A 56,515-nucleotide genomic window follows, 5' to 3' on the forward strand; every position below is an offset into this window, starting at 1 on the left:
GGGAGCAGCTGCTCTGGCCCCCGAGGTTAAACGAAGCTTCGAAGAGCTTACCGGAGCCCGGCTGATGGAGGGATACGGTCTCACTGAAGGGGTCAATGCCCTCTGCTGCAATCCCTTGCGGGGGGAAAACAGAACCGGCAGCATCGGTTTTCCTTTCCCGGATGTGGACTTTAAAATCAGGGACATTGACACCGGTGAAGAGGAGCTGCCTCCCGGTGAATCGGGAGAACTGGTGATTCAGTGTCCGGACTTAATGCTGGGCTACTATAACCGGCCGGAAGAGACGGCCTACGCTTTAAGGGATGGCTGGCTATACACCGGAGATATCGTGACCATGGATGAAGACGGGTATTTTTATCTTGTGGACCGTAAAAAGGATATGATTATCACCGGTGGCTTCAATGTCTATCCCCGGGAAGTAGAGGATGTGCTGTATGAACACCCGGCAGTCAGGGAGGCCTGTGTGATCGGGGTTAAGGACGGTTACAGCGGGGAAAAGGTAGTGGCTTTTGTCAGCCTTAAAGATGGAGCTGCCGCTACAGAGCAGGATGTCATCGCCTTTTGCCGCAAACACCTGGTCCCTTATAAAGTTCCTAAAACCGTAGAATTCCGTACCGATTTACCTAAGACGGCTATTGGCAAGATCCTGCGCCGGGCCTTGCGGGATACTCCTCCTGCAGAAGGGGAAGCAAAACAGAGTGCCAAGGAAGCGGCAGCGACGAAGTAGCTGTAAGTCAGGAGGATGCCCCATGATGGAATGGAGTGTGCCTGAAGAGCAAAGAGATTCCCTAAGCTTACTGTTGGAGGAATCCGCGCTTAAAGGCTTAAAACGCAAAACCCGCTATCCCAATCACCGTTTTTTGGGAATACTATGTTCCTATTTTCCGGAGGAACTGATTATGGCCTTTGGTCTTGAGCCCCTGCGCCTTTTGCCGGATTCCGCCCAGCGGACCCCTGGGGAGCTGCCTCCTTTTTCCTGTTCTTTGGCCCGGGGGATCTTGGATATGGAGTTGCAGGGCCGCTGGGAAGACCTGCTGGGGGTCGGCTTTGTCCATACCTGTGATACCATGCAGTGTTTAAGCGGTATTTGGGAGTTTGCCGGCCAACAAAACATCGTCAACATGGTTCCTCCCGTCATGCTTAAGGCAGTCGGGGCCAATCAGTATTATCGGGAGGAGGTCAAAAGGGCCTGGGAGCAATTGCAAAAACTGACCGGTCATGAGCCTACAGAGGAAAGTCTAAGGGAAGCCATCCGCCTATGCCGGCGCATCAGGGAAAAAGTCAATGAGGTGGAAGAGCTGCGGGAGAAGTTGCCTTCCCCTCTGACGGCGGCCCTGCTGCGGGCCGGGCAGCTTATGCCCAGGGCAATCTATGCAGAGGCTCTGGATGAAGTGCTCCCTGTACTCTATGCCAGGGCGGAGGAATCCGGTTCAAGGGCACGCCTGATGGTCTCGGGGGCTGTTCTGGAGAATGATCAAGTGTATGCCATGATCGAGGAACTGGAGGGGCGGGTCGTGGTGGATGACACTTGTACGGGTTACCGCCACTACTCCGGGTCCCTGATGGAGGAGTCGGCTGACCCCTGGTATGATCTGGTGAAACGCTATGAGGATATGCCTCCCTGTCCCTGTAAGAATCAAAGCCTCAATGCCCGCCTGAAGTATTTGGGGAATTTAGCCTTCCGGCGGCAGGTGGAAGGTGCGGTGCTGGTCATCCGCAAGTATTGTGAACCCCATGCCTGGGATGCGGTTCCCTTGGCGGAAACCCTCCAGAACCGGGGAATTCGTACCTTGGTTCTGGAACTGGAGGGAGCGGAGGCAGGGGGACAGGAGAGAACCCGGCTGCAGGCATTTTTGGAGAGCATTCTGGAGAATCGGTCTTCAGATTCGGGGGGGAGGGCACAAACATGACCCAGGAGACGCAGCAACGGAATTATCGTCCCCTGCGCAGTACGGATACCCTGAAGAAAACCATGAAGCGTTACTATATCTTAACCGGGTATCACCGCTATTGGGGTAAGCCGCTGGGCCGCAAGATTGCCTGGGTAACCAGCGGCGCCCCTGTGGAAATTTTGCGGGCTTTTAAGATTCATCCGGCTTACCCGGAGCAATACGCTGCTATTTACAGCACCAATAAGGCTACGGCCCGATTATGCCAGGTGGCGGAAGCGGCAGGCTATTCCCAGGATCTATGCTCCTATGCCCGCTCCAATATCGGTGGAGTTTTACGGCCGGATCTGGCCCCTTTAGGAGGAATGCCCAAGCCTGATCTGCTGGTGGCCTGCAATAATATCTGCGGTACAGTATTAAAATGGTATGAAGTGCTGGCCCGGCACTTTAAAGTTCCTTTGCTGGTGCTGGATACTCCTTACCTGACGGGAGAGATGAGGTCGCAGGCCAGGAATTATGTCCTGGAGCAGCTTAAGGCCATGGTTGTGGAGCTGGAGAAAATCACCGGCAGGACATTAGATGAAAAAGAGCTGGAGAAGCAGATGGAATTCAGCCGGGAAACAACCGGTCTCTGGAAAGAGGCCCGTCAAGCCTGTCAAGCCCGCCCCTCCCCCCTGAATGCGCCCGATCTCTTTATCCATATGGCCCCCATTGTGGTGATGAGAGGGACCAAAGGGGGGCGGGATTATTACCGGTTGTTTCGTGACGAGGTCAGGGAGCGGAAGGCCCTGGCCCAGGGTGCGGTGGAAAATGAGCGGATTCGTTTGGTCTGGGATAATATTGCGATTTGGCCTAAAGTATTCAGTTTCAATAAGATGTTCACGGAACGGGGAGCATGCTTTGTCACCGATACCTATAGCGGCGGCTGGGCCATGGAGCAGGCACCGGGTACCCCTTTGGAAAGTCTGGCCGCCACCTATACGGAAGTTTTCCTGAACCGTTCCCCGGAATTCCGCACCAAACAACTGGTGCAGCTCATTGGGGACTATCAGGCCGATGGATTCGTAATGCACTCCAATCGCTCCTGTAAGCCCTATTCTCTGGTCCAGGAGGTTATCCGCAGAAGGGTCATGATGGAGACAGGTGTTCCGGGATTGATGATCGAAGCCGATATGGCTGATCCCCGGGCTTATGCAGAAGAACCCATCCGCAATCGTGTTCAGGCCTTTTTGGAGACCTTCGATTGAGGTGGGCAAAGGAAAGAGGGAAGGTATGGCCAAAATATATATTGGGGTGGATATCGGCTCCCTGACGGTGAAAGTCGTTCTTATCGATCAGGAAACTGAGATGATCGCTTATGACACAGCCCGGGCCGGGTATAGCGGACGGGAGGTGGCGGTTCAGATGGTGGCTAAGCTGCTGGCGGAGTCAGGACTTAGCCGGGAGGATGTGGGCGGGACGGTTGCTACCGGATACGGGAGGATTACTTTTCCCGCCGACCGGGAAGTATCGGAAATCACCTGTCAAGCCAGGGGAATTCACCACCTTTTTCCCACTGCCCGCACCATTATAGATATCGGAGGACAGGACAGCAAAGTGATCCAAATGTTGCCTAACGGCAAAGTTGTGGATTTTGCCATGAATGACAAATGTGCGGCGGGAACAGGCCGCTTCCTCGAAGTCATGGCCTCGGCACTGGAGATTAGTCTGAATGACATAGGAAACCTCGCCGAAACGTCTCGGAATCCTACGGCCATATCTTCCTTTTGTACGGTCTTTGCGGAATCGGAAGTGATCACTCATGTATCGGCAGGAAAGCCGAAAGAGGATATACTGGCCGGGGTCTGCGCATCCGTGGCCAGCCGTGTAGCATCTTTAGCACAGCGGATCGGCTTAGTGCCGGATATTGTGTTTACCGGCGGGGTAGCCCGCAATCAAGGGGTATTGGCTGCACTCCGCCGACAATTGAGCCATCCTCTGCTGGTGTATAGTGAACCCTCGATCACTGCCGCTTGGGGAGCGGCCTTAATGGCATCAAGACAATCCCCCTCTGCATAAATTTTAGGGATTGGGGGTCGAAGTTATGCAGAGAGGTAAAAGCTGGCCGGAGTTTCTTTTCACTATCGCCCGGATCGTTATTTTAATGATGCTGCTGGCCGTCATGCTGCCCAAGCTGGTCACGGTCTGCAGCCTCTTGCTTACATCCCAAGGGGACAAAGATGAGAAACCCAGCGGCAACCCGATGCGGGTTGAGGAGGAAGGCACTGTGTGGAGCGAATTTGTCATACAGCTCTTTCCTGATATAAAAAGATAGGGATTCGCCGGTTTAAACCCGCAGGAAAACCTTTCCCTCTTGTAGAACTTTCTAAGCGAGGGAGGGATTGCTGTGGAGGTTAAAACAGAAGCTTGGCTTAAGAAATATTTGAGCTACCTTAATGTGGAACGAGGGCTTTCCCCCAATACCCGAAACAGCTATGAACGCGATTTGCGGAAATTCACAGCCTTTCTTCAACAACGTGGGAAAAACATTATAGCTTGTGAGGGCAACGACCTTTTCTTATTTCTTCTCCAGGAGAAGAATCAGGGGAGGTCTGCCCGCACATTGGCGCGGTACCTCGCAACCCTGCGGGGTTTCTTTGCTTTTCTCTTAGGGGAGGAGATGCGGGAAGATGATCCCACCGAGTACCTGAGCACTCCGAAGCTTGAACAGCATCTGCCCCATGTTCTGTCTGAGGGGTCAATCAGCAAGCTTATGGGTGAGGGAGGGGACCGGGACAAAGAAGGGCCCAAACCTGGCAAGAGCAGTAAAAAAGCTGGGGATTCTGACTCAGAAGGGAAGGATAAGGGACTATTGATGCGTAATATTGCCATGATCGAGGTACTCTATGGTTGTGGCTTGCGTGTCTCCGAACTGGTGGGCTTAAAGGTTTCGGATATCATCTTTGAGACGAGGACCCTGCGCTGCCGGGGCAAGGGGAACAAAGAAAGGATTGTCCCCATCGGCGAATATGCCCTGGAGGTTTTGCAGAATTATCTGGAGCATGATCGGGAACGCCTGAGGGGAAAGCATAAAACGGAAGTCCTCTTCCTTAATTCCCGAGGTACGGCTCTGACCCGACAAGGGGTTTGGGATATCCTCAAAAAATGGGCACAAACCCATGGTGTTCAGGAAAATATTTATCCCCATAAATTCAGACACAGTTTTGCTACTCATCTCTTGGATCATGGAGCGGATTTACGCTCCGTTCAGGAAATGCTGGGGCATGCCGATATTGCCACGACCCAGATTTATACCCATCTTTCCCGTCAAAGGCTGTTGGAAGTATTCCGCAAAGCCCATCCCCGGGCTGATTAAGATGTGATAAAATTTAATTTAATAAGATTGATAAGATGAATGGATTGATAAGCTTAACGAGTTGATATGTTTAATGAAATTAAAGGAGGAAGCGCTTTTTGAAACGAGCCATCTTGATTGTTTTAGATAGTGTGGGAATTGGTGAAATGCCCGATGCCCATGAATACGGAGATGTGGGCAGCAATACCTTAGGCAATATTGCCAAGGCCCGTGGAGGTCTTCATTTGCCTCATCTGCAGAGATTAGGTCTGGGCAATATTGCACCTATTCAGGGAGTGGACCCTGGGGCAAGCCCGCAAGGCTGCTATGGCAAAATGGCGGAGCGTTCCCCCGGCAAGGATACCACTACGGGACACTGGGAAATAGCCGGTGTGGTTCTGGAAAGGGCCTTTCCTACCTTTCCCCAAGGTTTTCCGGAGGATTTTCTTCAAGCTTTTGCCGAGCGCATCGGCCGCCAGGTCATAGGCAATGAAGTGGCTTCCGGCACAGAAATCATTCAGCGCCTGGGACAGGAGCATGTGCGGACGGGAAAACCGATCGTCTACACTTCAGCAGATTCAGTGTTTCAGATCGCGGCTCATGAAGAGGTGATCCCTTTAGAGGAATTATATCGAATCTGCGGGATAGCCCGGGAAATGCTGGAGGGGGATTTAAGAGTAGGCCGAGTCATCGCCCGCCCCTTTTTAGGCGAGGAAGGAAACTTCTACCGGACCACCAATCGTCATGATTATGCCATTGAACCGCCTCACAAAATCCTCCTGGATATGGTGAAGGAAAAAGGACTTCAGGTCATGGCTGTGGGAAAAATCAAAGACATCTACGCAGGCCATGGGGTTACGGATCATCTGGCCAGCAAAGGGAACAGGGATGGGGTGGAGAAGACCCTGGCTTTTATCAGGGAGAAGAAACCGGGCTTGATCATGACCAATCTGGTGGATTTTGATATGCTTTACGGTCATCGCAATGATGTGGAAAACTATGCTCAAGCCCTTGAGGAGTTTGACGGGAGATTGCCGGAAATCCTCGCTTCCCTTGAGGAGGAGGATATCCTCTTCATCACCGCCGACCATGGGTGTGATCCCACCACGGAAAGCACGGACCATTCCCGGGAGTATGTTCCTTTACTGGTCTATGGGAAGAAGGTTGTGCCCGGAAGGAATCTGGGAATCCGCTCTTCTTTTGCGGATTTGGGAGCGACGATTACTGAGTATTTGGGGACGGAAGAGTTGGTTAATGGGCGGAGCTTTCTGGGGGAGTTGATTTGAGGGAAGGCTTCGCAAGCTGGATCTCCAGGATTTTGCTTTACACCGGTCGGCTCCATAAGCTGCGCGGACAAAACTAACGCTCAAGCACTCCGCTCCGAAAAGTCCACCTGCGCCGTTAAGTAGGCTCTGTGGCAGGCGGCTTGGGCGAAACCCTCACCCGGGTTTCGTGGCTAAATCGGCTCCTGCCTCATAGCCGGTTGGAAACGTCCTGTTTCCAACCCGACTCCGCGTGCGCCACGCATGATGATTAACTTGGCGGTGAAAGTCCGCTATGGGGGTATGTAGCGACCAACCATTAGCTTAAGGCAAGGGTGTCCATCGCGAGATGGAATCTGAAGGAAGCCAGCGGCAAAGTTCCGGCCTGAGGAACACAAACAGCATCAGGCGCGAAACGTGGGGTGAGACTGCGCGACAAGTCGAAGCCCAAAAGCTACACGGACACGTCAGCGTAAATGGTGCGGGTAGATGGAATGAAAGTGAATCATCTTACCGTGGGAGGCCTCACGGACGGGCAGAAGCAGAGAAAGAAGCCCGGTTGAAACAAGATTTATCGTGAGGAGTCAGCAGAAGCCATAGTACAGAGGTGAAAAGACACCGAAGGAAGGGCTGAACCAAAGGAGGTGTGGGTCAATGAAAGTTACTGAAGGTGGCGAATTAAACCACAGACAACTTCGAAACGGAGGCGAGCTGCAAAGGACATCTGCGGAACAGAGAGAGTATGCAGAGGCGTGGGTGCCACTGAAGATGACGGAAACCGACAACACCAACACCAACGAGCAGAACGAAGAACTACTGGAGCAAATCCTGAGCTTCGAAAATCTAAACCAAGCCTACCGGCAGGTGAAGAAGAACAAAGGAGCCGGTGGAATCGACGGCATGCAGGTGAAGGAACTTCTACCCTACCTGAGAGACCACAAGGAGGAACTCCTAGAGAGTCTACGAGAAGGAACGTATCGTCCAAGCCCCGTAAGAAGGGTGGAAATACCCAAAGAAAACGGAACGACCAGAAAACTAGGAATCCCCACTGTAGTCGACCGGCTTATCCAACAGGCTATAGCCCAAGTTCTGAGCCCTATCTTCGAAAAACAATTCTCAGAGAGTAGTTTCGGCTTCCGGCCCAACCGGAGTGCTCATGATGCGCTGAAGAAGTGTCAAAGCCATATCACAGCAGGGTACAAATACGTAGTGGATATGGACTTGGAGAAATACTTCGACACCGTCAACCAAAGCAAGCTCATCCAAATCCTATCGGAGAGTATCAAAGATGGGCGGGTCATATCGCTCATCCACAAATTCCTCAGAGCGGGAATTATGGTCGATGGAATGTTCGAAGAAAGTCCAGAGGGAGTGCCCCAAGGGGGCCCCTTAAGCCCACTGCTGGGAAACATCATGTTGAATGAGTGCGACCATGAACTGGAAAAACGAGGCCACCGCTTCGTAAGGTATGCAGATGACCTCATGATCTTCTGCAGAAGCAGAAAAGCGACCCAACGAACGATGGAGCATATCGTGCCTTACATCGAGAAGAAATTATTTCTAAAGGTCAACCGAGAGAAAAGCAAGGTCTCGCATGTCAACTATGTGAAATACCTTGGATATAGCTTTTACATTTATCGAGGAGAAGGCCGACTGAGAATCCATCCCCAAAGCATCAGAAAACTCAAGGACAAAATCCGGGAAGTGACAGGACGAAGTAACGGGATGGGAAACGAAGAAAGGAAAACCAAACTGAACCAAGTGGTAAGAGGATGGACGAATTACTTTAAGCTGGCAGACGCAAAGAGTCAGCTGAAAGAGATAGACGAATGGATGAGAAGCCGGGTACGAATGGTAGCCTGGAAACAGTGGAAGCGAATTCGAAGCCGCTATGACTACTTGAAGAAAGCAGGCATAAGCAAAGAAAAAGCATGGATGTGGGCAAACACAAGAAAAGGATATTGGCGAACAGCTCATAGTCCAATACTGAGGACTGCCTTACCCAACAAACGATTCGAACAAGCTGGATGCCTCAGTTTCACGGGATGTTACTCTGCGAAGTAAGGTGTAAACTTTGGAAGCGCCGTATACCGAACGGTACGTACGGTGCTGTGGGAGGTCGGCTGACCAAATAATGGTTAGCCTCCTACCCGATTGCGTGCTTTTCGCGAAGTTTTGTTTCCGCTCGCTTAAAGTCGCTTCCCTTTTGTAAAGCAAAATCCTTGGGCTGCTTTCCGGGTCTGGGTAGCGGGGCCTTATGGAGTGGGTGGGGTAAATTGCCCTACTCAAGCCTCTTTTTCCGTCTTTACCGACGCTGCTTAAGTGGCAGGGTCGGCGATTTGGAAAAAGATACAAAGAAAGGCTTTGAAGAGAAGAATAGCTCCGAAGGAGACCCCATAAACGGCGTACAAGAGGCTGCGCTTATAAAAAGTTCAGGCCTCAGGCCCAAGGAAAAACTGAAAGAGACCCGCAAGACGTAGCTTTACGTACAAAAGAGAACGGATTTAGCGGAGGGGCGGTCGGGTGAACAAAGCTTTCTTAACGTAGCGGAGCCATGGTTAACATCAGGTATTGCCCAGAGGTTTGGTGACGAAAGTGTCCTTTGGACAGTTTCGCTCAAGGCGGCACTCTCCAAAGGATACTTATCCGCCGCAGATGCTGTTAAGAAAGCGAGTGAGCCAGCCCTGGAGCTATGGAGTACGCGTTGTGCGTAAAGCTACGCGACCCGGACGATAAGGCTACACGACCTGAACGACGTTTTTCGCTCTGTCGTTGCTGCGGCCGGCATGAGCGGCTGTTGTAATCTACCTATTAAAAATAATAGATAAGGAGACGATCACTATGATGCGCGAGCAAGAATTTATGGACAAACTCAGCGAAACCCGGCGGTTTATTATTGAAAAAGTAAATATAGAGCCCCAAATGGGTGTTATCCTTGGCTCGGGACTGGGTGGCTTTGTGGACTTGATTGAAGATAAGGTGGTTATTCCTTATCAGGAGATTCCCAATTTCCCTGTTTCCACCGTTGAGGGACATAAAGGTCAATTGGTGTTCGGGAAAGTTCTGGGTAAGACCGTGGTGGCTATGCAAGGACGCTTTCATTTTTATGAAGGGTATTCCATGCAAAGTGTCACGTTTCCTGTTCGGGTCATGCAGGTTTTGGGAGTATCCGGGCTGATTGTGACCAATGCTGCCGGTGGAATTAACCCTGCTTACCGTCCGGGGGATCTGATTTTGATCAAGGATCATATTAATATGATGGGAGATAATCCCTTGCGCGGAGCCAATCTCAGCAACTTAGGCCCACGTTTTCCTGATTTAAGTGAAGGGTATGATCTGGAGTGGCGGCAAAAGGCCCTCACCATAGCCCGGGAAGTGGGGATCCATCCTCAGGAAGGGGTCTATGCAGCGATGAGCGGTCCCAGCTATGAAAGCCCGGCGGAGATACGCTTCCTGCGCACGATAGGAGCCGATCTGGTGGGTATGAGTACCGTCCCTGAAGTCATCATAGCTAATCATGGCGGGATGCGGGTTCTTGGCATCTCCTGCGTTACCAATATGGCGGCCGGAATTCTTTCCCAGCGTCTCAGTCATGCCGAGGTTATGGAGACGGCCGAGCGCATTGAGAAGCAGTTTGTGCGGTTTGTGCAGGCTTTGGTTAAAGGGCTGGCCTAAGGTCTCGGGATGATATTGATATGGGGAGCTTTGGGCAGCTTTGGGCTGCTCTTTAGGAACATACGGGGGTGGGTGCAATGCGGGTCATTGATATCATCAACAAAAAGAAAAAAGGCGAAGCATTAACAAAAGAGGAAATAGAGTTTTTCGTACAAGGTTATGTAAAGGGGGAGATTCCCGACTATCAAATAGCTGCTCTTTACATGGCCATTTACTTCCAAGGGATGAATGATGAGGAAATCGCCGACTTAACCATGGCCTATGTGAACTCAGGAGAGACCATCGATTTATCCGGCATCCCAGGAGTAAAGGTCGATAAGCATTCAACAGGGGGAGTGGGGGATAAGATTAGCCTGATCGTTATTCCCTTGGTTGCCTCATTGGGAATCCCTGTGGCGAAAATGAGCGGCAGAGGATTAGGTCATACCGGCGGGACCATTGATAAGCTTGAAGCGATTCAAGGATTCAGGACCGCTTTAAGTACCGGGGAATTTATCGCCAATGTGAATAACCACGGCATGGCGGTAGTAGGGCAAACAGCTAATTTAACCCCTGCCGACAAGCTGACCTATGCCTTAAGAGATGTGACAGGAACCGTGGATAGTATTCCTCTCATAGCAGGTTCTATCATGAGCAAGAAGATTGCCTCCGGGGCAGACGCCATCGTCCTCGATGTTAAAGTAGGCTCAGGGGCTTTCATGAAATCTCTCCCAGAAGCCAAAAAGCTGGCTGAGTGTATGGTGCGAATAGGTAAGTCATTAAAGAGAAGGACTATCGCCATCATCACCGATATGAATCAGCCTCTTGGCCATGAAGTGGGGAACGCTAATGAAATAAAAGAGGTTATCGATGTTTTAAAGGGCAGGGGAGCGGCAGACGAAACCAGAATTGCTTTGACGATAGCCTCCTATATGGCCATTGCCAGTGGGAACTATCATGATTTCCAGTCAACTTATGCAGAACTTCAGCAAGTTATTGCCTCAGGTAAGGCCATAGAAAAATTAAAAGAACTGATCTCAATTCAAGGAGGAAATCCTCAAATAGTCCATGAGCCCGCCCAATTACCCCAAGCGAAGCATCATATCGAAGTCCTCGCCAACCATGCAGGGTATATAAGCTCTATTGACGCCGAACAGATTGGGCTGGTGGCTATGCTGTTGGGGGCAGGAAGAAAGAAGAAGGACGATCCCATCGACTATGCGGCCGGGGTAACGCTTTTGAAGAAGGTAGGGGATTATGTTGACCTTGATGAACCTCTCTGTATTCTGCACACCAACCTTGAATATGTAGAAGCAGATGTTTTAAAGGCCTATGGATTTCAGGAGAGCAAGCCCGATCCGATAGAATATATTCATGAAGTGGTAAAGTAATCTGAGAGTCATAGGATAAGCTGTTTTCACGTAATCTTTAATACCTGAAGTTAGGGGTGACTATAGATGCGTGAAAAGAAAGTGTTTTCTCTGGCTGGGGAAACTACAACAGCTCATCGTTATGCTGTGGTAGGGAATGCCGATCGCTTTCTGAAGCATAAGCATGCCTATAAAGTCTGGAGGACCTTAAAGCAATTTGGCTGTGTGGTTTATCCTGTGGCTGAGGATTTACAGCGTTTGGAAGGTTTTAAAGTCTATGCAGGGCTGGCGGCTTTGCAGGATAAGGTGGATGTGGTGGTCCCCTGCTTAAAATCGGAATCGATTCCGAATATTATCAGTCAGGCTCAGGAATGTGGGGCTCAATTCGTTTGGTTTCAAGAACACAACTGGACAGAAGAATTTCAGGAGCAAGCAGATGCAGCGGGGATTCAGGTAATTCAAGGGTGCCTCCTGAAGCATAAAATTTATCCCAAGCCTTTTGCTTACCTTCATCCCTGCTATTGGCATGGACTGAAATCACCAAAGGCTCCCAAGAGGCGTTAGCGCGAACTGAGAGAGCAACTGAAAAAAAGAAGATAGCCATGACTTGGTAACAGCACCAGGTTGTGGCTATTTTCTTTATAATTTTATAATTATGTTAAATCAGCAATGTTCAAACTCCATTAACGAGAGTTGATATGTTTAAGTTGCCTTTCGATATAATTTATTTTTCTGGGGATAATAGAATAAATATGTTTCGTAAGGGGGTTAAAACGAATGCGTAAAACATTATCGTGGGTTTTTGCTTTGGCGTTATTCATTGGCAATCTGGCCGTTCCCCATCAGGCCTATGGTGCCGTACTGGAGACCGAGGCAGCGAGTGCGATTCTGATGGATGCTAAGTCCGGTCAAATACTTTTTGAAAAAGAAATCCATAAAGAACTGCCGCCGGCCAGCGTGACCAAGTTGATGACTTTGTTAGTGGCCGCGGAGGCGGTTGAATCGGGACGGGTCAGCCTCACCGATAAAGTAACCGCCAGTGAAGGGGCCAGCAGTTTAGGCGGTTCGCAAATCTATCTGGAGCCGGGGGAGACCTTTTCTCTGGAAGAGATGTTGATTTCGATCGCGGTGGGCTCGGCCAATGATGCCTGTTATGCCGTAGGAGAACATATCAGCGGCACTCACGAGGCCTTTGTGGAAGAGATGAATAAGAAGGCCAAGGAGATTGGCGCTAATCATACCCATTTTGTCAATGCCTATGGTTTACCGGCACAAGGACACTATACCAGTGCCTATGATCTGGCCCTGATGGGTCGTGAAGCTTTAAAGTATCCTCTGGTCCGCAAATTGACAAATATGAAAGAGTATGATTTGCGCGGGGGTAAATTCAAGCTCTGGAATACCAATAAGCTGCTGTGGTGGTATGAGGGAGCCGATGGCTTTAAAACCGGTTGGACCAGTGAAGCGAATTATTGCCTTGCCTCCACCGTCGAGCGGGATGGGCTGCGCCTGATTGCAGTGGTCATGGGAGTTCCTCAGGTCAGGGGACATTTTACGGAATCCATGAAGCTGTACAATTATGGCTTCGCCAACTATGCCTATAAAGAATATGCCCCCGTTGGTCAGAAACAAGGAGTGATTAAGGTCCGCAAGGGAATGGAGGAAGATCTGGTAGCTGTTACGGAAAAAGCCCTGGGAGTCACCGTGCCGAAAGGCAGCGACAAAAACATCTGGGCCGAGACGAAGCTCAACCCAGATGTGGAAGCGCCTGTGAAAGCGGGTCAAAAGGTGGGGGAAATCCTTCTCTATCGCGATAATGAATTAATGGCCTCCGTGAATCTGGTGGCCGAAAAGGATATCGAGAAAGCAGGAATTGGCAAGCAAATTCTTCGTACTTTCGAAGGAGTATTTGGATTTTAATCATGCTCGGGTTCATGGAGATACTGGCGAATACGGTGCAGAGCAGCCCGCTCGATCCTTGAGATTTGGACTTGGGAAAGGTTAAGGAGGGCTGCGATCTCACTTTGGGTCTTATCTTCATAAAAACGCATCATCAAAACTCGTTTTTCCCGTTCAGGGAGTTTGTCCAGAACCTCTTTCAGGGCAATCTTTTCAAACCAACCGGCCTCCAAATCCTTCTCCATAGGAAGTTGATCCAAAATATAGATGGGATCGGAGTCATCTTGATAGAGGGTATCATGAATGGAAGTAGGACTTTGGACCGCTTCTAAGGCAGATACAATGTCTTCTCGATCGACTCCGATATTTTCTGCGATTTCGCCGATGGTAGGGTCCCGGCCCAAGGTTGCCGACAGGCTTTCCCGGGCCTTATTGACTTTATAAACCAGCTCTTTGTAGGAGCGGGGGACCTTAACGGGATGATCGTCCCGCAGGAAACGGCGGATCTCCCCGATAATCATGGGGACTGCATAGGTGGAGAACTTGACGCCATAAGTAAAGTCAAATTTGTCGATAGCCTTGATCAGGCCGATGGTGCCGATTTGAAAGAGATCCTCCAGCTCATACCCGCGGTGGGAAAAGCGTTGGACAAGATTGAAGATCAGTTTAAGATTGCAGTTGATCAGCCGCTCTCTGGCTTCAGCATCACCGTTTTGGGCGCGATGGAGCAGATCCATCATCTCTTCATCGGATAGAAGAGGGAAGCGGGGAAGGTTCATTTCCGTTAGTCTTTGAATCATCATTCTATCCCCCCTAATGCGTGGAGGGCTGGATATTGTCAAGTTGTTTAATCATTGTGACAGTGGTCCCTTGATTGACTGCTGACTCCACCTGGAGATCATCCATGAAGGATTGCATGAAGACAAATCCCAGCCCCATGCGCTCAGGATCCGTGCTGAAGGCCGGCTGCATGGCCTGCTCCACGTCGGGTATTCCACACCCTTCATCCTTGACAATGATTTTTAAGGCTTCGGGATTTTGTTCAATGATTAATTGAACCAGCTTGTCCGGATGATTGGCATAACCATGAATAATTGCGTTGGAAACCGCTTCGCTGACGACGACCTTAAGTTCCTCAATATCGTTGAGTGAAAGGTCCAGTTGGGCCCCGACGGAGGCAATCAGCATCCGGGCGATCCCCACATTCTCGCCCAGACTAGAGAACTTAAGATCTAAAAGGTTTCTTTTCATACAGTTTTTCCCTTCCTTCCATCTTCCTGGTTCAGAATATCTTCGAATTGAATGATACGTGGGAGACCGGATAATTCCATGATCTTATAGATATGGGGAGGTACCCGGGTGATGATCACTTTCCCCCCCATGGGGAGAAGCTTCTTGTAACGCCCAAGAATAACCCCCAGCCCCGAACTGTCGATAAAACTGATGTCTTCCAGATTAAGTATGACTGTTCGCACTCCACGACGTTCAATCTCACTATCTATGGTCTGGCGTAGACTTTCAGAGGTATTCATGTCAAGTTCTCCCTTTAAGGTCAAGAGCAAGGTCTGACGCTCCAGTTTTTTGTCAATAAGCAATGGTGTTCCCCCCTACCTAAGTCTTCTCAAAGTTCAATTCGACGACATCCATAATTTTCCTGCTTAAGTGTAAAAAATATTTATATTAAGGAAAATATGGCAGAGAATTTGGAGTGCCGCATAAAAAGGGAATTCCAGATTCATACTATGTGTTAGCACTATTGACAAGGATTAACAGGCATAAACGAAAGGAGTGATTTCCTTGGCTGACCAAAAACTGCGACCACCAACTCTTAATGTGACTCCTGAGGAGTACAAAGAGCTCACACAATCTATGACTCCAAAGCCTACGTTCATGAAAAATATCATCAGGGCTTTCCTGGTAGGTGGAATCATTTGCGCTTTCGGACAAATTGTCATTAATTTTTTAGTTCAGATGGGGCTGCCCAAAGATGACGCCTCAACGGCGGCAACAGCCTTCCTGATTCTCTTGGGGGCACTCCTCACCGGGTTGGGTATCTATGATGAAATCGGAAGATTTGCCGGGGCCGGCTCCATCGTCCCGGTCACAGGATTTGCCAACTCTATAGTATCCCCGGCCTTGGAGTTTAAACGGGAAGGTTATGTGATGGGTGTCGGCGCCAAATTATTTACCGTAGCGGGGCCGGTATTGGTTTACGGGATTGCGGCTTCCATTGCTATAGGGCTCATCACCTATTTCCTGCGCTGATCAACCGTCCTTAGTATGTAAAGTAAATGAAACGGGGGATGAAAAAGAAATGAACCTAAAACGCATAGGCAATCAAACGGTGGTTTTCTCGAATCCGTCCGTAATTCTCTCCTCTTATTCCGTAGTTGGCCCTATGGAGGGTCAGGGCCCTTTGGGCAAGACCTTCAACAAGGTATGGCAAGATAATATCAATGGCAATACATCCTGGGAAGTCGCGGAAACCAAAATGTTGGAGGAAGCCATGGAAGGGGCTGTCAAGCAATCCCAAATCAAGAAGGATGAGATCGATTACCTGTTGGCCGGGGATTTGCTGAATCAGATCATTTCTGCGAATTTTGCTGCCCGCACCATGGGCATCCCTTTCATCGGGCTCTATGGGGCCTGTTCCACCATGGCCTTGAGCATGTCGGTGGGAACCATGCTCATTGACGGGGGCTTTGCCCGCAAGGTGCTGGTGGGAGTATCCAGTCATCATGATACAGCCGAACGCCAGTATCGCCTGCCTACAGAGCAGGGGGGGCAACGGGCTATGAGTGCCCAATGGACGGTGACCGGGGCAGGCAGTCTCGTTCTTGGTCAGAGCGGGGAGGGGCCGCGGATTACTGCTGCCACCATCGGCAGGATTGTGGATTTTGGGGAAACAGATGCCAATAATATGGGAGCCGCCATGGCTCCGGCTGTAGCCGATACGGTTATCAATCATTTTCAGGATATGAACCGGACACCAGAGGACTATGATCTGATTATTTCCGGTGATTTAGGCAGTGTAGGATTAAATCTTACTCAAGAAGTACTGAAAAAGTCGGGGCTCCATTTCCAGAATTTCTCGGACTGTGGCGTATTGATTTATGACAAAAGTCAGGACGCTCATGCCGGTGCCAGTGGCTGCGGCTGCTCGGCAGTGGTCTTTGCCGGACATATTATGGAAAAGATCAAATCCGGTCAGTATAAAAGAGTCCTTCTCGTGGGGAGCGGGGCCTTACATAGTCCTACTTCCAGCCTGCAGGGAGAGTCCATTCCAGGAATAGGGCATGCTGTAGTCATCGAGGCTTGATAAAGGAGGAAGAGCAATGTTTGAGCAGATTATTCCAGCGTTTGTGGTAGGCGGCCTGATTTGCGTAGTTGGTCAGCTGCTGATGGATTTAACGAAACCCACCTTCACTCCGGCTCATGTGTTGGTAACCTTCGTCACCGGCGGAGCCGTTTTGGGCGCTCTCGGCGTCTATGAACCCTTAGTGAAATTTGCCGGAGCCGGAGCGTCGGTCCCACTGTCAGGATTCGGCTATTCCCTGGCTAAAGGAGCCATAGAGGCTGTAGGAGAAAAAGGCCTGATCGGAGCTTTTTCAGGCGGGGTCGAGGCGACAGCCGTGGGGATTGCAGCGGCGGTCTTTTTTGGCTATTTGGTTTCTGTAACCTTTAATCCCAAGGGCTAAGCTGGTGATGAAACTTGAACCCGATTAAAGGATGAACGGGAAGTGGGTCTGGAGGCGGTAATTTGGATAATTCAAGTGAAAGCAATGTTAAAGTCAGTAAACATTACCAAAAGAATCTGGACTATCTTAATCGGGAACTGGGGGTTCCCGATAATTTTGATATTGTCCTGCGGGAAATGACCATTGGCGGCAAGAAAATAGCCATTTACTCTGTGAATGGTATGGTGGATACCCAGGTTGTCAGCATTATCCTCGAAGCCCTTGTGGAGCTTGAGCGGGCGGACCTCGTGGTGAATACCCTGCAGACCCTGGTGAAAGGCCGTATTGTGGGCCTCCAGGTATCTGAAGTGGATACCATGGATAAAATCCTCTACTTCATTTTGTCCGGTCCCATGGCTCTGTTCGTCGAAGGTCAGGAAAAAGCGATCATCATTGATGCCCGCAGTTTTCCGGCCCGCTCTCCCAGTGAGCCGGATATTGAACGGGTTACCCGGGGGGCCAGGGATGGCTTTACGGAGACCTTAGCTTTTAATACGGCTCTCATCCGCCGTCGTTTGCGGGATCCGAAACTCAGGCTGAAATTAATGCAAGTAGGGAGACGGTCCAAAACCGATGTCTGTGTGGCCTATATTGAAGATATAACCAACGATGATTTGGTCAAGGAGATATCTGAAGAAATTCAGAAGATCAAGATCGATGGCATTCCTATGGCGGAAAAAAGTGTGGAGGAGTTCATTCTCGGCAGCAAGATTTGGAATCCCTATCCCCGGGTGCGCTATACGGAACGGCCGGATGTGGCAGCTGTTCATTTGCTGGAAGGCCATGTGGTGGTCTTGGTGGATACTTCTCCTTCGGTGATGATTGCTCCGGCTACCTTTTGGTCCCATACCCAGCACGCGGAAGAGTACCGTCAGGAACCCATCGTCGGCGCCTATTTGCGCTGGGTTCGCTTTATGGGGATTTTTGCAGCTCTTTTCCTTTTGCCTCTATGGCTGGCCTGTGCCTTAAATCCTCACCTCCTTCCCGAATGGCTGCAATTTTTAGGCATTCAGGAAGTAGGGAAGATCGGGTTGATTCCTCAGGTGTTTCTTGCGGAATTTGGGGTGGATTTAGTCCGCATGGCTGCTATTCACACACCGGGGCCCCTGACTGTAGCCCTGGGTTTGATTGCTACCTTTATGATCGGTGATGTGGCCATCAAGGTTGGGCTTTTTGCTCAGGAAATTATTGTTTACATTGCCATTGTCACAGTAGGTACCTTTGCCACGCCCAGTTATGAGCTGGCCCAGGCCAACCGTCTGGCTCGTTTGTTCCTTTTGGTCATGGTAGCCCTCAATAATTTCATCGGTTTGGCCATCGGGGTACTGATCCTGTTCTTCCTGCTGTGGAGGACGAAATCTTTCGGTGTTCCTTATTTATGGCCATTATTGCCTTTGGATGTAAAAGCCTTGGGCACCGTTCTGGTGCGGTCTCCTCTTCCTATCAAGAATAAGCGGCCCAGTATTCTTAAGCCGAAAGATACCATCCGCCAGCCCCAAGGGCATGATGAAAAATAACTAAGGAGGATACTATGCGATTAGGGTTTCCACGGGCTTTGATGTACTACGAATATTATCCTTTTTGGGCAGGGTTTTTTTATAAATTAGGAATCGAGCTGGTTACTTCTCCTCTAACCAATCGGGAGATTATGGAAAGCGGCCTCAAAAAGGCCCCTGATGAAACTTGTTTGCCGGTAAAGATTCTGGTCGGGCATCTCACCGTTTTAAGTGATGTGGATGGAATTTTTCTTCCCCGTTTGGTGAGCATGGAGAAAAATACCTATCTCTGTCCCAAAATTCTCGGGCTTCCGGAGAGTGTTCTCTATGCCCTTCCTGCGGGCGTACAGCTGTATACCGTAGATATTAACTGGCGGGAAGGGAAGAGAGAAGTTTTAAAACAGCTTATGGCCTTTGGAGGGACGCTTAGGGCTACTAAAGGCCGGATCAGGGAAGCCTTTGCTGAAGCTCAGCGTTGGCAGAAAGCCTACCAAAGAATGCGTCATAGCGGCTGGTCCTTTACCGAAAGTATGCAATGCTTTGAGGCTTTAGCAGAACCTATGAAGTTAAAGGATTTGGGATTTAAGCAAGTGGGGCGCCGCCAAAAGCCTGAGGATTTTGAAGACGGGTGGCTGCTGGACCAGGCCGTCCGATCCGGGTGCCGGGAGAAGGGTCCCAAGATTGCCCTGGTGGGGCATAGCTATCTGACCTATGAATCCTATGCCAATATGAACTTGTTGCAGCGGCTGCGTGAAAAGGCCCAGGTCGTGGTAGTGGAGAACGTAGGCCCATCCCCTGTTGAAGAGCAGCATAGCAAACTTCAGAAAAAAATCTTTTGGAGCCATGCCAAAAAGATCTTCGGGGCGGGTGCTGTCTATGTGGAGGATCCGGAAATCGAGGGTTTAATTTATTTGTCCTGTTTCGGCTGCGGAACGGATTCCATGACTAACGATTTACTGGCCCGCCGTGCCCGCCAGAACCAAAAACCCTATTTAGTGCTTACTTTAGATGAACACAGTGGCGAGGCAGGGGTGGTCACCCGGATCGAAGCCTTTCTCGACATGCTGGAAAGGAGGAGGGATTATGAAAGTCACCTTTCCTCATATGGGGAACGCTTGGATCGTGATTCAAGCCTTACTTGAGAACTTGGCTGTGGACTATGTGGTGCCACCGCCCAACAGCAAAGAGACCCTAAACATAGGGACCCAGTTGGCCCCGGAGTCCTTCTGTCTCCCCCTTAAACTGAACCTGGGGAATTTTGTCCAGGCTGCGGCCCAAGGAGCGGATACGGCTCTGATCACAGGGGGAATCGGTCCTTGCCGTTTTGGCTATTACGGCGAAATGGAAAGGGAGATTTTACAGGAAGCAGGATATCCCTTTGATGTCATCACCCTGGAGCCTCCTGATGGCAGCCTGTTGGGGCTTGCCGAGCGGATTCGCAAGCTGGCCGGTGCCAAGAACACCTGGAACCGCATTCTTAAAGCCATGCTTTTCGCTTACCGAAAAAGTGTGGTCCTGGATCAGATCGAAGATAGGTTCCATGGTTTTCGCCCCCTGGTTAGAGATGCCAAGCTGGCCGATCATCTTTATGAAGAAGCTAAAGGGCGTTTAGCTCAGGCTATGACGGATCAAGGGATGAAGGACGTTCTGCAATGGCTTAAGGAAGAGATGGAGCAAAAACTGGGGAACAGCGCCGGTTACGAGGGAGAAGAACTGCTGAAAATCGCGGTAGTCGGCGAAATATATACCCTATTGGAGCCCTTTATTTCCATGGATGTGGAGAAGGAATTGGGCAACCTGGGAGCGGCAGTGGATCGTTCCATCTACCTGTCGGGGTGGGTAGGCCAGCATGTTTTCCGGGGTTTGGCTCAAGGCTACCGTCCCCTGAAATCCTATTATTCTTTAGCCAAACCTTACTTAGGTCATTTTGTCGGGGGCCATGCCCAGGAAACTATCGGCGCCGCCATCAAGTTCGCCCAGGAGGGCTATGATGGAGTCGTTCAGCTCCTGCCCCTGGGCTGTATGCCGGAGATTGTAGCCTCCAGCATTCTGCCCAAGGTTCAAGAGGATTACGGCATACCCATTATGACCTTGACCGTGGACGAACATACAGGAAAAGCCGGAGTGCAAACCCGGATTGAAGCTTTTGTGGATTTGTTGGAGCGGTCCCGTCTGAAGAGAAGAGTGAACAACGAGGGAGTGTTGGATCTTGCCGGTAAGTAAATATTTTCTGGGAGTCGATGTAGGTTCGGTCAGTACCAATATCGTGCTCCTCTATGAAGATGGAACCATAGCCCAGACCATGTATTTGCGGACCCAGGGCCGCCCTATGCAGACGATTCAGGAAGGGATGCGGGAGCTGCGCGCCTGTATCGGCTCTGCGGCGGAGATCAAGGGAGTGGGAACCACGGGCAGCGCCCGTCAGTTAGCGGCTACCCTGTTAGGGGCCGATGTGGTGAAAAATGAAATCACGGCTCATGCCGTAGCCGCTTCCCGAATGAATGCCAAAGTCCAAACCATTTTAGAAATCGGCGGACAGGATTCTAAAATCATCATCCTGCGCAATGGGGTTGTGGTGGACTTCGCTATGAATACGGTCTGTGCGGCAGGAACCGGATCATTTTTGGATCAGCAGGCCTCACGTTTAGGGATTCCCATCGAAGAATTTGGGGTATTGGCCTTAAAAGCCCAACATCCTGTACGCATCGCTGGTCGGTGTTCCGTTTTTGCGGAGTCGGATATGATTCATAAACAGCAATTAGGTCATCCTCTCCCGGATATTATCGCCGGGCTATGCCAGGCCATGGTGCGCAACTATCTCAATAATGTAGGGAAAAACAAAGAGATCCTGGGGCCGGTATTTTTCCAGGGGGGTGTGGCAGCCAATCCGGGTATTCGCCAGGCCTTTGAAGAAGAACTGGGCCAAGAGGTCATTGTTCCTGAGCATTTTTCAGTCATGGGAGCCTTGGGCGCTGCTTTTCTGGCTCAAGAACGCTTCCTGAACAAAAAGAGTCCGACCACGAACTTCCGGGGTTTGAAGATGGCTGAAAGTCATTTTAAGGCCCGGAGCTTTGATTGCAAAGGCTGCAGCAATCACTGCGAAGTGGTGGAGATCAGGCAAGAGGATAAGGTGCTGACCCGTTGGGGAGATCGGTGCGGGAAATGGTCTGTTGCGGATGTGGAGCCTATAGAAATAGCTGAGGTAAGAGACCAACAGAACTTAGCGTCTGGGTCTCACAAATAGGAGATCCAGAGCAACCAGAATTAAGATGGCGATCAGAATGGTCTCCAGGCCCCGGTCAGGAATGATAATCCTTGGCTCACCCCAGCCATAGGTTAGGGTGTTGGGGTAAACGAGGGCAGGGGGCTGTACAGGAGGTTGGGCCGGAGTGATCAGGGGATAGGGATAAGAAGGAAGAGAATGGTGCTCATAAGCTGGATGGGCATGGCCATAAGGATAGGTGTACTGAGGATAGGTGTATTGTGGATAGGGATTTGAATAAGTGGCATACACCCCTTGATGCCCATAAGGATAAGGGGAACTGGGATAGCAATTTCCTGAGTAGTCATAAGATCCCCGTGCACCGAACAGAGAGGAGTTCATAGGCTACCTCCATTCAAACCGATTTAAGTGGGGTCAGCCGAAGTAGAGAGAGTGGCTTGTGCTGGGATAAGAAAACCATGCCCAAGCCTTTTTCACGTCATAGATGTTTAAGCCTTATTTTGAATGAACATAATTTAGAGAGATGAAAATGACAAGGTATTGACATGGTATTATATTCCAATTTGTGTCTGATTGCTACACTGAAAAGGACCCGCGGGTTAGGTTCTCCAGGATTTTGCTTTACACCGTTCGCTCCATAAGCTGCGCGACCCGAGAGATTTTTCCATTTATTTAAGCGAAAAAATTTTCTCCAGGGTGTATAATGCCTTGCAAATTGTTTGATGCTATGGGAGGGAATTTTTATGGATATGGAGTGAGGAAAGATGGACAAAAAGAATCTTAAGAATCGGCTGATTCACTTCATTCATACTTATGGATTTAATGCTGTTCTGGGCTTTGGTCTGGGGATTGTCATTGTGTTTGCTGTGGTTTTGTTTTCGGGGAGACAGGATCTTTTTGGCCAGGAAGCACGCAGCAGGAACATGCTCCCAACAACTTCCCAGGAGGAGAATATAGCTCAGAATCAAGACTCCTCCGGTCCCGGTGCAGCAGGAGATTTAAAAAACACAGCGGACGAAGCATTGCCCGAGAATACTCTAAGCGATGAAATCTCCAGTGAACTTTCCCTGAAGGACCGGGTTACAGTGTTGCTTATTGGTATGGATAACCGTCCCGGTGAAGCACTCAGCAATACGGATACTCTGATGGTAGCCAGCTTGGATCAAAAGAGCAAAAAAATGGTGTTGCTTTCTGTTCCCCGGGATACTCAGGTTATTCTTAATCAAAAAAAAGAAAAGGTCAATGCCATAGCGCGTTTGCAAAAGGGACCAATCTCAACCCAACAGTATTTGCAGGAGCTGCTGGATACCCCCATTGACGGTTATGTCTTAACCAATTTCCAAGGATTTAAAAATATTGTGGACGGCTTGGGCGGCATTACCATTGATGTGGAAAAAGATATGTACTACGATACGGGAGAGGCCCAGGACCGTTTTATCAATCTTAAAAAAGGTGTTCAACGTCTCAATGGCACCCAGGCCTTGCAATATGCCCGTTTTCGCAATGATGAACTGGCGGATATTACCCGGACTTCCCGGCAGCAGGAAGTGATGAAAGCTATTGTAGCTGAAGCCACGACCCCCCGGAATATTCCCAAGCTTCCCATCATCATCCCTAAGGTCTATCAGGCCATAGATACCAATCTCAATCTGGGGCAGATCTGGGCCTTAGCCATGGCCTTTAAAAATAAAGACACCTATGAAGTGATCAATCAAACTCTTCCGGGTCAATTTTCGGATGAAGAGGGAATCAGCTATTGGAAGGTGAACCCGAAGGAGACCAAGGTCATACTGAACCAGCTTTTCCAGGGTAAAACCTCCCCAATTTTCGAAACCATCCAAAAGGTTCATGTGCCTGCCCAACCTCCGACAAGCAAAGAAACCAAGCCTGAGAGCGAAACGGACGATGTGAAGGAGAAGGCTCAGGATGAGGATCAAGGGTCGATAACCGTTGAAGTTCTGACCACCGAAGTCAAAGAATCAGAAACACAACCCCAAGCAAAAACACAACCCCAAGCAAAAACACAACCCCAAACAACAAAGGAAAAACCTCAAGCTCCCTCTAAAGGGAAGGGTTCACAGCCCCAGGATGGGGAGATAACCTTCGAAGTCCTTGATTAAGTGTCCTGACTAAGCCTTTGCATAAGAAGTACCTTGTCATTTCCTGTAAACAAAGGTATAATATTTGAGGCATTCCTAGATAGATATAGGATACAAAATGGAGGTTATTGGATGGATAAGTTGTTCGAGAAGTTGAAAGAGTATTTACATATGGATGATGAGATTCCCTTTGATGAGTTCTCTCAATACTATAAGAGCCTGATTGAATGTTTAAATACCACCTTTGAGGAAATGGATCAAGATACCCGCATCAAAGCCCGTTATGCCTGTTCAATCGTTCAGGCTAATGCAGAATCCCGGGAAAAGCGAGAAAAGAAGAATGCCAAAGCCTATAAGAAGATCAATGCCAAAACCGCTTTTTGGATGAATGCCATTAACTACCGGCTGCTTAAAGAGGGTCTGACTCAAGCTGAGATCGATCAAGGGATGGAAGCTATCAATGACAGTATTTAATACACAGGAAATCTGCAAAGCACTTCGTTCGCGAGGTGCTTTGCTTATGGGTGTTCCTTTTCTTGCTGGAGCTGCCAGGTAAATGATATAATTATGGTTAATCTTTTGTAGTGAGAACGAATGATAAGGAAGTAAACTATGATTGTCATATTAACCCATCGCCAAATGGATTTTGATGCTTTGGCATCCATGGTCGCTGCCCAAAAGATTTTTCCGGATAGCCTGATGGTCGTGGACGGGAAATCCAACCCTTATGTTCAGGATTTTATTGCCTTGGCCAGGGACAGGCTGCCTTTTTCCCGTCCCAAGGATGTGGATTGGGCCAAAGTGGAAAAGATCGTGTTGGTGGATACCCATAATTTGCAGCGGGCAGCGGGGATTAAGGAAGGGGTATTTGAGCAGATACCTCTTGTTATTTATGATCATCATCCTTATTATGGCTCCCTTACTGAGGAGATGCATATTGAAAGCATCGGTTCCTGCACTACGTTGCTCATTGAAGAGCTCAGAAAAATGGCCGTCCAGCTCAGTCCTTTTGAGGCGACCCTTCTTGCTCTGGGCATCTATGATGATACAGGCAGTCTGCTTTTTGAAAGCACTACAGTGCGGGATGTTAAAGCCGTAGCCTATCTCCTTGAACAAGGAGCGAATTTGGGAGTTGTGGCGGAATATCTCCGCAAGCCTTTAATTGAGGAGCAAAAAGAACTCTTGCAGCAGCTCCTGGATAATGGGAAGACTGAGGATTTCCGCGGTCAGCCTGTCTATATTTCCTGGGCAGAAAGCGATGACTATGTGGGCGGTCTTGCTCTTTTAGCTCACCGAGTGGGAGAGATGGAAGGGGCGGAGACTTTATTTCTGGTGGTTCAGATGGAGAACCGGGTCTATCTGGTGGGACGCTCCCGGGGACGGGGGATTGAAGTCAATCGCATTACCCAGGCTTTTGGCGGAGCGGGGCATACCCGTGCCGCTTCAGCTACTGTGAAACATGCTTCTGTGGCTGAGATTCTCAAGCAGCTCAAGGGGGAATTGGCACAGCAGGCTCACCGCATTAACCGGGTCAGAGATATTATGAGCTATCCGGTTAAAACCGTATCTCCGGAGATGAAGCTCACTGAGGTAGAGCAGATTCTGCTTAAATATGGTCATACAGGGGTGCCGGTAGCTCAGGGAGAAAAACTGGTGGGCATCATTTCCCGCCGGGATGTGGATAAAGCCATCAAGCATGGGCTGGCTCATGCCCCGGTCAAAGGATTTATGACCAAGGACGTGGTGGTTGTGGAGGCCGATTCCAGCTGGGAAGATGTGCAAAGGACCATGGTTCAGCATGATATCGGCAGGGTTCCCGTTCTGGAAGAAGGAAAACTGGCAGGGATCGTTTCCCGTTCCGATATTCTGCGCATTATTCATGGCAGCGCCGTTCCTACGGAAATGTCCCTGACCCGCCATCGCAGTCTGGCGATGCGGGAAGATATCCTGCGCTTGTTTGAGGAGTTGCCGGAGCAGATTCGCTCTTTGTTGGCAGCAGCTCAACAGGTAGCCGATGAATTAGGGTATTCCGTATTTGTAGTTGGAGGATTTGTACGGGATATCCTGCTTAAGGTGCCGACCCAGGACTTGGATTTTGTCATTGAAGGAGACGGACATGCCTTTGCCCGGGCTCTTGCCCACCGGCTTCAGGACGTTCAAGTGGTATTCCATGATCAATTTGGCACCGCCCGTTTGGATTTCGCCGACGGCTCCCACCTGGATGTAGCCAGCTCACGCCGTGAAGATTATTCTTCCCCCGGCGCACTGCCTCAGGTGGAGGAATCTCGTTTGCGGGATGATATGTTCCGGCGCGACTTTACCATTAATGCCATGGCCATAGCTGTTAATTCTGTCCGCTATGGAGAGCTGGTGGATTATTATGGGGGCTTAAGAGATCTGAAACAAGGAGAAATCCGTTTTCTTCATAATCTCAGCTTTATCGAGGATCCTACCCGCATTCTCAGGGCTCTGCGTTTTGCCGGCCGTTACGGTTTCCGTCTGGCCAAGGAAACCCGGGAGGGACTTTATACAGCTTTGGATGCAGGTGTCTTACAGAAACTAAGCAGCGAACGGTTCACGGAAGAATTCATGCATATGCTTTCTGAATTGAAGTTTGGCGTTATGGGAGAATCCCTGCTCAATATGGGTGTGTTCCGCAAGTGGTTTGGTGCCGAACTGCCCTGGGATTTTACTCATCCGGGGCTGAATCAAGCCATTTCCCCGGAAAGAAAATGGCTGATCTGCCTGCGCAGGATGGACAGATCCCAGTTCGCAAGAATTGAGGAAAAACTTCGGTTAGCCAGGGAACTCAAAGGGATAGCCTATAAATTCTTTGACATTATGGATGGGCTTCTATCCTTAGGCGGGGGAGAAAAAGGTTCTGAAGCTTCTCCATATGCCCGGGAAAAGATTTCTTTAAAGAGTTTGGATCAGTACCTTGAAGGTCTACCGGCCCTCCTCATGGAAGTTCTGCTGTGGGATGAACGCTTCCGGGATTCTCTGGAAGCCTACACAGAAGCAGTCAAGGCCATTCATCAGACTGTAGATGGCACGGCTTTGCGACAATGGGGAGTTAAAGAAGGGCCGGAGATTGGCCGCATTCTTAAAGCGGTCCGTCTGGCTTGGCTGGAAGGCAAGCTGCAGACAGAGGAAGAAGAGAAGGAATTTGTGCTCGGGTTGCTGAAGGATGGCTTGTCAAACCGACCGAAGGGGGAAACTACGTGTTTAACTTAACCACCATCATCGCCAACATACCTGCCCTACTTGTGGGGTTTGCTTTTCATGAATATGCCCACGCCTGGGTGGCTGATCGTTTAGGAGATCCGACTCCCCGCAGCCAGGGACGTTTAACTCTGAATCCCTTCGTCCACCTGGATATCTTTGGTACCCTGATGGCTGTACTTTATTCCTTTGGCTGGGCGAAGCCGGTCATGACCCAACCCCACTATTTCAAGGGGAATAAAGAGCGGGGGAGAGTACTGGTGTCCGTCGCCGGTCCTCTGGCCAATCTGTTGGTTGCTTTTATCGCCATGATGCTTTGGGTCTTAACCCTGGCCTTCCTGGAGGATTCATCCTGGACCGGCACAATATCCACAATATTCATGTCCCTGGTGATCATGAATTTGGGTCTTGGGGTGTTTAATATTCTGCCGATTCCGCCTTTAGATGGTTTTTCTATCTTAAGGGGGGTTGTTCCCGGGCGGTACAGCAAGGTTCTTGATACCCTGGAGACTTACGGCATGTTCATTCTGGTTATAATACTATTTACCAACTTTTTGGGAGTAATACTGCAGCCTGCAGTATCCGGACTTTACGCTTTTTATCGTGATACCGCTTTGTTTTTGCTGTCGCCTTTTATCGGCTAAAGGCAATGGAAGACCTACAACTGAAAGGGGTTTTATAAGTGAAAGGTAGAATTTTCAGCGGCATGCGCCCCACGGGGAGCTTGCATATCGGGCATCTCAGTGTCATCCAAAATTGGGCCGCGCTGCAATCGGAATATCAAAGCTATTATGGAATTGTGGATCAGCATGCTCTGACGACAGGTTATGAGGATGGTTTGGATTTTGGCGTACTGATCCGGGAGATTGCCCTGGATTGGTTGAGTGTGGGCATTGATCCGGAGCAGTCGGCGGTTTTTGTTCAATCTCATATTAAGGAACATGCGGAATTGCATCTGCTTTTATCGATGATTACCCCTCTATCCTGGTTGGAGCGGGTACCGACCTATAAGGATCAAATGCAGCAGTTGGGCAAAGAAGGGGGCAAGGATATCGCAACCTATGGCTTCCTGGGCTATCCCCTCCTGATGGCTGCCGATATCTTAGTTTATAAGGCGGACACCGTACCTGTGGGAGAAGACCAAATTCCTCATGTGGAGCTGTGCCGCGAGATTGCCAGACGATTCAATCACCTCTATGGTCAGGTTCTTCCGGAACCGAAAGCCCTGATCGGCAAAGTTCCCCTGCTGCCCGGCGTCGATGGACGTAAAATGAGTAAAAGCTATAATAATACCATCTCCTTAACGGCTTCCACGGCAGAAATCAAAGAAAAGGTCCAGCAGATGGTGACGGACCCGGCCCGTTTGCGCAAGGATGACCCGGGTCATCCTGAGGTTTGTATAGTCTATAAATTTCATGAGGTGTATACACCTGAAGTCGCCGAAGTTGAGGAGAACTGTCGCGGAGGCAAGATCGGCTGTGTGGCTTGTAAGCGTCATCTGGCCGAGAACCTTGATAAGCTGCTCAGTCCTTTCCGTGAGCGCCGTGCCGCTTGGGAAGAGCCTGGTAAGGTTGAGCGGGTTTTGGAGCAGGGGGCTGAACAAGCCCGCCAAGTTACTCAAGAAACCATGAAAGAAGTTCGTCACGTGATGGGGCTGAGATGAGCAACGGGTCATCGGTAAGCCATAGTGCCAATACCGCCCCTTACGTGGAGCTGCCCGCATTTCAAGGTCCCATGGATCTGCTTCTGCACCTGATCCAGCAGGAAAAAGTGGATATTTACGATATTCCCATTGCCAGGATTACCGATCAATTTATCCAGGTCGTACGTCAGATGGAAGATCTGGATATGGAAGTGACCACGGAATTTCTGGTTTTAGCTGCCCAGCTTCTCCAGATCAAGTCCCGCTACTTGCTGCCCAAACCGGTTAAAGATGTGACCGTCGAAGAAGAAGGGGATCCGCGCCAAGAGCTGGTGGAACGGCTTTTAGCCTACCGGGCTTTTAAACAGGCTGCGGAAACTTTGGGAGAGATTCAAATCTCTTCCGGGCAGCGGTACTTTCGCGAAGTTGATGTGGATGGGCTGCGCAGTCAATTCACTCCGGCGGATCCTTTGGCAGGGATTCATTTTGAAGCCTTATGGCATGCTTTTCAGCGGATTATTGAGAGGGCGGAGCAGGGGGAAGAGATCAGGACGGTGGAGCCGGATGAAATCCCCATTGAAGTTATGGTCAATGATGTACTGCGCCGGGTCATCCTGCATCCTCGCGGCCTGCGCTTCAGTCAGTTGATTCGGGGCACTAAACGTATGGAGATTATTGTTTCTTTTTTGGCTTTACTGGAACTGTTGAAGTCAGGAAAAGTGCATTGTGAACAAAGTTCGCAGAACGAGGAGATTTTTGTATTTCCTACAGAAAAAGCTTGGGAGTTTACTGAAGGGGAGTAAAATATGCTGTTTCGGGAAAGAGAAATTGCGGGAGTCGAAGCGCTGTTATTTGTTGCCGATAAACCTCTGACCAAGGAGCGTTTAGCAGAGATCCTTCAGTTAAGCAGTGAGGATATTGCTGAAATACTGTATGACCTTAAACAGCGCTACGCTGCACCTGCCAGCGGGGTTACCCTGATTGAAGTCAATGAAGGCTATAAGCTGGGAACCAAACCGGAGATGTCCGCTTATATAGAAACCCTTTACCATCAACCCGCCCAGGGACTGTCGGGAGCGGCTTTAGAGGTGTTGGCCATCATTGCCTATAAGCAACCCGTCACCCGGGGAGAAGTGGATTTTATCCGTGGGGTGCAATCCGATCGCTCCTTAGGGACGTTGGTGGAGAAAGGTCTTGTCAAAGATGTAGGACGCAAGGAAGGGCCGGGCCGGCCTATTCTTTACGGCACTACGGAACAGTTTCTGATTCATTTTGGGCTTAAATCCCTGGAGGAGCTGCCGGATCTGAATTTTGAGAGCATGCAGGAAGCGGCCCTGGCTGAAGAACTGTCCATGGGGGCCGGGGAGTTTGGGCAAGATAATGAGGATTGTGAGTAAACAAGGGAGTGTCGCAAAACTACGTTTTTATGTAGTGGCGATACTCCTTTTTCTAAATTCGTAAGCGATTACGAATTTAGGGTGCATAAATACCCCCTCTTAGGGCATCCTAAACTGTTAAGATGGCGTTCGGGGGGATAATGGTGCAGATTCTCGCTCTTCTGGTTGCGATGTTCATTTGGTTAATGATGATCCTGTGGATCAAAGCATCCTTGGATTTTCGTTATTCCCGCATTGAGGAAAATGACGATCTGGAAATTCATCTTTCCGCTCTGGGCGGTTTCTGGAAGTTTCGGCTCAGTATTCCGACGATTAAGCTGGAATGGGAAGAAGGCCCTAAAATTGCAGCGGAACAGGAAGCACAGGCCCCTACGGGTGAAACCAGGAAGGCTGTCCAGCAATTGAAAATGCGTTACTTCAAGAAGAGTTTTTTCTATGAGCTCTTTCCCAATATTCCTTCCTTGCTGATCGCCTTTACCCGTCTTAAAAAGAAGTTTTATCGGGGAATCCATTGCACAGAGTACGATTGGAAGATCGAATATGGCCATGAAAATCCTGCGGTGACGGCTTTGGTATCAGGGAGTTTCTGGGCAATGCTTGGCTATTCTATGGGAAGAATGTATAACCAGGTGACCATGGATGTTCAGGAACCGCGGATTATGGTGGTGCCTCAGTTTAAGAAGCCGGGTTTTCGCTGCGATATTCAAAGCAGCTTTAATTTGCGAATTGGCCATATCCTGTTGGTGGGAGCTGAACTGGCCAGGCTGATCTGGCGCAGAATCAGAAAATAGGGTGCGTCGCAGCGCTTAGAAAAACTTTAATGCATAGTTTTGGCGAAAAAAGACCATATTGTTATTATCAATGATTAAGTTTAAAGGGGTGGATAGCTATGGGGAATCATCCCATTGAAGCTTTAATGAAAAGTGCTATGGAAAGTATTCAAGCCATGGTTGATGTGAATACGATTGTCGGCGACCCGGTAGAGTCCCCGGACGGTTCGGTAATTATCCCTGTTTCCCGGGTGTGCTGCGGATTTGCCGCAGGTGGGAGTGAGTTTGCACCTCCTGAAGGGGACCGGGACGAAGGAGATAAAAAAGATCAAGCGGCCGCTTTCCCCTTTGGCGGCGGCAGCGGTGCCGGGGTGTCGGTGCAGCCGGTAGGATTCCTGGTGGTGGGACACGGTCAGATACGCCTGTTGCCCATTGATCACAATGTGGTGATCGATCGTCTGTTTGATGAGATTCCGAATTTAATGGATAAGATATCTAATATGGTGAAGAAGGATAAACCCAGCGATCAGGTAACCAAGGAAGATATCATTATCGTGGGAGAACACTAAGGTAAGAATTGATTTTTAGTTGATCTGTGGTTCTGAAGTAAAACTTATTGGCAGGAATTAAAAAACGGTAAGGTGATTTAAGCCACCTTGCCGTTTTTTCGGCTGAGCTAAACCCAATAGGGTTGGGCCTGTTTAAAATCGGCGACGTTGTCGATTTTGAACAGGCCTTTTATGAAGTTGAATGAAATATGTGAAATTTAATGCTATAATTAATACCGACTGTTGGTAGGGATGGGAGGAAAGACCGTGATAGACGCACGAATCATCGTGGTGGACGAGAAACGGTTGTTCCGTGAAGGACTTTGCAGAATGTTGTATCAGCTTTCTTGGGTATCCTCTGTTGTTGGCTATAATACAGTCGAAGAAGGCATAAAGGCAATTCATCAATATGAAGCAAATTTGTATATAATGAACCCGTTTGTGGGAGGAGAGGCCCAATATGCTTTTGTCAAAGAAATCCGAGCCCATAAGCCAGGAATTAAAATTGTACTGCTTACGGATTTCGACGATGCGGACAGCATATTGGATGCTACTCAGCAACATATCAACGGGTATTTTTCCAAGTCAATGGCATTTGACAAATTCGAAGTGTATCTGCACGAAGTGATGGAAGGAAAGTATAGGCTAAGCGAAGCACTGGGTTCTCTGTTGTTTGAAAGGCTCGTGAAAAAGAACAGTGCAGATGATTTAACAGCTCGTGAAAAAGTTATCTATCAGATGATGCGCAAAGGATATACCAACAAAGAAATTGCCAAGCAGCTTTCCATCTCAACCAATACGGCGAGAAACCATGTCAGCAGCATTATGCACAAGCTCAATATTTCCAGCCGCTATCGAATCCCGGAGAGTCAGGAGGATTAAATACTGCAAATTCGGATAGATAGATTTTTTATAAACTGGAAGTAAATACATTATGGAGGTAAATACCATTATGATAGATCATCATTCTGTAGGAGAAGAATTCAATCTTTATCCAAAGACGGAAAAAGAAGCAATGGAGCAATGTATCATTGTCAATCGGATTCTGGCCAATGAGGGAATTCTGGATGTATTGGGACATATCAGTGTGCGCAATCCGGTTAAGGGAGATACCTTTTTTCAGGCCTGCCGCAGCTTTCCGGGAGATGTGACCAGAGATGATATTCTGGAAATTGATTTGGAAGGGAATATCGTTTCTGAAAAAAAGAAGTCATTGTACAGAGAAGTGGGCAGTCATGCGGTGATTTTTGCAGCCAGACCGGAGGTCAATGCCATTTGCCACAGTCACTGTGACGACTGGCTGCCTTATGTCTGCACGGATACGCCCATGCGCCCAATCATTCATGAGGCATGTATGTTTGTTGAGGGAATTCATACTATGAAACGGGAACAAGATTGGGAAAGCTGTATGCTGCAAAAGGAAGAGTATCCTAATCTGCTGGAAGCGCTGGGAAACCGGCGGGCAGTATTCATCAAAAATCACGGCGCAATTTTGGTTGATGATTCTCCGATCCATCTGGTGGCAGCTTGCATATTCCTCCGGAAAAACGCCATAGCATTTTACAAGTCGAGCTTGATCGGAGAACCGGTCTATATTGATGCCGAGGCGGCCTTAAGATCCGCTAAAGAAATTTTATTGGAAGGTGTCGCAGAGCGGATTTGGAAGTATTGCTTACAAAGAGTCAGACGCAATATGCCGGACTTATATTGGTGAGGATCCTGTTGCTTGGGTAAAATTAGGCTTTTGCCTGCAGGTTGAGACGTTTCTATGATGGGAACGTCTTTTTATTTTATCCTTTTGCTTATGATTAGTGATTTCGCACAAAGCAATGTGAAACGGTATGAATGTACTAGTTCATATAGTACGATTATACACTTACTGTACAATTGTCCGGTGAGTTTTAAGAAAATATAATAAGTTACAACAATAACAAACAATCAGGAGTTGGACAGGATGGAAGAAAAATAGCATGAAAAAGTAAGAAAGGAGTGCTTGTTCAACGCCGGCAGCCGGGTTAGCTGTTGCAACCGGCTGATCCCAATCTATTTTGTCATGACCAGCCAATGTTTTTCAAGGTGAAAATATCAATCAGAGAGGAAGTGCCCAGTATGCAGCTCAACCGTTACGCAAAAATTGTTTCTCCAACCAGCCACAAGGAATTTGACCGCCGCCATGGGGCAGTCCAGGCAAAGATGAAGGAAAAAGGAATCGAAGGGATTCTGCTTTATGGCAGCTATATCCGCCAGTGTGGTGCCATCCGCTATTTCGTTGACTTTCCAACCGGCGGCACCAATGGCTTATATGCTATTATGCCGGATGAAGGCGGTCTTGCCCTCTTTGGCCATGGCCATGTTAACAGTACGACGATTCCCAAGGAATTAGCCTACAGAGTGGATATTAACTTTGGCTACCCCTATGCGGGTATCGCCGGTTTTACCCTGCCTCATATTTTCGACGAAGTTGTCAAGTATGTAAAGAAGCGCAATATGAAGCGCATCGGCCTGTATCGTACGGGGATGCTTCCTTATGATTTTGTCAGGACGATTGCGGATAACATTCCCGGTGTTGAATTGGTACAGGTGGATGACATGCTGGATGAAATTATGGCTGTTAAGTCGGAAGAAGAACTGGAAATCTGCCGCTATGTCTGCAAGGTCCACGATCAGATTTATGCTGCGCTGCCTGTTTTGGTGCGCCCCGGCAAGAGAGAAAAAGATCTGACCAACGAAATCCAGAAGATTGCCACGGATCTGGATTGCGAAGGTCTGAATATTATGATCGGCGCCGGAAATCCCATGGCCCATCATCAGCATTACTTCTTTCAGAATAAAGTCATTCAGGAGAACGACTATATTGATCTGCTGGTTGAAGTCAGCGTTGCCGGCGGCTACTATGGTGAGCTGTCCAGGATGTGGTCCTTAAGTGAGCCGGATGAAGAAATGATCGAACTGAACAAACACTCCATGGAAGTTCAGGACATTCTGGCTGCAGCAGCCCGGCCGGGGGTTCCCGCTGCCAAGCTGATGGAGATCTTGCATGATTATCAGAAAGAACACGGCTATAAGCTGGAAGACAGATTTTTCGGTCATAGCCAGGGTCTCGACTTAACCCAGCGCCCCCTCTACGCTTATGATGAAAATATGCTGCTCCAGGAGAATATGTTCATTTCCATTCACCCAGCCATGGAAAACAGCCATATGTGGGCCTTCAATACGGATAATTACATCATCACCAAAGAGGGAGCTGTCCGTGTGAATCAGACACCGAGAGGCATTTTTCGAGTCTAATCTGAAAAGTCAATGGATTAATAAAGGAGGATATGTATGGTCACTTCTATTCCTTCCATATCATTACTTTTGGGTGCTTTTTTCGTGGCTGCTATTGTTATTGCCTTCGTAAAAAAGGTCAATATTGGTGTCCTCGGCCTGGCTTTTGCTGTCTTGTTGGGATTGTTGACAGACCTGAAGTGGAAGGATCTTCCGGGTGCATTCCCAACCACTGTGGTCCTGACGATTTTCTCCGTTACTCTGTTCTTTGGCTTCTTTGCTGAAAACGGTACGATTCAGTACCTGGCAAATAAGTTTCTATGGAAATTCCGCAATACTCCGAAGCTGATTCCCTTTGCCTTCTATCTTCTGGGTATCCTGCTGGCTGCCCTGGGCGGCTGCGATATGGTGGTATTCACTGCGGCGGTTGCATTTCCCGTTGGGAAGTCCATCGGCATGAAGGGTCAGCATGTCGGTGTCTGCGCTATGTTGGGTTCCATGGCCGGTTCCTTTCTGCCCTGGTCTCTCCATGGCTCTACGGCCAAGGCGATTATTGAGACCATGAACGATGGTAAGTGGGCGCATGTAGCCAACACCATCAGCTGGGGAACCTTCTTCTCAGCCTTTGCAATATATTTGGTCATTATCCTAATTTACTATTTTGTCTTTAAGGGCCACAAGCTGAGCGGCCAAGCGGAAATGGAAGAACCCGCAGCGGCCACTCTGATACAAAAAAAGAGCCTTGTGATCATCCTGGGTGCATTCTTCCTGATTGTTGTTGTGCCTGTTCTGACGAAAATGATTGGCGGTTCATTCCTGACCACAATCAACCGTTTCAGCAGCGTCGCTCCTGTTTGTATCGTTGGCGCAGTCGTCAATATGCTGATGAATATCGGGGATGACAAAGCTGTTTTGAAGAAAAGAATTCCCTGGAATACACTGGCTATGCTGTGGGGCATGGGCATCCTGCTTGGTTTGGGCGCTACGCTGGGTGTGAATAAGTACTTGGGCGAACTGGCTGAGCATATTCCGACCGGCATGGTTCTGGTTTCCTTCCTCCTGATTGCAGGCGGCCTGAGCCTGTTCTCCAGCTCCTTGAGCGTTGTTTACCCCTTGCTTCTGCCCATCGCCGGCGTCGTTGCTCCTAACCTTGGCCTTAATCCGGTGGCAATTATGGCTGCCATTATCATTGGCTCCGCAACGACGGCCATGAGCCCTCTGTCTACCGCAGGCGGCCTGCTGTTGTCCAGCTGCCCGGATGAGGTTTATGACAACAGTATGATGTTTAACAATATGTTTATCATGGCGGTTATCACCATGGCCTTGTTGGCTGTTGCAGGTGCCGTTGGTATGATTGGCCTGTGGGGGACCCTGCATCTGTAAAAAACATAGCGGACTGAAAATATTGGATGATGTCCCCGGTCATACCCGGCGGGACGGAAATGACTCCGCCCTGCCGGGTTACCGGCTGGGCAGGAAAGGCAGGAAAACTGTATGGCCCATACCGTTTATATCTCGGATGATTATGATCTGCAGGAGACCATGGATAATATCAGTGCCAGGCTGAGTGAACGCGGTATCCGTGTAATCCGCGGACCCAAGACCATTAAGGGGAAAAAGCTGGTCATTCCTCCGGAGGAATATGAAAAGTACTTCGCAGATGTGGAGGTAGCTTTGTTCAGTTCCCGTTCTGTCTGTCCGGCAGAACTGATCCGTTGCGCACGAAAACTGAAGGGTCTGGTCTGCCCGACCATCGGCACAGATAGTCTGGACATGAAGACAGCCAATGAACTGGGCATTATTGTCGGCAATGGGGCGTGTCCGGAAAATTATATCGGAATGGCTGAGGCCAATGTTCTGCTGACCCTGATGCTGATGTATAACCCGAACAAATCCATGGAAATTGTGCAGAAGAACCTGCTCAAGCCGGTGGAATCCCAGCACTGGGCCCGTTTGCTTTGGCAAAAGACGGTGGGTGTGATCGGCTTTGGCCGTATTGGCAGGGCCTATATTGAGCGGCTGAAAGGTTTTGATCTCCGTATTTTGGTATATGACCCCTATGTTAAGGCGGAAGCAATCCCAGCCTATGCTCAGATAACCGACCTGGACACCCTGCTGAGGGAAAGCGATCTGGTTAATGTGTTTCTGCCGGTCAACGAGGAGACACGGGACCTGGTCAATGATCAATTCCTGAGCAAGATGAAACCAACCGCCTACTTTATCAATACCTCCAGAGGCCAGATTGTTGATGAAGATGCCCTTTGCCGGGCTTTACGGGAAAAGCGGATTGCCGGGGCGGCTTTGGATACCTTTAAGGTAGAGCCCCTGCCTCTGGACAGTCCGCTCCGGGAATTCGGCAATCTGATTCTGACCCCCCATTTAATCGGTCACACCCTGGAAAATCAACTGGCCTTTGCCGATATAGGGGTAGAAAATATCACCAGGATTCTCAACGGTGAGCTGCCGCTGTACTGCGTCAATCCTCAGACGGAACAGCGGTGGCGCGAGCGCTTAGCCACGCTGGCCTGAGAACCAATAACAAAGGAAAGGAGCCGGTCTATGTATACCTTTGAACGGGATAAAATGCGGTTCCCGATCTCGGATGGGGAGCTTGAGCGCCGCTGGGCTTTGGTAAGGGCCGCCATGAAAGCAGAGAACGTGGATATTCTGGTCATGCAGAACGACCATCAATACCGCAGCGGCATGGTTCGCTATTTTACGGATATCGGCAGTCTGTCAAATCCGGTAACGGTCGTTTTTCCATACGATGATGAAATGACCCTGATCGTGAGATTCGCCACGAAATTCGTCATCTCTTAAGCGACCTGGGAAGCGAAGAGCAGCTGATCATGATTGGTTCTGCACCCCTAGGAGAAAGGGCCGGACATAACGGGCACTTTTTCCAGAACCGCAGGATAGAAAAAGGCGACCAGGTCTTTATTATGCTGGAACCCAATGGCCCGGGCGGCTATTGGACGGAACTCAGCAGAACCTGGGTGCTGGGCGAGCCGTCCAAAGATCTGCTGGATGTCTGGGCAGATGGCGTCAAAGCACAAGCTTATACAGCTTCTCTGCTTGTTCCGGGAAATACGGGCGCTTCTATTTATCAGAAATACAATGAGTATCTCACTGAACTGGGCTATGAAAAAGAGACCAGAATTCATGCCCATGGTCAGGGCTACGATTTGATGGAACGTCCCGGCATACGGGGAGAAGACCCCATGCCGATCCAACTGCATATGAACATTGCCATCCATCCTACGTTAGCCAGGAATGGTGCCTATATATCCGTTACCGATAATTTCCTGGTCACTGCAAATGGTCCGGAACGTCTGCATCAATTTCCCCAGGAAATTATGATCATCGACTGACGAGTCGTAGGGGTGTCAAACTGGGGACTATTTCTATCAAGGTAGTCCCATTCTTTTTAGCCCTTTACCCGTAAAAAGACAAGTCTCTACAGCAAGGCAGAAATACTAAAGCCCCTGTTGATCGATTCACATAGATGTGCCTGATATCTTGGAAGGTATCGCTGATTGAATATAAAAAGGAGGGCGGACCATGAGCAATTTGCAAGTGACGATGGCCTGTACATATCTTACGGTAACAGCTGTTCATCACCGGAAAAAAGCACTTCACCTTTGCCGTTCATAATAATGATATCCTCTTTGCGAAGAACTGCATGTTGTGTACCTGCCTCCGAAACCTCTTCCACAATTAAGTCCAGAATAGCGTTGAGCGTCTCTTCTTTCAGCCCTTGCTCCACAGCCAGAGTAATGGCGCAGGAAAGGATATCAGCAGCATCCCCACCTGGTTCAGTCCCTAAGTGAATACGTACCTTGTCACGGTCTGTTGCCATTTTATCAGCGATTAGCTCTTCCAGAAGGGTTTGTTTTTCAAGTATCCAACGTAAATCTTCTTCATTCATGCTCATAAAGGGAGGTATAACTTTACTTTGTCCATTGGGCAAAACTTCAGTCATTTCCACTTTAACCCCTGGTACTTTCGCCGGCTGTTTTAGTATAAAACCGACAGCAAGAAATAGAATAATGCACAGGATAGAAAGGATTACTTTTGTCGATTTCTTCATTGAACCGATATCGATGCCACAACTAAAAACTGTTTATTTTTTTTCATGCTAAACCCTCCCAATATCTTTATTCATCCTGTGAAAACCTATTTTATTTTATTATTCTGTAATTTCCCTTAAAAGTAAATATTAATAATATCGACTAAATTATACATTAATACTGATAATCCTCCCAAAGTCATACTACAAAGGAAAAGCTAGCCGTGTAGGTTGGCTTCAGGAGATTACGCCCGAGGGTACGTTGTGCAGCACATGTGAAAAACGGGACCTGTCCCTTTGATTCATCTTGATTCAAGGTCTAAATCCCTTCCTGACCACATAGATATGGACTTAGGGAGGGGAGGACATGGTCAATGCCATCTGGTTGTTTATGCTGGTTACGGGCATTATCGTGGCTGCCCTGAATGGGAGGATAGACACGGTCACAGAATCAGCGATGAAAGCGGCAGAATTGGGTGTGGAGACAGCTTTTGGCCTGATTGGAGTCATGAGCCTTTGGCTGGGACTCATGAAGCTGGCAGAGGAAGCAGGCTTTGTAAGAGCCTTAGCCCGTTTTTTTGGACCGGTGATTCGCCGGCTTTTTCCTACCATTAGGGAAGACAGCCCAGCCCTGGGGGCGATCATTTTAAACCTGAGCGCCAATGTTCTGGGATTGGGGAATGCTGCCACACCTTTTGGGCTGAAGGCCATGCAGGAGCTGCAAAAGGAGAACCCTAACCCGGATACGGCCAGCCCGGCTATGATCACCTTTCTTGCTTTAAATACCTCCTGTATTACCTTGATTCCGGCCACCATCATAGCAGTGCGGCTGAAGGCCCAATCGGTTCATCCCACGGAGATTATCGGTCCGACAATTTTTGCTACAGGGTGTGCCATGACGATCGCCATCCTGGTGGATTATCTGATTCGGCGGAGGTCAAGACCATGAGCTTTATTGCAGAAATCTCCCGTTGGGCCATTCCTTTGCTGCTTTTGTTTATCCCTTTAATTGCTTTTCTGCGCGGAGTACCTGTGTATGAATCTTTCGTCACAGGAGCGGAAGAGGGCTTTAAAACGGCCATCAAAATTCTGCCTTTTCTGGTGGGGATGCTGGTCTCCATCCGTATTTTTGTGGATTCAGGTGCCTTAGAGATTCTTGCCGGATTATTGCAGCCCATCTTTACGATCTTTGGCCTGGATTCCGATCTCACGGCGATTATACCTCTGGCGGTCATGCGCCCCCTAAGTGGTTCAGGAGCTTTGGGAGTGGCGACTCAATTGATCAATCAGTATGGACCGGACTCCTTCATTGGCCGTTTAGCCTCCACTCTGCAGGGGAGTACGGACACCACCTTTTTTGTCCTGACCGTCTATTTCGGTTCGGTAGGAATCAAAAAATACCGCTATGCTTTGAAGCTGGGCCTCATGGCGGATCTGATCGGGCTGATCGCTTCTCTGTGGATTGTCCATAGGATGTTTTATTAAAGCAGTTCATGAGCATACTAAGGAGGATAAGGAGGCCTTAGTATGCTTTTTGTTGTGTTGCCCGCTTACAATGAGGAGGCAGGTCTGCAACCGCTCCTTGATGATATAAGCAAGGCCTGTCAGGGGATTCCCCTGCAAATCATTGTCGTTAATGACGCCAGCACGGATCATACCCTGCAGATTGCCCGGGATTATGCCCTGAGCAACCCGGCGGTTCAGGTTCTGTCCCATACCCGGAACAAAGGGCTGGGGGGCAGCTTGATGACAGGGTTTAAGCACGTCTTTGCCCAGAGGAGAATGTTAGGGGAACAGTCCGGTGAATGGATAGGGCATGATGATGTTATCCTGACGATGGATGCCGATAATACTCATCCGGCGGAACGCATTCCGCTTATGGCGGAGCTGATTCAGCAAGGGGCGGATCTGGTCGTGGCCTCGCGCTATGCTCCCGGCGGCAAGCAATACGGTTTGAACCCACTGCGGCAGGTTCTCTCCTGGGGAGCAGGGCAAGTCATGACCGTGTTTTTTCCTGTGGAGGGACTGAGGGACTATTCCTGCGGGTACCGGGCTTATCGTGCTTCAGTCTTAGAGAGCGCTTACATAATCTATGGGGAAGAGCTCATTGAAAGTCGCAGCTTTGCCGGAATGGTGGAGCTTTTAGTGAAGGTAGCCAACTATTGTGGGGAGATTAGGGAGATTCCCTTCGACTTACATTATGAGAAGAAACAAGGAAAAAGCAAAATGAAAATCTTAGCCACGATTATGGGTTATTTTGCTTTAATCCTGCGCTTAAAGAAGGAAAAATGGGGTTGGGTGGAATGGGTAGGCGAGTAAATGGCATCTTAGTTCTTATTTTGATTTTGGGAGCGGTGCTGCGCTTAAAAGGAGTCACCAATCCCTATCTGGATGATCAGGGCTGGCGGCAGGCAGATACAGCAAGTATGGCTTTGAATATGCTGGGACATCTGGGGGATTTCCCTGATGTCCTTTTTCCTATGCTTAATTATGATGGAGCAGGCCCCCAGCCTGTGGAACTGGAGTTCCCATTCTTTCCCTACCTTCTGGCCTGGACTTGGACCTGGTTAGGCTGGCAGGATTTATGGGGGAGATTATGGGGAATTTGCTTCTCCCTGCTTACCATCGGCGGAATCTATCAATTTGGCAAGCTGGCTTTATCCGGGAGAGCAGGCTTATGGGCTGCAGCTTTTTATGCCTTCCTTCCTTTAACCACTTACTATGGCAGGGTAGTTATGCCGGAGCCTGTGGCTCAGGCCTTCAGCATCTGGGCTTTAGTCGCCATAGTGTCCTGGCGGAACAAGCCGACCCGGAGGCATTTGCTGGGGGCTTCAATTCTGATGGCGGGGGCGGTTTTGGCTAAGCTGCCTCAATTGATGATTTTTCCGGTGGCCTTGCTGCTGGGCTTTTATCCATTGCGGAGAAAGATCGGGAAACTGCCCGTCTACAGCTTTTTATCTTTAGTTCTTCCTATGCTATACTATAGCTGGGTTCATTTCGGGGCGGGGGAGGCCAGTCAATTTGTCTCGGGGATCCTGTCCCATCAGGTTATAGAAGGCTCCACAGGCTATGGGGAAATTCTTTATAAAAACTTAAAATCCGGATTGGGTTTGCCGCTGCTCTTGGCCTTAATGGGAATAGCCCTGATGATTCAAAAGAAAGCTTTCCAAAAAGAAGGGCATCTTGCTCTGCTGTTGTGGGCCGGGATCAGCAGTGTCTATCTGGTGGTCATCTGCCTGAGGATTCCTCTGGATTATTATCTGATTCCCTTAGCCTTGCCGATCGTGCTGTTGGCTGGATATGCCCTGGATGTCTGGGGCGGGGATAGGGAAGGGAATGGCGTTCCTGCTTTTGTGGTGGGAATAGTCTTGATTGGCTTGCTTTGGGTAAACCAAACCTTATATTATGGGTCGAAATATCAATGGAATGAGGAGCTTCTTACCCAGGCTCAGTGGCTTCGTCAACACACAGAAGCCGATAGTGTGTTGGTTTTAAGCGGTCCTCAGCCCATGACCTTATATTATTCCCAACGCTATGGCTATCGCCTAATCCGTGATGACTCACAAGCCTGGGAGGATTTGCAGGAGATGCCCGGGGATTATTTGGTTGCTCTTCCCGACTCCCGGGGGGAGGATTTTTGGCAGCGAGTAGAAAGTGCTTACGCTCAGGTCGGCCCCGGCGTATATCAATTGAACGGGAAATAATAAGCTTTTAGGAGCGATTGAATTTGAACAGAAATAATGAACGGGGTAGGCCAAGGCAGGAAGAACGCTTGCAAAAGGTCCTGGCCCAGGCCGGGATCGCTTCCCGCCGGCATGCTGAAGACATCATTGTCCAGGGGAGGGTTCAGGTCAACGGAGAAGTCATCCGGACCTTGGGAACTAAGGTCGTGTCCACGGATCGGATCGTCGTGGACGGCCGGCCCCTTTCCATTCCTCAGAATGACTATGCCTATTATCTATTGCACAAACCCACCGGGTATATCACCAGTGTTACCGATCCCCAAGGCAGAAAAACCGTGATGGAACTCATGCCAAAAATCCCCCGGAGAGTCTATCCGGTGGGCCGCTTGGATTATGATACCTCAGGACTGCTTCTTCTCACCAACGATGGGGATTTAGCCCACCGTTTAATGCATCCTTCCTATGGTGTGGAAAAGACCTACCGGGTAGAGGTGGGGGAGAAGATACCGGAACAAGCCTTAAAGCGTTTGGAAAAAGGAGTTCTTCTGGAAGATGGCAAAACAGCCCCAGCCCGTATCAGAGAAGTTTCTCCAAAGGGCCAGGGCTCTCTGCCAACCTATGAGATTACCATTCATGAGGGGCGGAATCGTCAGGTACGACGAATGTTTAAAGCCGTAGGTTTTCCATTAAGCACCTTAAAGCGGCTGCGTTTTGGCCCCTTGGAGTTGGACCCGTCTCTGGCACCGGGGGCATTCCGCACCCTGTCCAAAACAGAAATCCAATATTTGCGCCGGGCGGTAAAGCTTACTTAGCTCATGGGGCAGAAGCGCTAATGGGGCATATGCAAGGCGTGATCAAGGGACTTATTCCATTTTTCAATGTCCCGCCCGCCAAATTTTTGCAGGGCATTGGCCACAGAATTGACCTTTTCCTGCTCAGTGGTGATCAGAACAAGAAAATGCCCTGTTCTTACCTCATATTCATAATGACGGGCGCGCTCAGGACTGAGGCCATAGCTTAACAAAGCTTCCACTAAGCCTTGCCCATGGGGACGGTGGAGAAGGTCATTGGCCAGGGGGCCGGCTGCCACACATTCCCCCAGATTGGGAATATCCATAGGCGGAGCTTGAACCAACCAAGCGTTAAAACGGTCAAAATTAATTTCCGGCGGTACAAAAGCCAGCTCGTTGGCAATCTCTTCTTTGATATCACCTTGATGAAGATAACCGGCCCGGACAATAACCGAAATATTGCTGTTGGCTAAGGATTCCCCTTGGATTTCTTCTACAGCTTCTTTGGTTTGTTGGGGCCCTTTAAATACAGCAAGAATCGTTCTGCTCATTTTTATCCCCCTTCATGATTTTTGTTAGTATATCCATTGAACGGGACTTCATTCAGGGGATTCAACCCCCGCGGAAAGTCAGTCAGGTTAATTTAATGTAAACAGCGCGCTTCACACGAAGAGGAGAAGGAGAATGCGAAACCTTGCCGAATAAAGAGGTAAACTTGATAGTTCAAGAGCAGCGGATGGACACCATCAGGGGTTTAGGCGTTAGTATATTTATTAAAAGATTGATTAATAGAACATGACTAAGTGTGGCAGGGAGATGAAGAATGAAAATTCGTATTGGAAATGAAGTGCTGACAGAACATATCCGGGCCAGAATCCGTTTGGATTTTCGTGGAGAAGGGAAGAGCGGGCGTTTTATATTCGGAGGGAAAACCCAGGAAGAAATAGCTGAACAGGTCCGTGAGCAGGAAGTCGCCTTACTGAGAAATGTACCCATGCAGGGAATATTCCTTGAAGACATCGACGTGAGCCTTGATTTGTATACCGTCACTGAATCCGATGGCCGGCGCAAACGGGAGGTGGCTTACGCTCCTATTATCTTAACATTAAGGCTGGAGAACCTGGATGATCTGCTCCCTTTCACGATCAAACCGGAATTCCGTAAAATTGAATTTCTCAGCCCGGAGAACCTGCAGATTCACCGGCTGGATGTGGAACGGCTTTTCTTTCGGGTCAGCCAGTCTATCCAGGAGGAAGTTAAAAAAGCAGAATTGCGCTTTCAGTAAATTAAAACCCAGTTGAGGACTGGGTTTATTTTTTTGCTTATTTTGGCGACTGTGTATGATATTTTCTCAAGAATTGCTAATAATAACCTTTGTACATGGCTATTCAACAAGTATCTTAAAAAAGAAAGGTGGAATTTATACATGCCTTGGACTCAAAACTATTCTGCTTTGGGAGGAAGTATAGCCCTGACAGCTTTGGTTGTCTCCATCCCTATTTTCTTCCTCTTATGGGCACTGGCCATTAAACGTATGAAAGGACATATTGCGGGTATGTCGACCCTGCTCATTACCCTGGTCATTGTTGTCCTTGTCTACAAGATGCCGATCTCCATCGCTCTTTCAGCAAGCCTTTATGGAATTCTTTATGGGCTATGGCCGATTTCCTGGATCGTGGTTACCGCAGTGTTCTTATATAATTTAACCGTTGAGGCCGGCCAATTCGATGTCATTAAAGGCTCTATTTCCTCAATTTCCAATGACCGGCGGATCCAGGCTTTATTGGTGGCATTCTGTTTTGGGGCTTTTTTAGAAGGAGCTGCCGGGTTCGGTGCACCTGTGGCTATCTCAGCCTCGATTCTGATCGGTTTAGGCTTTAACCCACTTTATGCAGCAGGACTTTGCTTAATTGCCAACACGGCACCTGTTGCCTTTGGTGCCATTGGCGCACCAATTATCGCAGCGGGTGCAGTCACCGGCATGGGGGATTTTGTCATTTCCCAGGCTATAGGACGTCAACTTCCTTTCCTGTCGGTGATCATCCCTATCTATCTGGTGGTGCTTATGTCCGGTTGGAAAGGAGCCAAGGAAGTTCTTCCGGCAGCCCTTGTGGCAGGGATCACCTTCGCCGTTGCCCAGTGGTGGTCCTCTAACCATCTGGGTGCCTATTTGCCGGATATTATCTCTTCGTTGTTCTCCTTGATTGCCCTGACCCTGTTCCTGCGTGTATGGAAGCCCAAAAATAACTGGCGCTTCCCTCATGAAGAAGGTAAAGAGGATAACGTGGTTGCGCAAAGATTTACGACAGGGCAGATTATCAAAGCCTGGTCGCCTTTTGCTATACTCACTGTCTTGGTGGGAATTTGGGGAACCCCCGGGTTCAAGACCTGGGCTACCAATGCCGGGCTTTACGTCAATATAGCTCATTGGCCGGGATTGGATGGGCTGGTCTATAAGGCGGCTCCCATTGTCGCCAAGCCCACCGTCTATGCAGCAGCCTATAAATGGGATTGGTTTTCTGCCGCCGGGACAGCCATTTTAATCTCTGCCATCATCTCCATGTTCATTCTCGGGGTTAGCCCCGGAAGAGCCTGGAAGGTCTTTGTCAAGACACTTAAACAATTAACCTTTGCGATTATCAATATTGCTTCGGTTCTGGGGTTCGCCTACTTAGCCAACTATTCGGGGCTGTCCTATACCTTGGGTCTGCTCTTTGCTTCGACAGGTTCCCTGTTCCCCTTCCTGTCTCCTGTCTTGGGATGGCTGGCCGTGTTCCTCACCGGTTCGGATACCTCGGCCAACGCCTTGTTTGGTAAATTGCAGCAGGTCACCGCCGAGCAGATCGGGGTTAATCCGGTCCTGACTGTGGCGGCCAACAGCTCCGGCGGGGTTGTGGGCAAGATGATTTCACCCCAGTCCATTGCGGTGGCGGCAGCGGCCACATCTCTGGTGGGGAGGGAGTCAGAGCTGTTGCGGTTTACCCTCAAGCATTCCCTGATTCTACTGCTCGTCATATGTATTATGATTACTCTGCAGGCCTATGTGGTTCCGGGAATGATTCCGGTGATCACGGCAGGGCCGTAAAGGAAAATGTTATATATAATTAAACCAAGATTGTCTGAAGGGAAGGGGAGCCATCTCCTTCCTTTTCTATTGAGAACTTATTAAAGATTCCAAATTGAAATTCTATTCGACATAGTAAGTGAATTTATTCTCTTAGTTGCTTTTCTATTGCAAATGATGCGAATTTAACATACAATTACCCCTGGAGGTCAGACCAGAATCAAGTAAAATTCTTGGTCCGACCATTAAAATTGGCTTAGTTGGCCTGACCATACTATGATAGGAGGAATTAAACAGAAGATTATAAAAAATAAGAATATTTAAATCAAATTAACAAACGCACATTATTCTGAAAGGGGATTTAACTCATGCCATGGACACAGGATTACGCAGCACTTGGCGGTAGCCTTGGCTTAACTGCACTTGCTGTTTCAATTCCTATCGTATTTTTATTTTGGGCTTTAGCCGTAAAAGGTATGAAAGGGTATGTCGCAGGACTGATTACCCTTGCTATAAGCATTGTGGATGTTATTATTGTTTATAAAATGCCGGTGACTCTGGCTCTTTCTGCTACGGCATATGGTATGCTTTATGGACTCTGGCCTATTGCCTGGATCGTTATTACCGCCGTTTACTTATACAATTTGACGGTCGTGTCCGGTCAGTTTGACATTATTAAAAGTTCTATCGCTTCTATTTCCGATGACCGCCGTCTTCAGGCTCTTATTGTCGCCTTCTGTTTTGGAGCTTTTCTGGAGGGTGCCGCCGGCTTCGGTGCTCCTGTAGCTATTACCGGTGCACTGCTCATCGGTCTCGGTTTTGACCCCATCAAGGCAGCCGGACTTTGCCTGATTGCCAATACCGCTCCTGTGGCCTTCGGTGCCATCGGTGCGCCCATCATCACCGCAGGTGCAGTCACCGGCATGGGCGACTTTGTTATCTCCCAAGCCGTAGGCCGCCAGCTTCCTTTCCTCTCCGTCATCATTCCTCTCTACCTTGTTATTTTGATGGCCGGTTGGAAGTCTGCTAAAGAAGTTATGCCCGCTATTCTTGTCACCGGTGTATCCTTTGCGGTAGCCCAATGGTGGTCTGCCAACTATCTGGGTGCCTATCTCCCCGATATCATCTCTTCTTTGTTCTCCTTGGTGTGCACTACAGTCTTCCTGAGATTCTGGAAGCCTAAAACCGTATGGCGTTTCCCTCATGAGAGAGGTACCAAAGAACCTGAAATTAAGAAATACACCGGAGGTCAAATTGCCAAAGCATGGTCTCCTTTCGTTATTCTTACTGTCATGGTGACCATCTGGGGAACACCCTCTTTCAAAACCTTCATTCTTGATAAACTGCATCTTGTTCTGAAATTCAGCTGGCCCGGTCTTGACGGCCTGATCTATAAAGCAGCTCCCATCGTGGCTAAGCCTGCCGTCTATGAAGCCATCTTCAAATGGGATTTCCTGTCCGCCGGAGGTACGGCCATTCTCATCGCTGCTATTATCAGCACCATCATTTTAGGAATCAAACCCTCCACAGCGGTCAAAGTTTTCGGTGATACCCTGAAGCAATTGATGTATCCCGTTATCAATATTTCGGCAGTACTTGGCTTTGCCTACCTGGCCAACTACTCCGGCCTTTCCTATACCCTAGGATTATTCTTTGCTTCCACCGGTGCTTTCTTCCCTGTTCTTTCTCCAGTATTAGGTTGGTTAGGGGTATTCCTTACCGGTTCCGATACCTCGGCTAATGCTCTCTTTGGTAAACTGCAACAAGTTACCGCAGAGCAGCTGGGCATGAATCCTGTACTCACTGTGGCAGCTAACAGTTCCGGTGGTGTGGTAGGCAAAATGATCTCGCCTCAATCCATCGCCGTGGCCGCCGCCGCCACCACTTTAGTCGGCCGTGAGTCCGAGCTCTTCAAATTTACAGTGAAACACTCACTGGCTATGTTGGCAGCTGTCATTGTGATTATTTGTCTGCAAGCTTATGTGGTACCCGGCATGATCCCGGTTATTGCTGATGCCGCTGCCTTCCTCCATTAAGATTGAAGCATATATAGAGTGGACAACTTATTTCAAATAAGTTATATTAAAAATATTATGAATCAATAATGGGAAGTAGTTAAACTACTTCCCATCTCTTTCTATAGTGGAGGGTAGCATGGATTTAAAACCTATCAAAACGAAGAAAATATACGAGGAAATTATCGAGCAGATACGGGTATTGGTGGTTAAAGGGGATCTGAAACCGGGGGATCGCCTGCCATCGGAGCGGGATTTGGCGGTGCGTCTTAATGTCAGCCGTGCCTCTGTTCGCGAAGCCCTTAGTGCTTTGGAAATGATGGGGCTCTTGGAGATTCGCAGCGGCGAAGGAACCTATATTAAGAAAATCAATTTAGATTCGGTTGTGACACCTTTAACATGGGTGTTGAGCATGGAGAAAGACACCATTCTGGAACTGCTTGAAGTTCGCAAAATGCTGGAGGGCCAAACTGTAACTCTAGCTGCCAAGAGAGCGACTTCCGACGATCTGCGTGAGCTGGAAGGGGCGCTGAAGGCGATGCATGACGATGTGCAAACCGGTCAATTGGGAGAAGAAGCGGATCTGCGCTTTCATTATGCCGTAGCCAGAGCCAGCAAAAATAAGATCCTGGTCAGGCTGATGAATGCTATATCCGATACCATGCACCAGTCCTTAAAGGCCAGTCGGGTGCGCCTTTATGAAGAGCATGCCACACCGGAAATTTTATATAAGGAACATGTTCTCATCCTGGACGCTATTCAGATGAAAAATGATGAACAAGCCCGTCAGTATATGTTGGAGCATTTGGCGGGAGTTGAGAGACGGCTTATGAATTATTACTCCAGTAATAATGTGTAGGGAAATTAGCCGGCGGGTTTTATTTTAATTTAAATAATAGGTTCAGAATTGAGAAATTTGTTTTAATTGACAGAAAATAGTGCTGGTCAATGCAGAGTTGTTCATGATAAACTTAAGTAGTATATTGAGGGCTATGCTTAAGGAGAGAGTAGAAGTTGGAGCTTAAACCGATTAAGACACGAAAAATTTATGAAGAAATCGTCGAGCAAATTCGTGAACTGGTGGCCCGCGGAGAGCTTAAACCCGGTGATCGACTGCCTTCAGAACGGGATTTGGTGGAGCGCCTCAAGGTGAGCCGCGCTTCGATTCGGGAAGCTCTCAGCGCCTTGGAATTGATGGGACTGCTTGAGGTGCGCAGCGGCGAGGGGACCTTCGTTCGTAAATTGCGTTCCGAATCGGTAGTGGCGCCTTTAGCGTGGATGCTTACCATGGAGAAGGGAACCGTGCTTGAGTTGCTGGAGATTCGGAAAATTCTTGAGGTCCAGGCTGTAGGGATGGCGGCTGAACGTGCCGAATCAGAGGATATAAGAGAATTATCGGCGGCCTTGGATCGCTTGCAGGACGATTTACACAGTCCTACTTCTGATGGCTCTTCAGACCATCGATTTCATTACGCCATTACCCGGGCGACCAAGAATAAGATTATGATCCGGCTTATGGACACCATATCGGATCTTATGAAATATAGCCTTAAGGCGAGCCGTTCGAAGCTTTATGAAGGCAAATACACTCCGGCCCTTCTTTTTCAGGAGCACAAAAAGATTTATGAAGCGATTGTGGCCAAGGATGTGGAAATGGCCAGGAACTATATGCTTACTCATCTTACCGGTGTAGAGGAAGAAATCTTAAAAGGCTTCACTGAAGAAAATGAGGCAATAACACCTATATATTAGGCTTGAGATAGGACAGGAAAGTATTGGGACAGAGCGTAAAAGGCTCTGTTCTTTCTTTTCTCAGTTAAAACGTTTATACTAAATCTAAAGAATAAATTAAGTGGCACTAAGAGGTGAAGCAGATGCTCAACACATGTCAAATGGTTTATCACCATAAGAATTGTTTAAATACTAAAAAGCCCTACGCTAAACCCTGCCGGTTATGCATAGAGGCTTGCCCTCATCAGGCTGTCTCTGAATATCGTGAAATCGATGCCAAAAAATGTACCGAATGTGGGGCGTGTATGGCAGTTTGCCCCAGTGACGGTTTTGTGGATCGTTCGACGGATCTCCTGCACACCTATCTTGAGGAGCATGGGGAGATTATCCTCAATTGTCCTCAGGCAGCCCCTCTGGGTTTTGAGATACCTTGTCTGGGAGTCATCGATGGCGATTTGTGGCTGGCCCTGATCCATGCCGCCAAAGAGAAGAATGTGGTGATTCATACGGGCAAATGCGCAGAGTGCCCTGATAAAAAAGCCTGTGCCTTAAGCGTGAAAACCTTCAAAGCCATTCATGAGAGCTGGCCGGATCATCCCCCGATCGTCATTCAAGTTAGCCCTGATCAACCGGGGGAGGCGGCAACACCTGGAACCGGTTCCCCAAGCAGAGCTGCTCTGCCCCAAAAGGAGCCGGCGGAAAAAAGAGGGTGGAGGAAGAAAGGCTGGGAGAAGCTTGAAACCATCTTGCCGGGGTTGACTGCGGATGAAGCCTACCCAATCCCCCGCACACGCCAATTATTAGTAAAGCGGATGCAAGCTTATCCCCAGGATAAGATGCCCATACCTGCTTTGCAAGTGGGAAATATTTGCACCAGCTGCGGAGTATGTGCGGCCATCTGTCCCCAGGCAGCCCTTACCAAAAGGGAAAACGGGGATGAGTTAACCCTGATCTATGAACCGTATAAATGTGTCCGTTGTCAGCGCTGTGTCACTATCTGCAACCCGAAGGCCCTGGAATTTGTGCCAAAGCAGCTGTCCCATCGTCACTACACAGGCAAGATTCTTCTTCATAAGGGCAGTCCTAAGCATTGCACCCGCTGTGGCAAACTAGTCTTCGATAATTCTGAACCCCCCATGTGTGTCGCTTGTGCTTCCTCTTCCGGTGACAGCATCTTTAATGCTTAGCCCCGTATAGGGTCTTTGCTTTGTTGTATTTAAAACATGATATAATCATACAAGAGCCTGCCATGATTAATACCCATCAGAATAATTTTAGCCAGTAAAAAAACAGTAGCGATTCCTGCCCCAATGCCGGTCAATAGTCTGCGTTTATTCGTGCTCTCCCCTAACCCCAAATATTGAACACTCCCATCGATTCCTAAGGGAATAAGCAAGAGAATGATCGTTCCCAGTGGTACAGGGTGATACTTCAAAGCAAGGAGTGCGCCAAGGATATAGCCGAAGGCTATTCCGGTACATCTTGCACAGACTGGAAATTGGCGTCCCCTGAAAAAGAAGGATCGTTCAGGCAGACGGTGGCATAGAAACAAATAATGCAGGGCTTTGCCAATGTTTATGTTCATGCTCAATAACCTGTTGCCGCACTAAATCCTCCCCAGACAATACCGAACACATAAAGAATCATGCCAAAGGCAACTCCGCCTATGGTCCAATTACAAATGGATTTGGCTTTTTCAGGCTCCTTGGTATGCCAAACAAAAAAAAGGATGATACCGACAACCGGCATACAGAATGAAGCGGCCTTGGCTGTTTTGGGAGCATTCTCCTCTTTCAAAGCAGCCCCTTTCGTAATAAGCTGCGCTCCGCAATTCTTGCAAAGTTCATGCTTTGATTTAGTATTCGCACCACAGGCTTGGCAATGTTTGGTTCCATGGAGCGGCTTGACTCCACAGTTTGGGCAGACCTTAACTTTTTTGCCAATTTCCATACCACATTCGCGACAGAACATTCCTTCTCTCCCCTCTCTCTCAGTGAGTGTAAAAACAGCCGGAGCTAATTATGATGGTGATGATGACCGCAGCTGCAACCCGGCCCGTGAACATGTGGGGCAGGTGAAGAGCCGTCTTGTTTGGAGGTCCCTTTTTTAATAGGTTCTCTTAGCAGTTGATTCATTAAATGCTGGGTATGGGAAAGTGGCTGCTGCTGAATTTCCAGAGCCAGCTCAATGGCTTGGCGCAGCGTTTCATTAGGCACTCCCAAGGCTTTGGCATCCGTAACGGCTGAGCGAAGGCTGGCCAGGGCATTCGTAGCTGCAGCAGCAGATATCTGTATTAATAAAGTCGTTTTTTGATCCAATTCCATAGTGATTCCTCCTATAATTGAATTTAAACTTAATATAGCATAAGAATGTGGCAAGCACAAAAACTTTAAACAAATCCATGATGTATACAGTCGATTTTCAAGGGATTGGATTCAAGAAAGGATTAAGAATGAAGAAAGAACGCGTTATTGTGATCGGAGCAGGAGCAGCCGGACTTATGGCTGCAGGCCAAGCCGCCCTGAAGGGGGCCGACGTGCTGCTCCTGGAAAAGAAAGAACGTCCCGGGCGTAAAATTGCCATTTCCGGCAAAGGACGCTGCAATCTGACCAATGCAGAAAATGTGGGGGATTTTATTCGGAATTATCCAGGCAACGGACGTTTTCTCCATGGCATCTTAAGAGAATTTGATAATGTAAGGCTTTGCGATTTCTTTGCTCAGTATGGTGTTGAGACCAAAACTGAGCGGGGAGGGCGGGTGTTTCCTGTCTCGGATGATGCCGAGCAAATCGTTGAGGCCTTGCTCAAGTATATTATGGATGCAGGGGTGGAACTGGCCACCGGACAGACGGTGGAAGAGATACTCCTGGGTGAAGAGAAGGTCCGGGGTGTGCGTTTAAGCAATGGGAAAGTCCTTGAAGGCAAGTCGGTGATCGTCTGTACGGGAGGGGGGTCTTACCCCGCCACAGGCTCCGCCGGAGATGGCTACAAGATGGCTCAAAAGCTGGGGCATAAGGTGATTCCCCCACGGCCATCTCTTGTTCCCTTGAGAACTTATGAAGATTGGGTAAAGCAGGTTCAAGGGCTTTCCTTAAGGAATGTGGAAGCCACGTTGTGGTATGGCGGGAAAAAGCAGCAAACGGAGTTTGGGGAGATGCTTTTTACTCACTTCGGCGTCTCAGGACCCATCATTCTCACCTTAAGCCGTTGGGCAGGCGAAGCGTTGGCCGGCGGGGAGAAGGTTCGCTTGACCCTTAACCTTAAGCCGGCCTTAACTGCGGAGCAATTGGATCAGAGAGTGCAGAGAGATTTCAAGAAATACTTGAATAAGCAATTCAAGAACTCACTGGATGAGCTGCTTCCCAAAAGCTTAATACCCCTGGTGATCCAATGGTCCCAAATTCCCCCGGAGAAAGCGGTCAATAGCATCAATAAAGAAGAAAGAAAACACCTGGTCCATGTGTTGCAGGAACTTCCTTTAACTATCAAAGAGACGCTGCCTTTAGCGGCAGCTATCGTGACCGCTGGCGGAGTGGATGTCAAAGAAATCGATCCCAAGACCATGGCTTCCAAAAGGATTAAGGGACTTTATTGGGCCGGAGAAGTAGTGGATGTGGACGGAGTGACGGGAGGATATAACCTGCAGGCAGCCTTTGCCATGGGGTACCGGGCCGGCCGGGGGGCGGGGGAATACGCCTTAGTCGATGACTAGTACTCCATAATACCTAGAATCTGCACATTCTAAGATAAGAATCATGTCTTAGTTCCGCCACGGTTGCATAAACTGGTGATGAGGTGAAGTTTATGCGTCGGTGGCAATTTTTTAGTAAGTATAAAAAGCGGAGTGGGTTCATTCCTCGTTCCGGAAGAAGCGCACCCCGTGTCAGGAACTATCGGCATAGTGCGCCCACGGGCTTGCTTAGATTTGAGAAGGTCATTATTCGGGCAGTGGTTCTCTCTGCTGTCTTCTTGGTTTTAGCTCAAATGGCCTTAGGGTTAGCCAAAGACCCTGTAGGTTACTATATTTCCGTGGCCCAGAACATAGAAGCCCCCTCCTTGGACAGTACACCGGTATCAAGTACAGTCACTCCGAACTTGATTCAGGAAACGATTCCCCAAACCTCCCTGATCACCCTCAAGGCGGTCCCCGCTGCTCCGGTTCGCGTGATCCAAAATGGCAAAACGCTGGGAACGTTGGCACGGGGAGAACTGGAGATTCCTGTTCAAACAGGAGTAATTCAATTGGATGGAACCAATGTGTCCGCTATTGTTCGCATCCAGGTGATTAAGAAAGATTCCGCCCTGACAGAGCCGCGGCTTAATCAGACCCTAATGATCGAGCATAATATTCAAACCTTGAGAGTCGGGCGCTGAAGTATGGAAAACAAGAAAAATGCAGAAATTTGCCGGGTTTTATTGCTTAAGGCAGTTTATCTATGCTATACTAAAGTATCTGAAAATTATATTATCGTTGATGGTTGGAGCAAACTTTGTGAAAGCAAAGGACGCTAAAGCTATGGGTCTAAGGCCGTCGCGCAAGACCGGCTAGGATCGCCAGGCTACAAGTAGTTAGAACTTCTTAGGGGAGAGTAGTTCCTTTTTGGACTACTCTCTTTTTGTATGCTTTTTTTGCCCTGTTGGGAAGAATAAAGGGTTGAGCAGCAGTATAAGGCAGCCGGCAGTGTCGCCTTTTGTGGGGCGTGAAAATATAAGGAACATTTTACACATTATTTTTAACTTGAGGAGGAAGACCAGTGAGTACGCAGAAAAAGACCATCAATTTTTTGCAGGAGTTTTCGATTCCATTAATTCTAGGTGTCCTTATCGCACTTGTTTGGGCTAATTTAGCGCCGGAAAACTACCATCATTTTGTCCACAATGAAATTATCGGCCATATATCTCTTCATTTCTTTGTCAACGATATCTTTATGGTGTTCTTTTTTGCCATGGCAGCGATAGAAATTACTCAAAGCCTGCTGCCCGGAGGAAGCTTAAATCCCCTTAAAAGGGCGATCAATCCTCTGATGGCCACCCTTGGCGGAGTTCTGGGCCCAGCCCTTGTCTTTCTTGGTTTAAATGCCCTGATCGGGAGTCCTGAGTTTGCCAGAGGCTGGGGTATCCCTACAGCCACCGATATTGCTTTAGCCTGGCTGGTGGCAAGGGTAGTGTTTGGAGCTCAGCATGCTGCAGTCTCTTTCTTGCTGCTTCTGGCTATTGTCGATGATGGCATCGGTCTGATGATTATTGCCTTCTTCTACCCTGATCCCGCCAACCCGGTGGCACCCCTCTGGTTATTGCTCACTGTGGCGGGTATGCTGGTTGCTTATCTGCTCAGACGCAAAAATGTTCAGAGCTACTGGCCTTATATCATCTTTGGGGGAATTCTGAGCTGGGCCGGCCTTTATCTGGCGCATATTCACCCGGCTTTGGCCCTGGTGTTTATCGTTCCCTTCCTGCCCCATCCTCCCCGGGAGGAATTCGGCTTATTCGAAGATGATCCCCAGGATCACTCCACTCTGAAAACATTTGAGCACGAGTGGAAAATATTCGTGGACTTCGGCCTGCTTTTATTTGGATTAACCAATGCCGGGGTGGAATTCTCAGAAATCAACACTCTCACCTGGCTGGTTCTCATTGCTCTCGTCGGCGGAAAAACCATCGGCATATTCCTCATGGGTTCTTTGGCTACAGTCATCGGCTTTCCCTTCCCCAAAGGCATGGGGTATAAAGAGCTCCTGGTGGCCGGCGTGATAGCGGCTATGGGACTTACCGTTGCCCTATTCGTCTCGGGTGTAGCCTTTGTTGATCCGGGTCTGCAGGGAGCAGCAAAGATGGGAGCACTGTTCAGTGCAGTTGCGGCGGTCATTGCTTTTGCCTTGGGTAAAGTGCTCGGAATCAAGAAAGTCAAAGACACTCAGGCTTAAGGTGTGGCTGGAGCAGGTCCTCTGGGAGCGGGGCCTGCTTTTTCTTTTGGCTCCTGTCTTGAAAATGATCCCAATGCATTATATAATATAATTTAATATCTAATCCGACAGCTGGTGTAGGGCATAGTGTAGGACGGTTGTGGTTCTCTTATTTTTTACTCTTAAATTTAATAAAGGAAGGATGGTAGGACGGTGATTTAGTGAATTAGACACCGTAGGTGTCTTTTTTGTTTTCTTTTTTAGGCAAAATGTCCTAATGTGCTAAAGCACATAGTGTAGTACTATTAAGGATGGGTTAATCTAAGCCAAGGAATCCCTTTAGGGAAAGGAATGAATAGAATGGTTGCTGAAAGTAAGAAAATTGCTATGGCGGCGATGCGGATGGCTATGGCTGAAAGCCGTGAAGAGGAAGTTCACTTGAAGGACGGT

General features: G+C 48.9%; 60 protein-coding genes and 1 riboswitch (2 of these 61 running past the window's edge). Of the genes, 51 read left to right on the plus strand and 9 right to left on the minus strand.

Features of this window, described 5'->3' with window-relative positions:
- The 13 genes from DESLBE_RS25635 to DESLBE_RS25700 all read left to right on the plus strand — a co-directional run.
- Positions 1 to 727, plus strand: partial view of a long-chain fatty acid--CoA ligase gene (locus DESLBE_RS25635; protein ID WP_018306765.1) — the final stretch only. 1,025 nt of this gene lie to the left of the window's left edge; only the last 727 of its 1,752 coding nucleotides appear in the window; the start codon falls outside the window, past its left edge; it ends in the stop codon at positions 725 to 727.
- Positions 728 to 749: 22 nt separating this feature from the next.
- A complete protein-coding gene (locus DESLBE_RS25640) occupies positions 750 to 1,910 on the plus strand; it encodes a 2-hydroxyacyl-CoA dehydratase family protein (RefSeq protein WP_018306766.1) in 1,161 nt (386 codons plus the stop codon).
- Positions 1,907 to 3,136, plus strand: coding sequence for a 2-hydroxyacyl-CoA dehydratase family protein (locus tag DESLBE_RS25645; RefSeq protein WP_018306767.1), 1,230 nt, complete (start codon positions 1,907 to 1,909; stop codon positions 3,134 to 3,136). Before DESLBE_RS25640 ends, DESLBE_RS25645 begins: the two co-directional genes overlap by 4 nt.
- Before the next feature lie 25 nt (positions 3,137 to 3,161).
- Positions 3,162 to 3,947: an acyl-CoA dehydratase activase gene (locus DESLBE_RS25650; RefSeq protein WP_172625501.1), complete on the plus strand. Its 786-nt coding sequence runs from the start codon at positions 3,162 to 3,164 to the stop codon at positions 3,945 to 3,947.
- A 25-nt stretch (positions 3,948 to 3,972) separates the two neighbouring features.
- Positions 3,973 to 4,203 (plus strand): hypothetical protein, encoded by a 231-nt coding sequence (locus tag DESLBE_RS25655; protein ID WP_018211250.1) that lies wholly within the window; start codon positions 3,973 to 3,975, stop codon positions 4,201 to 4,203.
- Positions 4,204 to 4,275: 72 nt separating this feature from the next.
- Positions 4,276 to 5,244, plus strand: coding sequence for a site-specific tyrosine recombinase XerD (gene xerD / locus DESLBE_RS25660; RefSeq protein WP_018306769.1), 969 nt, complete (start codon positions 4,276 to 4,278; stop codon positions 5,242 to 5,244).
- A 98-nt stretch (positions 5,245 to 5,342) separates the two neighbouring features.
- Complete coding sequence (locus DESLBE_RS25665) at positions 5,343 to 6,509, plus strand: phosphopentomutase (RefSeq protein ID WP_144678531.1); 1,167 nt, start codon at positions 5,343 to 5,345, stop codon at positions 6,507 to 6,509.
- 630 nt (positions 6,510 to 7,139) lie between these two features.
- Positions 7,140 to 8,549 (plus strand): group II intron reverse transcriptase/maturase, encoded by a 1,410-nt coding sequence (gene ltrA, locus DESLBE_RS25675; RefSeq protein WP_144678532.1) that lies wholly within the window; start codon positions 7,140 to 7,142, stop codon positions 8,547 to 8,549.
- A 275-nt stretch (positions 8,550 to 8,824) separates the two neighbouring features.
- Positions 8,825 to 8,965, plus strand: coding sequence for a hypothetical protein (locus tag DESLBE_RS25680; RefSeq protein ID WP_005811029.1), 141 nt, complete (start codon positions 8,825 to 8,827; stop codon positions 8,963 to 8,965).
- 361 nt (positions 8,966 to 9,326) lie between these two features.
- Positions 9,327 to 10,160 (plus strand): purine-nucleoside phosphorylase, encoded by an 834-nt coding sequence (locus DESLBE_RS25685; protein WP_018306772.1) that lies wholly within the window; start codon positions 9,327 to 9,329, stop codon positions 10,158 to 10,160.
- A 77-nt stretch (positions 10,161 to 10,237) separates the two neighbouring features.
- Entirely contained in the window at positions 10,238 to 11,530 is a 1,293-nt protein-coding gene (locus tag DESLBE_RS25690) for a pyrimidine-nucleoside phosphorylase (protein ID WP_026198914.1), read from the plus strand.
- Between the two features lie 66 nt (positions 11,531 to 11,596).
- Positions 11,597 to 12,073 carry a CoA-binding protein gene (locus DESLBE_RS25695; RefSeq protein WP_018306775.1) on the plus strand — a complete coding sequence of 159 codons (477 nt, stop codon included), beginning with the start codon at positions 11,597 to 11,599 and terminating at the stop codon, positions 12,071 to 12,073.
- A 213-nt stretch (positions 12,074 to 12,286) separates the two neighbouring features.
- Entirely contained in the window at positions 12,287 to 13,429 is a 1,143-nt protein-coding gene (locus DESLBE_RS25700; protein ID WP_005811039.1) for a serine hydrolase, read from the plus strand.
- Here the strand turns inward: DESLBE_RS25700 and sigF are convergent.
- From sigF to spoIIAA, 3 genes are read right to left on the minus strand one after another with little or no spacing between them, the layout of a single operon-like run.
- The gene (gene sigF, locus DESLBE_RS25705) at positions 13,426 to 14,208 is read right to left on the minus strand and encodes an RNA polymerase sporulation sigma factor SigF (RefSeq protein WP_018306776.1); all 783 of its coding nucleotides are present in this window, start codon (positions 14,206 to 14,208) and stop codon (positions 13,426 to 13,428) included. The genes DESLBE_RS25700 and sigF overlap by 4 nt on opposite strands.
- A gap of 13 nt (positions 14,209 to 14,221) precedes the next feature.
- Complete coding sequence (spoIIAB, locus tag DESLBE_RS25710) at positions 14,222 to 14,659, minus strand: anti-sigma F factor (RefSeq protein ID WP_005811042.1); 438 nt, start codon at positions 14,657 to 14,659, stop codon at positions 14,222 to 14,224.
- Positions 14,656 to 15,003, minus strand: coding sequence for an anti-sigma F factor antagonist (spoIIAA, locus tag DESLBE_RS25715; protein WP_005811044.1), 348 nt, complete (start codon positions 15,001 to 15,003; stop codon positions 14,656 to 14,658). The genes spoIIAB and spoIIAA overlap by 4 nt, the downstream gene beginning before the upstream one ends.
- Positions 15,004 to 15,205: 202 nt before the next feature.
- Between spoIIAA and spoVAC the strand changes: the two genes are divergently transcribed.
- The 7 genes from spoVAC to DESLBE_RS25750 all read left to right on the plus strand — a co-directional run bounded on the left by spoVAC (position 15,206) and on the right by DESLBE_RS25750 (position 21,885).
- Complete coding sequence (gene spoVAC / locus DESLBE_RS25720) at positions 15,206 to 15,673, plus strand: stage V sporulation protein AC (RefSeq protein ID WP_015944604.1); 468 nt, start codon at positions 15,206 to 15,208, stop codon at positions 15,671 to 15,673.
- Positions 15,674 to 15,722: 49 nt separating this feature from the next.
- Entirely contained in the window at positions 15,723 to 16,727 is a 1,005-nt protein-coding gene (gene spoVAD / locus DESLBE_RS25725) for a stage V sporulation protein AD (RefSeq protein WP_011460231.1), read from the plus strand.
- A gap of 16 nt (positions 16,728 to 16,743) precedes the next feature.
- Positions 16,744 to 17,106 carry a stage V sporulation protein AE gene (gene spoVAE, locus DESLBE_RS25730; protein WP_005811048.1) on the plus strand — a complete coding sequence of 121 codons (363 nt, stop codon included), beginning with the start codon at positions 16,744 to 16,746 and terminating at the stop codon, positions 17,104 to 17,106.
- A 62-nt stretch (positions 17,107 to 17,168) separates the two neighbouring features.
- A complete protein-coding gene (locus DESLBE_RS25735) occupies positions 17,169 to 18,662 on the plus strand; it encodes a spore germination protein (protein ID WP_144678533.1) in 1,494 nt (497 codons plus the stop codon).
- Positions 18,663 to 18,676: 14 nt separating this feature from the next.
- Complete coding sequence (locus tag DESLBE_RS25740) at positions 18,677 to 19,783, plus strand: acyl-CoA dehydratase activase-related protein (RefSeq protein ID WP_144678534.1); 1,107 nt, start codon at positions 18,677 to 18,679, stop codon at positions 19,781 to 19,783.
- A complete protein-coding gene (locus tag DESLBE_RS25745) occupies positions 19,725 to 20,864 on the plus strand; it encodes a 2-hydroxyacyl-CoA dehydratase (RefSeq protein ID WP_144678535.1) in 1,140 nt (379 codons plus the stop codon). Before DESLBE_RS25740 ends, DESLBE_RS25745 begins: the two co-directional genes overlap by 59 nt.
- Entirely contained in the window at positions 20,851 to 21,885 is a 1,035-nt protein-coding gene (locus DESLBE_RS25750) for an acyl-CoA dehydratase activase (RefSeq protein WP_005811054.1), read from the plus strand. Before DESLBE_RS25745 ends, DESLBE_RS25750 begins: the two co-directional genes overlap by 14 nt.
- Here the strand turns inward: DESLBE_RS25750 and DESLBE_RS25755 are convergent.
- A complete protein-coding gene (locus DESLBE_RS25755; protein WP_144678536.1) occupies positions 21,862 to 22,245 on the minus strand; it encodes a hypothetical protein in 384 nt (127 codons plus the stop codon). The two genes, DESLBE_RS25750 and DESLBE_RS25755, sit on opposite strands and share 24 nt — an antisense overlap.
- 383 nt (positions 22,246 to 22,628) lie before the next feature.
- Here DESLBE_RS25755 and DESLBE_RS25765 point away from each other — a divergent pair, with 383 nt between their 5' ends.
- From DESLBE_RS25765 to DESLBE_RS25840, 16 genes are all read left to right on the plus strand, one after another.
- Positions 22,629 to 23,984 carry an LCP family protein gene (locus DESLBE_RS25765; protein ID WP_144678538.1) on the plus strand — a complete coding sequence of 452 codons (1,356 nt, stop codon included), beginning with the start codon at positions 22,629 to 22,631 and terminating at the stop codon, positions 23,982 to 23,984.
- 111 nt (positions 23,985 to 24,095) lie between these two features.
- Entirely contained in the window at positions 24,096 to 24,437 is a 342-nt protein-coding gene (locus DESLBE_RS25770; RefSeq protein ID WP_018211269.1) for a hypothetical protein, read from the plus strand.
- A gap of 138 nt (positions 24,438 to 24,575) precedes the next feature.
- Entirely contained in the window at positions 24,576 to 27,197 is a 2,622-nt protein-coding gene (locus DESLBE_RS25775; protein WP_144678539.1) for a CBS domain-containing protein, read from the plus strand.
- Positions 27,185 to 27,829: a site-2 protease family protein gene (locus DESLBE_RS25780; RefSeq protein ID WP_018211271.1), complete on the plus strand. Its 645-nt coding sequence runs from the start codon at positions 27,185 to 27,187 to the stop codon at positions 27,827 to 27,829. Before DESLBE_RS25775 ends, DESLBE_RS25780 begins: the two co-directional genes overlap by 13 nt.
- A 38-nt stretch (positions 27,830 to 27,867) precedes the next feature.
- Positions 27,868 to 28,848: a tryptophan--tRNA ligase gene (trpS, locus tag DESLBE_RS25785; protein ID WP_018211272.1), complete on the plus strand. Its 981-nt coding sequence runs from the start codon at positions 27,868 to 27,870 to the stop codon at positions 28,846 to 28,848.
- Positions 28,845 to 29,630 (plus strand): segregation/condensation protein A, encoded by a 786-nt coding sequence (locus DESLBE_RS25790; protein ID WP_005811066.1) that lies wholly within the window; start codon positions 28,845 to 28,847, stop codon positions 29,628 to 29,630. The genes trpS and DESLBE_RS25790 overlap by 4 nt, the downstream gene beginning before the upstream one ends.
- Before the next feature lie 3 nt (positions 29,631 to 29,633).
- Positions 29,634 to 30,224, plus strand: coding sequence for an SMC-Scp complex subunit ScpB (gene scpB / locus DESLBE_RS25795; protein ID WP_005811067.1), 591 nt, complete (start codon positions 29,634 to 29,636; stop codon positions 30,222 to 30,224).
- A gap of 122 nt (positions 30,225 to 30,346) precedes the next feature.
- Positions 30,347 to 31,015, plus strand: coding sequence for a DUF2953 domain-containing protein (locus tag DESLBE_RS25800; RefSeq protein ID WP_005811069.1), 669 nt, complete (start codon positions 30,347 to 30,349; stop codon positions 31,013 to 31,015).
- A gap of 98 nt (positions 31,016 to 31,113) precedes the next feature.
- Positions 31,114 to 31,563, plus strand: a complete 450-nt coding sequence (ytfJ, locus tag DESLBE_RS25805; RefSeq protein ID WP_005811070.1) for a GerW family sporulation protein — start codon at positions 31,114 to 31,116, stop codon at positions 31,561 to 31,563.
- Positions 31,564 to 31,809: 246 nt separating this feature from the next.
- Positions 31,810 to 32,424: a response regulator transcription factor gene (locus tag DESLBE_RS25810; protein WP_172625502.1), complete on the plus strand. Its 615-nt coding sequence runs from the start codon at positions 31,810 to 31,812 to the stop codon at positions 32,422 to 32,424.
- A gap of 70 nt (positions 32,425 to 32,494) precedes the next feature.
- The gene (locus tag DESLBE_RS25815) at positions 32,495 to 33,256 is read left to right on the plus strand and encodes a class II aldolase/adducin family protein (protein WP_172625503.1); all 762 of its coding nucleotides are present in this window, start codon (positions 32,495 to 32,497) and stop codon (positions 33,254 to 33,256) included.
- A gap of 395 nt (positions 33,257 to 33,651) precedes the next feature.
- Complete coding sequence (locus tag DESLBE_RS25820) at positions 33,652 to 34,830, plus strand: M24 family metallopeptidase (protein WP_172625504.1); 1,179 nt, start codon at positions 33,652 to 33,654, stop codon at positions 34,828 to 34,830.
- A gap of 36 nt (positions 34,831 to 34,866) precedes the next feature.
- Positions 34,867 to 36,192 (plus strand): SLC13 family permease, encoded by a 1,326-nt coding sequence (locus DESLBE_RS25825; protein WP_144678543.1) that lies wholly within the window; start codon positions 34,867 to 34,869, stop codon positions 36,190 to 36,192.
- 111 nt (positions 36,193 to 36,303) lie between these two features.
- Complete coding sequence (locus DESLBE_RS25830; protein ID WP_144678544.1) at positions 36,304 to 37,338, plus strand: 2-hydroxyacid dehydrogenase; 1,035 nt, start codon at positions 36,304 to 36,306, stop codon at positions 37,336 to 37,338.
- Positions 37,339 to 37,368: 30 nt separating this feature from the next.
- The gene (locus DESLBE_RS25835; RefSeq protein WP_144678545.1) at positions 37,369 to 37,629 is read left to right on the plus strand and encodes a hypothetical protein; all 261 of its coding nucleotides are present in this window, start codon (positions 37,369 to 37,371) and stop codon (positions 37,627 to 37,629) included.
- Between the two features lie 29 nt (positions 37,630 to 37,658).
- Positions 37,659 to 38,180 carry a M24 family metallopeptidase gene (locus DESLBE_RS25840; protein WP_348981679.1) on the plus strand — a complete coding sequence of 174 codons (522 nt, stop codon included), beginning with the start codon at positions 37,659 to 37,661 and terminating at the stop codon, positions 38,178 to 38,180.
- 227 nt (positions 38,181 to 38,407) lie between these two features.
- On the opposite strand, the gene DESLBE_RS25845 is transcribed toward DESLBE_RS25840, so the two are convergent.
- Positions 38,408 to 38,899: a hypothetical protein gene (locus tag DESLBE_RS25845; RefSeq protein WP_144678547.1), complete on the minus strand. Its 492-nt coding sequence runs from the start codon at positions 38,897 to 38,899 to the stop codon at positions 38,408 to 38,410.
- 346 nt (positions 38,900 to 39,245) lie between these two features.
- Here DESLBE_RS25845 and DESLBE_RS25850 point away from each other — a divergent pair, with 346 nt between their 5' ends.
- Genes DESLBE_RS25850 through DESLBE_RS25870 form a run of 5 tightly spaced genes read left to right on the plus strand, consistent with a single transcriptional unit; the run spans position 39,246 to position 43,373 of the window.
- Positions 39,246 to 39,827, plus strand: a complete 582-nt coding sequence (locus DESLBE_RS25850; RefSeq protein ID WP_005811072.1) for a nucleoside recognition domain-containing protein — start codon at positions 39,246 to 39,248, stop codon at positions 39,825 to 39,827.
- Entirely contained in the window at positions 39,824 to 40,363 is a 540-nt protein-coding gene (locus DESLBE_RS25855) for a spore maturation protein (RefSeq protein WP_018211274.1), read from the plus strand. Before DESLBE_RS25850 ends, DESLBE_RS25855 begins: the two co-directional genes overlap by 4 nt.
- Positions 40,364 to 40,405: 42 nt before the next feature.
- The gene (locus DESLBE_RS25860; protein WP_018211275.1) at positions 40,406 to 41,197 is read left to right on the plus strand and encodes a glycosyltransferase family 2 protein; all 792 of its coding nucleotides are present in this window, start codon (positions 40,406 to 40,408) and stop codon (positions 41,195 to 41,197) included.
- Positions 41,167 to 42,582, plus strand: a complete 1,416-nt coding sequence (locus DESLBE_RS25865; protein WP_144678548.1) for a glycosyltransferase family 39 protein — start codon at positions 41,167 to 41,169, stop codon at positions 42,580 to 42,582. The genes DESLBE_RS25860 and DESLBE_RS25865 overlap by 31 nt, the downstream gene beginning before the upstream one ends.
- A gap of 17 nt (positions 42,583 to 42,599) precedes the next feature.
- On the plus strand, positions 42,600 to 43,373 hold the full coding sequence (locus DESLBE_RS25870; RefSeq protein ID WP_144678549.1) for a pseudouridine synthase: 774 nt from the start codon (positions 42,600 to 42,602) through the stop codon (positions 43,371 to 43,373).
- A gap of 17 nt (positions 43,374 to 43,390) precedes the next feature.
- On the opposite strand, the gene DESLBE_RS25875 is transcribed toward DESLBE_RS25870, so the two are convergent.
- Entirely contained in the window at positions 43,391 to 43,903 is a 513-nt protein-coding gene (locus DESLBE_RS25875; protein ID WP_018306782.1) for a hypothetical protein, read from the minus strand.
- A 272-nt stretch (positions 43,904 to 44,175) separates the two neighbouring features.
- Between DESLBE_RS25875 and DESLBE_RS25880 the strand changes: the two genes are divergently transcribed.
- The 6 genes from DESLBE_RS25880 (at position 44,176) to DESLBE_RS25905 (ending at position 51,349) form a co-directional block, all read left to right on the plus strand.
- Positions 44,176 to 44,637, plus strand: a complete 462-nt coding sequence (locus DESLBE_RS25880; protein WP_058491800.1) for a hypothetical protein — start codon at positions 44,176 to 44,178, stop codon at positions 44,635 to 44,637.
- A 141-nt stretch (positions 44,638 to 44,778) separates the two neighbouring features.
- The gene (locus DESLBE_RS25885) at positions 44,779 to 46,437 is read left to right on the plus strand and encodes a lactate permease LctP family transporter (RefSeq protein ID WP_144678550.1); all 1,659 of its coding nucleotides are present in this window, start codon (positions 44,779 to 44,781) and stop codon (positions 46,435 to 46,437) included.
- Between the two features lie 347 nt (positions 46,438 to 46,784).
- Positions 46,785 to 48,452, plus strand: a complete 1,668-nt coding sequence (locus DESLBE_RS25890; RefSeq protein ID WP_018306783.1) for a lactate permease LctP family transporter — start codon at positions 46,785 to 46,787, stop codon at positions 48,450 to 48,452.
- Between the two features lie 118 nt (positions 48,453 to 48,570).
- The gene (locus DESLBE_RS25895; RefSeq protein ID WP_005811089.1) at positions 48,571 to 49,290 is read left to right on the plus strand and encodes a FadR/GntR family transcriptional regulator; all 720 of its coding nucleotides are present in this window, start codon (positions 48,571 to 48,573) and stop codon (positions 49,288 to 49,290) included.
- Positions 49,291 to 49,445: 155 nt separating this feature from the next.
- Positions 49,446 to 50,183: a FadR/GntR family transcriptional regulator gene (locus tag DESLBE_RS25900; RefSeq protein WP_018211281.1), complete on the plus strand. Its 738-nt coding sequence runs from the start codon at positions 49,446 to 49,448 to the stop codon at positions 50,181 to 50,183.
- Positions 50,184 to 50,305: 122 nt separating this feature from the next.
- A complete protein-coding gene (locus DESLBE_RS25905) occupies positions 50,306 to 51,349 on the plus strand; it encodes a 4Fe-4S dicluster domain-containing protein (RefSeq protein WP_058491804.1) in 1,044 nt (347 codons plus the stop codon).
- A gap of 29 nt (positions 51,350 to 51,378) precedes the next feature.
- Here the strand turns inward: DESLBE_RS25905 and DESLBE_RS25910 are convergent, their stop codons facing one another.
- Genes DESLBE_RS25910 through DESLBE_RS25920 form a run of 3 tightly spaced genes read right to left on the minus strand, consistent with a single transcriptional unit; the run spans position 51,379 to position 52,486 of the window.
- Positions 51,379 to 51,747: a DUF2085 domain-containing protein gene (locus DESLBE_RS25910; RefSeq protein ID WP_005811095.1), complete on the minus strand. Its 369-nt coding sequence runs from the start codon at positions 51,745 to 51,747 to the stop codon at positions 51,379 to 51,381.
- 2 nt (positions 51,748 to 51,749) lie between these two features.
- Positions 51,750 to 52,133 carry a zinc ribbon domain-containing protein gene (locus DESLBE_RS25915; protein ID WP_018306786.1) on the minus strand — a complete coding sequence of 128 codons (384 nt, stop codon included), beginning with the start codon at positions 52,131 to 52,133 and terminating at the stop codon, positions 51,750 to 51,752.
- A 44-nt stretch (positions 52,134 to 52,177) separates the two neighbouring features.
- A complete protein-coding gene (locus DESLBE_RS25920; protein ID WP_011460215.1) occupies positions 52,178 to 52,486 on the minus strand; it encodes a hypothetical protein in 309 nt (102 codons plus the stop codon).
- Between the two features lie 128 nt (positions 52,487 to 52,614).
- Between DESLBE_RS25920 and DESLBE_RS25925 the strand changes: the two genes are divergently transcribed.
- The 4 genes from DESLBE_RS25925 to DESLBE_RS25940 all read left to right on the plus strand — a co-directional run.
- Positions 52,615 to 53,874 carry an NAD(P)/FAD-dependent oxidoreductase gene (locus DESLBE_RS25925; protein WP_144678551.1) on the plus strand — a complete coding sequence of 420 codons (1,260 nt, stop codon included), beginning with the start codon at positions 52,615 to 52,617 and terminating at the stop codon, positions 53,872 to 53,874.
- A gap of 92 nt (positions 53,875 to 53,966) precedes the next feature.
- The gene (locus tag DESLBE_RS25930) at positions 53,967 to 54,536 is read left to right on the plus strand and encodes a hypothetical protein (protein WP_144678552.1); all 570 of its coding nucleotides are present in this window, start codon (positions 53,967 to 53,969) and stop codon (positions 54,534 to 54,536) included.
- Between the two features lie 98 nt (positions 54,537 to 54,634).
- Positions 54,635 to 54,729, plus strand: a riboswitch (cyclic di-GMP riboswitch).
- Positions 54,730 to 54,916: 187 nt separating this feature from the next.
- Positions 54,917 to 56,086, plus strand: coding sequence for a Na+/H+ antiporter NhaA (locus DESLBE_RS25935; protein ID WP_144678553.1), 1,170 nt, complete (start codon positions 54,917 to 54,919; stop codon positions 56,084 to 56,086).
- 339 nt (positions 56,087 to 56,425) lie between these two features.
- Positions 56,426 to 56,515 carry the 5' end (the start) of a HutP family protein gene (locus DESLBE_RS25940; RefSeq protein ID WP_015944588.1) on the plus strand. The gene runs 339 nt beyond the window's last position, so the window shows 90 of its 429 coding nt (coding positions 1–90); the start codon lies at positions 56,426 to 56,428; its stop codon lies off the right edge, out of view.

This window comes from Desulfitobacterium sp. LBE (assembly GCF_007830365.1).
Lineage (GTDB): Bacteria > Bacillota > Desulfitobacteriia > Desulfitobacteriales > Desulfitobacteriaceae > Desulfitobacterium > Desulfitobacterium hafniense.

What these genes read in the sequence shown, in the direction of transcription:
- DESLBE_RS25830 (WP_144678544.1), top strand. Translation starts at nt 36,304, where the DNA reads ATGGCCCATACCGTTTATATCTCGGATGATTATGATCTGCAGGAGACC.
- DESLBE_RS25925 (WP_144678551.1), top strand. Translation starts at nt 52,615, where the DNA reads ATGAAGAAAGAACGCGTTATTGTGATCGGAGCAGGAGCAGCCGGACTT.
- DESLBE_RS25820 (WP_172625504.1), top strand. Translation starts at nt 33,652, where the DNA reads ATGCAGCTCAACCGTTACGCAAAAATTGTTTCTCCAACCAGCCACAAG.
- DESLBE_RS25690 (WP_026198914.1), top strand. Translation starts at nt 10,238, where the DNA reads ATGCGGGTCATTGATATCATCAACAAAAAGAAAAAAGGCGAAGCATTA.
- DESLBE_RS25775 (WP_144678539.1), top strand. Translation starts at nt 24,576, where the DNA reads ATGATTGTCATATTAACCCATCGCCAAATGGATTTTGATGCTTTGGCA.
- DESLBE_RS25875 (WP_018306782.1), bottom strand. Translation starts at nt 43,903, where the DNA reads ATGAGCAGAACGATTCTTGCTGTATTTAAAGGGCCCCAACAAACCAAA.
- DESLBE_RS25930 (WP_144678552.1), top strand. Translation starts at nt 53,967, where the DNA reads ATGCGTCGGTGGCAATTTTTTAGTAAGTATAAAAAGCGGAGTGGGTTC.
- DESLBE_RS25865 (WP_144678548.1), top strand. Translation starts at nt 41,167, where the DNA reads ATGGGGTTGGGTGGAATGGGTAGGCGAGTAAATGGCATCTTAGTTCTT.
- DESLBE_RS25655 (WP_018211250.1), top strand. Translation starts at nt 3,973, where the DNA reads ATGCAGAGAGGTAAAAGCTGGCCGGAGTTTCTTTTCACTATCGCCCGG.
- DESLBE_RS25770 (WP_018211269.1), top strand. Translation starts at nt 24,096, where the DNA reads ATGGATAAGTTGTTCGAGAAGTTGAAAGAGTATTTACATATGGATGAT.
- ltrA (WP_144678532.1), top strand. Translation starts at nt 7,140, where the DNA reads ATGAAAGTTACTGAAGGTGGCGAATTAAACCACAGACAACTTCGAAAC.
- DESLBE_RS25860 (WP_018211275.1), top strand. Translation starts at nt 40,406, where the DNA reads ATGCTTTTTGTTGTGTTGCCCGCTTACAATGAGGAGGCAGGTCTGCAA.
- spoVAE (WP_005811048.1), top strand. Translation starts at nt 16,744, where the DNA reads ATGTTTGAGCAGATTATTCCAGCGTTTGTGGTAGGCGGCCTGATTTGC.
- DESLBE_RS25835 (WP_144678545.1), top strand. Translation starts at nt 37,369, where the DNA reads ATGTATACCTTTGAACGGGATAAAATGCGGTTCCCGATCTCGGATGGG.
- sigF (WP_018306776.1), bottom strand. Translation starts at nt 14,208, where the DNA reads ATGATTCAAAGACTAACGGAAATGAACCTTCCCCGCTTCCCTCTTCTA.
- DESLBE_RS25880 (WP_058491800.1), top strand. Translation starts at nt 44,176, where the DNA reads ATGAAAATTCGTATTGGAAATGAAGTGCTGACAGAACATATCCGGGCC.
- DESLBE_RS25745 (WP_144678535.1), top strand. Translation starts at nt 19,725, where the DNA reads ATGAAAGTCACCTTTCCTCATATGGGGAACGCTTGGATCGTGATTCAA.
- DESLBE_RS25640 (WP_018306766.1), top strand. Translation starts at nt 750, where the DNA reads ATGATGGAATGGAGTGTGCCTGAAGAGCAAAGAGATTCCCTAAGCTTA.
- DESLBE_RS25920 (WP_011460215.1), bottom strand. Translation starts at nt 52,486, where the DNA reads ATGGAATTGGATCAAAAAACGACTTTATTAATACAGATATCTGCTGCT.
- DESLBE_RS25890 (WP_018306783.1), top strand. Translation starts at nt 46,785, where the DNA reads ATGCCATGGACACAGGATTACGCAGCACTTGGCGGTAGCCTTGGCTTA.
- DESLBE_RS25840 (WP_348981679.1), top strand. Translation starts at nt 37,659, where the DNA reads ATGATTGGTTCTGCACCCCTAGGAGAAAGGGCCGGACATAACGGGCAC.
- DESLBE_RS25685 (WP_018306772.1), top strand. Translation starts at nt 9,327, where the DNA reads ATGATGCGCGAGCAAGAATTTATGGACAAACTCAGCGAAACCCGGCGG.
- scpB (WP_005811067.1), top strand. Translation starts at nt 29,634, where the DNA reads ATGCTGTTTCGGGAAAGAGAAATTGCGGGAGTCGAAGCGCTGTTATTT.
- DESLBE_RS25755 (WP_144678536.1), bottom strand. Translation starts at nt 22,245, where the DNA reads ATGAACTCCTCTCTGTTCGGTGCACGGGGATCTTATGACTACTCAGGA.
- DESLBE_RS25740 (WP_144678534.1), top strand. Translation starts at nt 18,677, where the DNA reads ATGCGATTAGGGTTTCCACGGGCTTTGATGTACTACGAATATTATCCT.
- spoVAD (WP_011460231.1), top strand. Translation starts at nt 15,723, where the DNA reads ATGAACCTAAAACGCATAGGCAATCAAACGGTGGTTTTCTCGAATCCG.
- DESLBE_RS25765 (WP_144678538.1), top strand. Translation starts at nt 22,629, where the DNA reads ATGGACAAAAAGAATCTTAAGAATCGGCTGATTCACTTCATTCATACT.
- DESLBE_RS25645 (WP_018306767.1), top strand. Translation starts at nt 1,907, where the DNA reads ATGACCCAGGAGACGCAGCAACGGAATTATCGTCCCCTGCGCAGTACG.
- DESLBE_RS25905 (WP_058491804.1), top strand. Translation starts at nt 50,306, where the DNA reads ATGCTCAACACATGTCAAATGGTTTATCACCATAAGAATTGTTTAAAT.
- DESLBE_RS25800 (WP_005811069.1), top strand. Translation starts at nt 30,347, where the DNA reads ATGGCGTTCGGGGGGATAATGGTGCAGATTCTCGCTCTTCTGGTTGCG.
- DESLBE_RS25915 (WP_018306786.1), bottom strand. Translation starts at nt 52,133, where the DNA reads ATGTTCTGTCGCGAATGTGGTATGGAAATTGGCAAAAAAGTTAAGGTC.
- DESLBE_RS25845 (WP_144678547.1), bottom strand. Translation starts at nt 38,899, where the DNA reads ATGAAGAAATCGACAAAAGTAATCCTTTCTATCCTGTGCATTATTCTA.
- DESLBE_RS25910 (WP_005811095.1), bottom strand. Translation starts at nt 51,747, where the DNA reads ATGAACATAAACATTGGCAAAGCCCTGCATTATTTGTTTCTATGCCAC.
- DESLBE_RS25885 (WP_144678550.1), top strand. Translation starts at nt 44,779, where the DNA reads ATGCCTTGGACTCAAAACTATTCTGCTTTGGGAGGAAGTATAGCCCTG.
- DESLBE_RS25790 (WP_005811066.1), top strand. Translation starts at nt 28,845, where the DNA reads ATGAGCAACGGGTCATCGGTAAGCCATAGTGCCAATACCGCCCCTTAC.
- ytfJ (WP_005811070.1), top strand. Translation starts at nt 31,114, where the DNA reads ATGGGGAATCATCCCATTGAAGCTTTAATGAAAAGTGCTATGGAAAGT.
- spoIIAB (WP_005811042.1), bottom strand. Translation starts at nt 14,659, where the DNA reads ATGAAAAGAAACCTTTTAGATCTTAAGTTCTCTAGTCTGGGCGAGAAT.
- DESLBE_RS25815 (WP_172625503.1), top strand. Translation starts at nt 32,495, where the DNA reads ATGATAGATCATCATTCTGTAGGAGAAGAATTCAATCTTTATCCAAAG.
- DESLBE_RS25825 (WP_144678543.1), top strand. Translation starts at nt 34,867, where the DNA reads ATGGTCACTTCTATTCCTTCCATATCATTACTTTTGGGTGCTTTTTTC.
- DESLBE_RS25855 (WP_018211274.1), top strand. Translation starts at nt 39,824, where the DNA reads ATGAGCTTTATTGCAGAAATCTCCCGTTGGGCCATTCCTTTGCTGCTT.
- DESLBE_RS25695 (WP_018306775.1), top strand. Translation starts at nt 11,597, where the DNA reads ATGCGTGAAAAGAAAGTGTTTTCTCTGGCTGGGGAAACTACAACAGCT.
- DESLBE_RS25850 (WP_005811072.1), top strand. Translation starts at nt 39,246, where the DNA reads ATGGTCAATGCCATCTGGTTGTTTATGCTGGTTACGGGCATTATCGTG.
- DESLBE_RS25895 (WP_005811089.1), top strand. Translation starts at nt 48,571, where the DNA reads ATGGATTTAAAACCTATCAAAACGAAGAAAATATACGAGGAAATTATC.
- DESLBE_RS25650 (WP_172625501.1), top strand. Translation starts at nt 3,162, where the DNA reads ATGGCCAAAATATATATTGGGGTGGATATCGGCTCCCTGACGGTGAAA.
- DESLBE_RS25700 (WP_005811039.1), top strand. Translation starts at nt 12,287, where the DNA reads ATGCGTAAAACATTATCGTGGGTTTTTGCTTTGGCGTTATTCATTGGC.